59 protein-coding genes, 1 tRNA gene and 1 other RNA gene (2 of these 61 only partly in view) are annotated in these 56,347 nt (G+C 63.5%); 27 read left to right on the plus strand and 34 right to left on the minus strand.

Annotated features, from left to right (window positions below):
* On the plus strand, positions 1-655 hold the 3' portion of the coding sequence (locus FGL95_RS12820; protein ID WP_169587315.1) for an SDR family NAD(P)-dependent oxidoreductase. The gene continues 119 nt to the left of window position 1, outside the view; only the last 655 of its 774 coding nucleotides appear in the window; the start codon falls outside the window, past its left edge; it ends in the stop codon at positions 653-655.
* On the opposite strand, the gene FGL95_RS12825 is transcribed toward FGL95_RS12820, so the two are convergent.
* Both FGL95_RS12825 and FGL95_RS12830 read right to left on the minus strand, forming a co-directional pair.
* A complete protein-coding gene (locus FGL95_RS12825) occupies positions 649-1,287 on the minus strand; it encodes a TetR family transcriptional regulator (RefSeq protein WP_169587317.1) in 639 nt (212 codons plus the stop codon). The two genes, FGL95_RS12820 and FGL95_RS12825, sit on opposite strands and share 7 nt — an antisense overlap.
* A 105-nt stretch (positions 1,288-1,392) precedes the next feature.
* Positions 1,393-2,022 carry a TetR/AcrR family transcriptional regulator gene (locus tag FGL95_RS12830; RefSeq protein WP_169587319.1) on the minus strand — a complete coding sequence of 210 codons (630 nt, stop codon included), beginning with the start codon at positions 2,020-2,022 and terminating at the stop codon, positions 1,393-1,395.
* 238 nt (positions 2,023-2,260) lie between these two features.
* Here FGL95_RS12830 and FGL95_RS12835 point away from each other — a divergent pair, with 238 nt between their 5' ends.
* From FGL95_RS12835 to FGL95_RS12855, 5 genes are all read left to right on the plus strand, one after another.
* A complete protein-coding gene (locus FGL95_RS12835; protein WP_169587321.1) occupies positions 2,261-3,709 on the plus strand; it encodes a cytochrome P450 in 1,449 nt (482 codons plus the stop codon).
* A gap of 48 nt (positions 3,710-3,757) precedes the next feature.
* On the plus strand, positions 3,758-6,856 hold the full coding sequence (locus tag FGL95_RS32340; RefSeq protein ID WP_240962976.1) for an aldehyde dehydrogenase family protein: 3,099 nt from the start codon (positions 3,758-3,760) through the stop codon (positions 6,854-6,856).
* 82 nt (positions 6,857-6,938) lie between these two features.
* Positions 6,939-7,763, plus strand: coding sequence for an SDR family oxidoreductase (locus tag FGL95_RS12845; RefSeq protein WP_169587323.1), 825 nt, complete (start codon positions 6,939-6,941; stop codon positions 7,761-7,763).
* A gap of 291 nt (positions 7,764-8,054) precedes the next feature.
* On the plus strand, positions 8,055-8,339 hold the full coding sequence (locus tag FGL95_RS12850) for a helix-turn-helix domain-containing protein (RefSeq protein WP_169587325.1): 285 nt from the start codon (positions 8,055-8,057) through the stop codon (positions 8,337-8,339).
* Between the two features lie 108 nt (positions 8,340-8,447).
* On the plus strand, positions 8,448-9,620 hold the full coding sequence (locus FGL95_RS12855; protein ID WP_169587327.1) for a site-specific integrase: 1,173 nt from the start codon (positions 8,448-8,450) through the stop codon (positions 9,618-9,620).
* 72 nt (positions 9,621-9,692) lie between these two features.
* Here the strand turns inward: FGL95_RS12855 and FGL95_RS12860 are convergent.
* The 3 genes from FGL95_RS12860 to FGL95_RS12870 all read right to left on the minus strand — a co-directional run bounded on the left by FGL95_RS12860 (position 9,693) and on the right by FGL95_RS12870 (position 11,084).
* Positions 9,693-9,765, minus strand: a tRNA-Ala gene (locus tag FGL95_RS12860).
* A 72-nt stretch (positions 9,766-9,837) separates the two neighbouring features.
* Positions 9,838-10,572, minus strand: coding sequence for a thioredoxin domain-containing protein (locus FGL95_RS12865; protein ID WP_169587329.1), 735 nt, complete (start codon positions 10,570-10,572; stop codon positions 9,838-9,840).
* Positions 10,569-11,084 (minus strand): MauE/DoxX family redox-associated membrane protein, encoded by a 516-nt coding sequence (locus tag FGL95_RS12870; RefSeq protein ID WP_169587331.1) that lies wholly within the window; start codon positions 11,082-11,084, stop codon positions 10,569-10,571. The genes FGL95_RS12865 and FGL95_RS12870 overlap by 4 nt, the downstream gene beginning before the upstream one ends.
* A 37-nt stretch (positions 11,085-11,121) precedes the next feature.
* Between FGL95_RS12870 and FGL95_RS12875 the strand changes: the two genes are divergently transcribed.
* The gene (locus tag FGL95_RS12875; protein ID WP_420838040.1) at positions 11,122-11,853 is read left to right on the plus strand and encodes a VIT1/CCC1 transporter family protein; all 732 of its coding nucleotides are present in this window, start codon (positions 11,122-11,124) and stop codon (positions 11,851-11,853) included.
* Here FGL95_RS12875 and FGL95_RS12880 read toward each other — a convergent pair.
* The 9 genes from FGL95_RS12880 to FGL95_RS12920 form a co-directional block, all read right to left on the minus strand.
* A complete protein-coding gene (locus FGL95_RS12880) occupies positions 11,824-12,999 on the minus strand; it encodes an MFS transporter (RefSeq protein ID WP_169588151.1) in 1,176 nt (391 codons plus the stop codon). The genes FGL95_RS12875 and FGL95_RS12880 overlap by 30 nt on opposite strands.
* Before the next feature lie 64 nt (positions 13,000-13,063).
* The gene (pgm, locus tag FGL95_RS12885; RefSeq protein WP_169588156.1) at positions 13,064-14,707 is read right to left on the minus strand and encodes a phosphoglucomutase (alpha-D-glucose-1,6-bisphosphate-dependent); all 1,644 of its coding nucleotides are present in this window, start codon (positions 14,705-14,707) and stop codon (positions 13,064-13,066) included.
* 81 nt (positions 14,708-14,788) lie between these two features.
* Positions 14,789-15,151 carry a CrcB family protein gene (locus FGL95_RS12890; protein ID WP_169587333.1) on the minus strand — a complete coding sequence of 121 codons (363 nt, stop codon included), beginning with the start codon at positions 15,149-15,151 and terminating at the stop codon, positions 14,789-14,791.
* Entirely contained in the window at positions 15,148-15,486 is a 339-nt protein-coding gene (locus FGL95_RS12895) for a DUF190 domain-containing protein (protein WP_169587335.1), read from the minus strand. Before FGL95_RS12895 ends, FGL95_RS12890 begins: the two co-directional genes overlap by 4 nt.
* Positions 15,479-15,898, minus strand: a complete 420-nt coding sequence (gene crcB / locus FGL95_RS12900) for a fluoride efflux transporter CrcB (RefSeq protein ID WP_338079839.1) — start codon at positions 15,896-15,898, stop codon at positions 15,479-15,481. The genes FGL95_RS12895 and crcB overlap by 8 nt, the downstream gene beginning before the upstream one ends.
* A 105-nt stretch (positions 15,899-16,003) precedes the next feature.
* Positions 16,004-16,630 (minus strand): LON peptidase substrate-binding domain-containing protein, encoded by a 627-nt coding sequence (locus tag FGL95_RS12905; protein ID WP_169587337.1) that lies wholly within the window; start codon positions 16,628-16,630, stop codon positions 16,004-16,006.
* A 24-nt stretch (positions 16,631-16,654) separates the two neighbouring features.
* The gene (locus FGL95_RS32945) at positions 16,655-17,752 is read right to left on the minus strand and encodes a cytochrome P450 (RefSeq protein WP_169587339.1); all 1,098 of its coding nucleotides are present in this window, start codon (positions 17,750-17,752) and stop codon (positions 16,655-16,657) included.
* Entirely contained in the window at positions 17,749-18,054 is a 306-nt protein-coding gene (locus tag FGL95_RS12915; protein ID WP_169587342.1) for a hypothetical protein, read from the minus strand. Before FGL95_RS12915 ends, FGL95_RS32945 begins: the two co-directional genes overlap by 4 nt.
* A gap of 130 nt (positions 18,055-18,184) precedes the next feature.
* A complete protein-coding gene (locus tag FGL95_RS12920) occupies positions 18,185-19,582 on the minus strand; it encodes an AarF/UbiB family protein (RefSeq protein ID WP_169587344.1) in 1,398 nt (465 codons plus the stop codon).
* Positions 19,583-19,690: 108 nt separating this feature from the next.
* Here FGL95_RS12920 and FGL95_RS12925 point away from each other — a divergent pair, with 108 nt between their 5' ends.
* On the plus strand, positions 19,691-20,284 hold the full coding sequence (locus FGL95_RS12925) for a TetR/AcrR family transcriptional regulator (protein ID WP_169587346.1): 594 nt from the start codon (positions 19,691-19,693) through the stop codon (positions 20,282-20,284).
* Positions 20,285-20,314: 30 nt separating this feature from the next.
* Here the strand turns inward: FGL95_RS12925 and FGL95_RS12930 are convergent, their stop codons facing one another.
* Positions 20,315-20,770, minus strand: a complete 456-nt coding sequence (locus FGL95_RS12930; protein ID WP_169587348.1) for a hypothetical protein — start codon at positions 20,768-20,770, stop codon at positions 20,315-20,317.
* Between the two features lie 107 nt (positions 20,771-20,877).
* Positions 20,878-22,380, minus strand: coding sequence for an MFS transporter (locus tag FGL95_RS12935; RefSeq protein ID WP_169587350.1), 1,503 nt, complete (start codon positions 22,378-22,380; stop codon positions 20,878-20,880).
* Between the two features lie 109 nt (positions 22,381-22,489).
* Between FGL95_RS12935 and FGL95_RS12940 the strand changes: the two genes are divergently transcribed.
* Complete coding sequence (locus FGL95_RS12940; RefSeq protein WP_338079840.1) at positions 22,490-23,173, plus strand: TetR/AcrR family transcriptional regulator; 684 nt, start codon at positions 22,490-22,492, stop codon at positions 23,171-23,173.
* Here FGL95_RS12940 and FGL95_RS12945 read toward each other — a convergent pair whose 3' ends face one another.
* Positions 23,174-24,064 carry an SGNH/GDSL hydrolase family protein gene (locus tag FGL95_RS12945; protein ID WP_169587352.1) on the minus strand — a complete coding sequence of 297 codons (891 nt, stop codon included), beginning with the start codon at positions 24,062-24,064 and terminating at the stop codon, positions 23,174-23,176. It abuts the gene before it with no gap.
* Positions 24,061-25,014, minus strand: coding sequence for a LysR substrate-binding domain-containing protein (locus FGL95_RS12950; protein ID WP_169587354.1), 954 nt, complete (start codon positions 25,012-25,014; stop codon positions 24,061-24,063). The genes FGL95_RS12945 and FGL95_RS12950 overlap by 4 nt, the downstream gene beginning before the upstream one ends.
* A 97-nt stretch (positions 25,015-25,111) precedes the next feature.
* Between FGL95_RS12950 and FGL95_RS12955 the strand changes: the two genes are divergently transcribed.
* The 8 genes from FGL95_RS12955 to FGL95_RS12990 all read left to right on the plus strand — a co-directional run bounded on the left by FGL95_RS12955 (position 25,112) and on the right by FGL95_RS12990 (position 33,030).
* Positions 25,112-26,437 carry a D-arabinono-1,4-lactone oxidase gene (locus FGL95_RS12955; protein WP_169587356.1) on the plus strand — a complete coding sequence of 442 codons (1,326 nt, stop codon included), beginning with the start codon at positions 25,112-25,114 and terminating at the stop codon, positions 26,435-26,437.
* The gene (locus FGL95_RS12960) at positions 26,434-27,621 is read left to right on the plus strand and encodes an amino acid deaminase/aldolase (protein WP_169587358.1); all 1,188 of its coding nucleotides are present in this window, start codon (positions 26,434-26,436) and stop codon (positions 27,619-27,621) included. The genes FGL95_RS12955 and FGL95_RS12960 overlap by 4 nt, the downstream gene beginning before the upstream one ends.
* A 10-nt stretch (positions 27,622-27,631) precedes the next feature.
* A complete protein-coding gene (locus FGL95_RS12965) occupies positions 27,632-28,684 on the plus strand; it encodes a metallophosphoesterase (RefSeq protein WP_169587359.1) in 1,053 nt (350 codons plus the stop codon).
* Between the two features lie 71 nt (positions 28,685-28,755).
* Positions 28,756-29,490 (plus strand): SDR family NAD(P)-dependent oxidoreductase, encoded by a 735-nt coding sequence (locus tag FGL95_RS12970; protein ID WP_169587361.1) that lies wholly within the window; start codon positions 28,756-28,758, stop codon positions 29,488-29,490.
* A complete protein-coding gene (locus tag FGL95_RS12975) occupies positions 29,487-30,539 on the plus strand; it encodes an alcohol dehydrogenase catalytic domain-containing protein (protein ID WP_169587363.1) in 1,053 nt (350 codons plus the stop codon). Before FGL95_RS12970 ends, FGL95_RS12975 begins: the two co-directional genes overlap by 4 nt.
* A gap of 3 nt (positions 30,540-30,542) precedes the next feature.
* Entirely contained in the window at positions 30,543-31,151 is a 609-nt protein-coding gene (locus tag FGL95_RS12980) for a TetR/AcrR family transcriptional regulator (RefSeq protein WP_169587365.1), read from the plus strand.
* A gap of 10 nt (positions 31,152-31,161) precedes the next feature.
* Positions 31,162-32,451, plus strand: a complete 1,290-nt coding sequence (locus tag FGL95_RS12985; RefSeq protein ID WP_169587367.1) for an acyl-CoA dehydrogenase family protein — start codon at positions 31,162-31,164, stop codon at positions 32,449-32,451.
* Positions 32,452-32,592: 141 nt separating this feature from the next.
* Positions 32,593-33,030 (plus strand): hypothetical protein, encoded by a 438-nt coding sequence (locus tag FGL95_RS12990; protein ID WP_169587369.1) that lies wholly within the window; start codon positions 32,593-32,595, stop codon positions 33,028-33,030.
* A 63-nt stretch (positions 33,031-33,093) separates the two neighbouring features.
* Here FGL95_RS12990 and FGL95_RS12995 read toward each other — a convergent pair whose 3' ends face one another.
* The gene (locus FGL95_RS12995; protein WP_169587371.1) at positions 33,094-33,507 is read right to left on the minus strand and encodes a VOC family protein; all 414 of its coding nucleotides are present in this window, start codon (positions 33,505-33,507) and stop codon (positions 33,094-33,096) included.
* Between the two features lie 10 nt (positions 33,508-33,517).
* Complete coding sequence (locus FGL95_RS13000) at positions 33,518-34,165, minus strand: TetR family transcriptional regulator (RefSeq protein WP_169587373.1); 648 nt, start codon at positions 34,163-34,165, stop codon at positions 33,518-33,520.
* A 125-nt stretch (positions 34,166-34,290) separates the two neighbouring features.
* On the opposite strand from FGL95_RS13000, the gene FGL95_RS13005 reads away from it, so the two are divergent.
* Together FGL95_RS13005 and FGL95_RS13010 are read left to right on the plus strand one after the other, a co-directional pair.
* Positions 34,291-35,736, plus strand: a complete 1,446-nt coding sequence (locus FGL95_RS13005) for a cytochrome P450 (protein WP_169587375.1) — start codon at positions 34,291-34,293, stop codon at positions 35,734-35,736.
* Positions 35,733-35,945 carry a ferredoxin gene (locus FGL95_RS13010; protein WP_169587377.1) on the plus strand — a complete coding sequence of 71 codons (213 nt, stop codon included), beginning with the start codon at positions 35,733-35,735 and terminating at the stop codon, positions 35,943-35,945. The genes FGL95_RS13005 and FGL95_RS13010 overlap by 4 nt, the downstream gene beginning before the upstream one ends.
* On the opposite strand, the gene FGL95_RS13015 is transcribed toward FGL95_RS13010, so the two are convergent.
* From FGL95_RS13015 to prfB, 10 genes are all read right to left on the minus strand, one after another.
* Positions 35,917-36,633, minus strand: a complete 717-nt coding sequence (locus FGL95_RS13015) for a maleylpyruvate isomerase family mycothiol-dependent enzyme (RefSeq protein ID WP_169587379.1) — start codon at positions 36,631-36,633, stop codon at positions 35,917-35,919. The genes FGL95_RS13010 and FGL95_RS13015 overlap by 29 nt on opposite strands.
* Positions 36,634-36,791: 158 nt before the next feature.
* Entirely contained in the window at positions 36,792-37,637 is an 846-nt protein-coding gene (locus tag FGL95_RS13020; RefSeq protein WP_169587381.1) for a class I SAM-dependent methyltransferase, read from the minus strand.
* A 145-nt stretch (positions 37,638-37,782) separates the two neighbouring features.
* Positions 37,783-38,156, minus strand: a transfer-messenger RNA (tmRNA) gene (ssrA, locus tag FGL95_RS13025).
* A 48-nt stretch (positions 38,157-38,204) separates the two neighbouring features.
* A complete protein-coding gene (locus FGL95_RS13030; protein WP_169587383.1) occupies positions 38,205-39,056 on the minus strand; it encodes a DMT family transporter in 852 nt (283 codons plus the stop codon).
* 8 nt (positions 39,057-39,064) lie between these two features.
* On the minus strand, positions 39,065-39,538 hold the full coding sequence (gene smpB, locus FGL95_RS13035) for an SsrA-binding protein SmpB (RefSeq protein ID WP_169587385.1): 474 nt from the start codon (positions 39,536-39,538) through the stop codon (positions 39,065-39,067).
* Positions 39,539-39,604: 66 nt separating this feature from the next.
* Positions 39,605-40,510, minus strand: a complete 906-nt coding sequence (gene ftsX, locus FGL95_RS13040) for a permease-like cell division protein FtsX (protein WP_169587387.1) — start codon at positions 40,508-40,510, stop codon at positions 39,605-39,607.
* Between the two features lie 44 nt (positions 40,511-40,554).
* Positions 40,555-41,244 carry a cell division ATP-binding protein FtsE gene (gene ftsE, locus FGL95_RS13045; RefSeq protein WP_169587388.1) on the minus strand — a complete coding sequence of 230 codons (690 nt, stop codon included), beginning with the start codon at positions 41,242-41,244 and terminating at the stop codon, positions 40,555-40,557.
* A 42-nt stretch (positions 41,245-41,286) separates the two neighbouring features.
* Positions 41,287-41,460: an Rv3103c transmembrane domain-containing protein gene (locus FGL95_RS13050; protein WP_169587391.1), complete on the minus strand. Its 174-nt coding sequence runs from the start codon at positions 41,458-41,460 to the stop codon at positions 41,287-41,289.
* Positions 41,457-42,362 (minus strand): mechanosensitive ion channel family protein, encoded by a 906-nt coding sequence (locus tag FGL95_RS13055; RefSeq protein ID WP_169587393.1) that lies wholly within the window; start codon positions 42,360-42,362, stop codon positions 41,457-41,459. Before FGL95_RS13055 ends, FGL95_RS13050 begins: the two co-directional genes overlap by 4 nt.
* Positions 42,359-43,477 (minus strand): peptide chain release factor 2, encoded by a 1,119-nt coding sequence (prfB, locus tag FGL95_RS13060; protein WP_169587395.1) that lies wholly within the window; start codon positions 43,475-43,477, stop codon positions 42,359-42,361. The genes FGL95_RS13055 and prfB overlap by 4 nt, the downstream gene beginning before the upstream one ends.
* 147 nt (positions 43,478-43,624) lie before the next feature.
* Between prfB and FGL95_RS13065 the strand changes: the two genes are divergently transcribed.
* On the plus strand, positions 43,625-44,119 hold the full coding sequence (locus FGL95_RS13065) for a carbonic anhydrase (protein WP_169587397.1): 495 nt from the start codon (positions 43,625-43,627) through the stop codon (positions 44,117-44,119).
* Between the two features lie 22 nt (positions 44,120-44,141).
* Here FGL95_RS13065 and FGL95_RS13070 read toward each other — a convergent pair whose 3' ends face one another.
* Positions 44,142-44,888: an IclR family transcriptional regulator gene (locus FGL95_RS13070; protein WP_169587400.1), complete on the minus strand. Its 747-nt coding sequence runs from the start codon at positions 44,886-44,888 to the stop codon at positions 44,142-44,144.
* Positions 44,885-46,354 carry an APC family permease gene (locus tag FGL95_RS13075; RefSeq protein WP_169587402.1) on the minus strand — a complete coding sequence of 490 codons (1,470 nt, stop codon included), beginning with the start codon at positions 46,352-46,354 and terminating at the stop codon, positions 44,885-44,887. The genes FGL95_RS13070 and FGL95_RS13075 overlap by 4 nt, the downstream gene beginning before the upstream one ends.
* Before the next feature lie 284 nt (positions 46,355-46,638).
* Here FGL95_RS13075 and eat point away from each other — a divergent pair, with 284 nt between their 5' ends.
* The 3 genes from eat to eutC are packed head-to-tail and all read left to right on the plus strand — an operon-like array spanning position 46,639 to position 50,239.
* Positions 46,639-48,078 carry an ethanolamine permease gene (gene eat, locus FGL95_RS13080; RefSeq protein WP_169587404.1) on the plus strand — a complete coding sequence of 480 codons (1,440 nt, stop codon included), beginning with the start codon at positions 46,639-46,641 and terminating at the stop codon, positions 48,076-48,078.
* Positions 48,075-49,484, plus strand: coding sequence for an ethanolamine ammonia-lyase subunit EutB (locus FGL95_RS13085; RefSeq protein WP_169587407.1), 1,410 nt, complete (start codon positions 48,075-48,077; stop codon positions 49,482-49,484). The genes eat and FGL95_RS13085 overlap by 4 nt, the downstream gene beginning before the upstream one ends.
* Complete coding sequence (gene eutC / locus FGL95_RS13090; RefSeq protein WP_169587409.1) at positions 49,481-50,239, plus strand: ethanolamine ammonia-lyase subunit EutC; 759 nt, start codon at positions 49,481-49,483, stop codon at positions 50,237-50,239. Before FGL95_RS13085 ends, eutC begins: the two co-directional genes overlap by 4 nt.
* Here the strand turns inward: eutC and FGL95_RS13095 are convergent.
* Positions 50,236-51,120: a metallophosphoesterase family protein gene (locus FGL95_RS13095; protein WP_169587411.1), complete on the minus strand. Its 885-nt coding sequence runs from the start codon at positions 51,118-51,120 to the stop codon at positions 50,236-50,238. The two genes, eutC and FGL95_RS13095, sit on opposite strands and share 4 nt — an antisense overlap.
* Before the next feature lie 31 nt (positions 51,121-51,151).
* Here FGL95_RS13095 and hisN point away from each other — a divergent pair, with 31 nt between their 5' ends.
* A complete protein-coding gene (gene hisN / locus FGL95_RS13100) occupies positions 51,152-51,949 on the plus strand; it encodes a histidinol-phosphatase (RefSeq protein WP_338079842.1) in 798 nt (265 codons plus the stop codon).
* A 48-nt stretch (positions 51,950-51,997) separates the two neighbouring features.
* Here hisN and FGL95_RS13105 read toward each other — a convergent pair whose 3' ends face one another.
* Entirely contained in the window at positions 51,998-52,366 is a 369-nt protein-coding gene (locus FGL95_RS13105; RefSeq protein WP_169587412.1) for a DUF1304 domain-containing protein, read from the minus strand.
* Positions 52,367-52,474: 108 nt separating this feature from the next.
* On the opposite strand from FGL95_RS13105, the gene FGL95_RS13110 reads away from it, so the two are divergent.
* From FGL95_RS13110 to FGL95_RS13120, 3 genes are all read left to right on the plus strand, one after another.
* Entirely contained in the window at positions 52,475-53,875 is a 1,401-nt protein-coding gene (locus FGL95_RS13110) for an acyl-CoA dehydrogenase family protein (protein ID WP_420838050.1), read from the plus strand.
* A gap of 27 nt (positions 53,876-53,902) precedes the next feature.
* On the plus strand, positions 53,903-55,132 hold the full coding sequence (locus tag FGL95_RS13115) for an acyl-CoA dehydrogenase family protein (protein WP_169587414.1): 1,230 nt from the start codon (positions 53,903-53,905) through the stop codon (positions 55,130-55,132).
* A 135-nt stretch (positions 55,133-55,267) separates the two neighbouring features.
* Positions 55,268-56,347, plus strand: the 5' portion of a protein-coding gene (locus FGL95_RS13120) for an acyl-CoA synthetase (protein ID WP_169587416.1). It continues 567 nt past the right edge of the window; the window shows 1,080 of its 1,647 coding nt (coding positions 1-1,080); the start codon lies at positions 55,268-55,270; its stop codon lies beyond the right edge, outside the window.

Consider the following 56,347-nt stretch of genomic DNA (forward strand, 5'->3'; position numbering starts at 1 on the left):
CACCAACGCAGATCGCAACGCGGCCGCGGTGCGCGAACTCGCGGGCATCGGCGGCGACGACCGTGTCACGGCTATGACGGTGGACGTTTCCGACGAGGACGCAGTCGACGACGGAGTTGCCCGCACCGCACAGCACTTCGGTGCTGTCGATTCTTGCTTCGTCAACGCTGGAGTCGGCGGGCACGTCGACGACATCGAAGCGCAGGAGACGGCGGACTGGCACCGAACGCTCGCGGTCAACCTCCACGGCGCGTTCCACACGATGCGCGCGGCCGCCAGAGAGCTACGCACACAGCGGCGCGGTGGCTCGTTGGTCGTTACCAGCAGCCTCGGCGCACTCGACGGCATGCCACGCAACGTCTCCTACGCCGCGAGCAAAGGAGCGGTCATCTCGATGGTTCGATCTCTCGCCGTCGAACTCGCGCGCGACGCGATCCGGGTCAATGCGCTGGTGCCTGGCTGGATCGACACAGCGATGACTCAGCCGATGCTCGCGACCAGCGCCGTCAACCAGAAGATTCTCCCTCGAATTCCATTGCGGCGCTGGGGAACACCCGACGACTTCGAGTCGACCGCCGTGTGGCTCGCCAGTCCGGGGTCAACGTACCTCACCGGCCAGACGATCGTGCTGGATGGCGGATACTCGATCTATTGACCGGTCCACGCGTCCAGGCGATGCAGATTCGGATATCCCAGCACCATCTTGCTCAGCTCGGTCACGAAGGTTTTCTGTGAGATATCCGGTTCATCGAGGACGTAACGGATCGATAGGCTCGTCGCCGTTTGCGTCAGCAGCCACGCCGCCGCCGCAGGGTCGGTGTCGCCCAGCAACTCACGCCGGTTGGTGAGATACCCCCGAGTCAGGTCCGCCACGCGGGACTCCAATCCTGCAAGTGCCTGGCCCCGGCGACCCGGCACCTGCTCGACGAGGGCGCGGACCACGTGCCGACGTTCCGCCAACGCCTCGAGGACCGCGTTGATCATCGTCGGAACGACGACCTCCGGCTGGTCCCCCATCAGAGTGCTCATTTGCTGCGCCGCTCGCGACGCGAGCCCATCGGCGAACTCAGCGACAATGGTCGCGATAATTGCGTCCTTGTTAGGAAAGTACTGATACAGAGAGCCGGGGCTGATCCCGGCTTCCTCGGCGATCCGAGTCGTCGAGGCTCCCTCATAACCGCGGTCCGACAGCACAGTTGCCGCGGCCGCCAGTATCCGAGCGACCATACTGCGCGAACGCTCCTGAGCAGGCACTTTACGAGGCGACGACACACGCTTGGTGGACACCGAGCAAGCGTAACGCGAATGTTCGATCGCGTTCCTAGACGGTCGACGGACATCGGTCAGCTCGGCCGGGCCCGCTTTCGGTCAGGATAGGCACCCGTCTGCAATTCATTGCTGATAAGTAGCGAGCCATGTGGCGAGCATGCAAACTGCGTGGTCGACGAGTACGTCGCGCTCGATCGCGGGCGGACGTTTGAGCGCGATCTGACTGGCGAGCGACATCATCGTCGTGCTCCCCAGGAACGCGATTGCATCGGTTTGGGTGTCGGTCGGCGATAGCCCCAGCCCGTGGATGATCGCAATTCGGCCGACCTCGAACATTCGGGTTTCCATCGGCGAGAGGCGAGGCTCGGAACCGGTCGGGCGAGCCAGTCTGTCGCTGTAGGCGCGCAAGATCGGGCCATGTCGTTCGACACCCTCGACCGCTGCTACCAAGACTGTGCGAAGAGCACCTTCGAGGGTGTCGTTGAGAGAGTCGACGGTGACGCGACTCGCCTCCTTTTCTATGTCGATGACGAGCCGACGAAACACTGCCTCGACGAGTTCGTCTTTGTCCTCGAAGTACCGGTAGAGCGTCGCGATACCCACACCCGCACGTTCAGCAATGCGATTTGTCGTAGCACCCTCGTACCCGTGTTCGGCAATCACCCGAGCAGTGGCTTTAACGAGATCGTCGACAGTCTTCTTCGATCGTTGTTGTATCGGACTATTTCTGCTGCTCTTTGCTGGTTTTCTCATACGTGGTGCGACCTTCTCAACCTCGCCGAAAAGCCGAGTAGTAACCGAGTAAGTATTCGGATTAGCGTACTACAGACGCATCGCGAGTCGGTTCCTGCAACGCCGCGGGGATGTGGACTCGAACGGGAACAGGAGACACCGTGCACAGCGGCACGACACCGAAAACCGACGCGACATCGTCGCAACCGCCAGATCGAAGCGAAACGCCCCCGGTACCCGGAGAGGTCGTCGCACGATGATGAACCGAGACAGACTTGCTCTCAAAGTCCAATCCGTCGCCGCAGACCTTGCACGGTATGTCCCGTCCACCGGTGACCGCCCACTGGCCGACCCGCCGGCCGAGTCCGGACTTCTCCCAGTTCCGGGCTCACCCGGCATGCCCGTACTGGGCGAAACGCTAGCTTTGGTGGCCGACACGCTGGGTTGGGCGCAAGACCGCCATGCGCGCTACGGAGACGTTTCGTGGTTCGACGCATTCGGAACCTCGTTGGTCCTCGTGCTCGGTCCAGACGCGATCGGCGAGGTGCTGGCCAACCGGCAGCGGGTGTATTCGAACGCCGAGGGTTGGGGCTATTTTCTTGTGCCCTTCTTCGAACGCGGAATCATGCTCATGGACGGCGAGGAACATCTCCACCACCGCCGAATTCTCCAACAGGCGTTCAGTCGCGAACGCTTGGTCGGCTACTTGGAGCGGATGAACCCGGTGATCGCGCAGGGCATCGCCGAATGGGAACCACAGCACGCTTTCCAGGTGCAGCCGGCGGTCAAACAACTGGCGCTGAACGTCGCCACCGACGTCTTTCTCGGCGTGAAGCTGGGGTCGGAAGCCGAACCGGTCGATCAGGCCTTCATCGATCTCGTGCACGCCACGGGTTCGATCGTGCGGTTCGATGTTCCCGGCGGTGCGTGGCGCCGCGGATTAGTCGCCCGCCGCTACCTCGAGGACTTCCTCTCTGCGCAGGTCACAGCCAAACGGGCTGGGGCACAAGATGACCTGTTCAGTGTGCTCACCCGCGCTCAGGACGAAGAGGGCAACACCTTCGCCGACGTGGACGTCGTGAACCATCTGATCTTCGTGCTCATGGCGGCCCACGACACCAGCACCATCACCGCAACCATGATGTGCTACCTGCTCGGCCGCCATCCCGAATGGCAGCAGCGGTTGCGCGAGGAGTCGCGCGCCCTCGGAAAGGACTTCATCGAATACGGCGACATCGAAGCGCTCACCGGTCTCGACCTCGTGATGAAGGAAACCCTGCGGATGTACTCACCAGTCGCCCTCTCGTGCCGTCGGGCGGTGGCGGATACCGAACTCGCAGGTCACTACATCCCAGCTGGGACGCGGTTGATGCTCGGAGTACAGGCTTCTCACCGCCTGGAGCCGTGGTGGACGAACCCCGACACATTCGATCCGGAGCGATTCGCCGAGCCACGCCGCGAGGACAAGCTACACAAGAACGCCTTCAATCCCTTCGGCGGCGGCGTCCACAAGTGCATCGGAATGTTCTTCGGCGGCATGGAAGTCAAGGCACTCATGCACCAGTTGCTGCTCACGCACACCTGGAGCGTGGCGCCGGACTACCACCCGCCCATCCGCGTCGCCACCGGCCCGACGCCTGTCGACGGGTTACCCGTCCGACTACGACGAATTCAACCGTCCGACTTGCCGAAAAGCCGGGCGCTATAAGCACTCCAGATCAGCTCCTGTCGAATTGTCGAAGAGAAGAGTCAAAAGATGACTTTCGAGGTCAGCAATCCGGCCGACGGACGAAGCGTCGGCGTCGCCGCCGAAACGTCAATCGCCGAGGTTGCCGCCGTTGTCGCAAATTCCCGTGTAGCGCAAAAGGAATGGCAGGCGATCGGCGCAAAGCGGCGAGCACGGACGTTGCGCGAGCTGCAGGGCTGGGTGTTCGACAATGCCCAACACCTTGCCGATGTGCTGCAGGACGAGGCCGGTAAGCCCCGCGCCGACGCGCGTCTCGAGGTGGCCTATGTTGCCGATCTGCTCGGTTACTACGCCGACCAGGCACCGGCGTTTCTCGCCGACGAGCATCCGTCGGGACACGGCCTGCTGGGCATGGCCAAGCGCTTGACCACCACCTACCGGCCGTACCCGGTGGTCGGAGTGATCACGCCGTGGAACTACCCGCTGATCATGCCTTCGCTGGACGCCATCCCCGCGCTGGCTGCCGGTGCCGCCGTCGTGCTCAAGCCGTCCGAGGCCACCCCGCTGAGTGGACTCGAACTGGCGCGCGGCTGGCGTGAAATCACTGCGCCTCCGGTGTTTTCGGTGGTGACCGGCGCGGCCGAGACGGGCGAAGCAGTGGTGGATGCCGTCGACTACGTGCAGTTCACCGGGTCGACCCGAACCGGCCGGCGAATCGCTGCGGCGTGCGCCGAGCAGTTGAAACCGTGCGGCCTCGAGCTGGGCGGTAAGGACGCGGCAATTGTCCTCGCCGACGCCGACATCGACCGGGCTGTGCACGGCATCGCGTGGGGCGGGCTGGTCAACGCCGGACAGATGTGCATTTCGGTCGAGCGGGTGTACGTCGAAGCGCCGGTGTACGACGAGTTCGTCCTCAAGCTCGCCGACCACGTCTCGAACTTGCGGCTGGGTGCCGACGACCGCGGGCACCGATTCGATGTCGGCACCCTCATCGCCGACGCGCAACGGGACGTGGTGACCGATCACGTAGCCGACGCGGTTGCCAAGGGTGCGCGAATTCTCGTCGGCGGTAACGCAACCGGTATCGGCAACTTCTTCGAACCGACGGTGCTGGTCGATGTCGATCATTCGATGGCGTGTATGACCGAGGAGACCTTCGGACCCACGTTGCCGGTGGTGAAGGTCGCGAACGAGGACGAAGCGATCCGGCTCGCCAACGATTCGGCTTACGGGTTGTCGGCGTCGGTGTGGACCCGCGACCGCGCCGCGGGCAAACGGGTCGCGAGCAGGCTGGAGGTCGGCGCGGTGAACGTGAACGACTCCGGCGCCAACATGTCCGCCTACGCACTGCCCATGGGCGGGTGGAAGCAATCCGGCATCGGTGCTCGGCTCGGTGGCGCGGCGGGTGTCCGTAAATATTGTCGGGCACAAGCGATCACCGAGCCACGGGTCCCGGTGCCGGCGCGGGAAATGTTCTGGTTTCCGTACTCCTCGCGTGGGGTGACGCAAACGGTCGGTCTGATGCGCCTGGTTGGCGCACATGGCCTGCGGCGCTTCGGCATCGTCGGAGTTGGCGCACAGGAACTCCTCGACCGGGCCGCTGACGAGTCCGTTGCCGCGGGCGTGCTCTGGCGTGCCGGGGCGATTCCGCGCGACCCGCGCGTTCTGCGTGCGACTGCGCGTGCGTCCGCGCAGTGGGGTCAGCTCGGCGGATTACCTGCTGCGAGCGCTGCCGCCTATCCCGAGCGCGTCGCGCTCGTCGACGATCGCGGTGAGCTGGCCTACGCCGAATTCGCCGAGCGAGTCTTCCGCGCGGCGAACGGGTTCCGCGCAACCCTACCGGCGAACCCGACTATCGGAATCCTGTGCCGCAACCACGCCGACGCCCTGGTCGCGTTGTTCGGCGCCATCGCCGCCGGCGCGCGAGTCGTGCTGTTGAACACCGATTTCAGTGCTCGGCAGGTGGATGCGGTGAGCGGTCGCGAGAAGCTCGATGCGCTCGTGTACGACGACGAATTCGACACAACGACAACGGGATTCGAAGGTATCCGCTGGTGTGCCTGGCAGGGCGACAAGTCGTTCGCCGCCCTCGTCGACGCGGCATCACCCGCTGAGCCGCCGCAGCCCGAGCGGCCGGGTTCGTTTGTCGCGCTGACCAGTGGCAGCACAGGCATGCCGAAGGGTGTGCCGCGCAAGACGGGTCGCAGCCTCGTCATTTCTGCGGGCTTGTTGTCGAAGATTCCGTTGCGCGGGAACGAGAGTGTGCTGGTGTCTGCACCCGTGTTCCATGGCTGGGGACTGATCGTCACCGCATTGTCGCTGACATTGGGTTCGACAGTGATCCTGCACCGGCGATTCGATGCGACCCGCGTCCTGACCGACCTGGAGCGCTACGGATGTTCGACGTTGGCGGCGGTGCCGACGATGCTGCGACGCCTGTTGGCAACAGATCGGGTGGCAAACGCGAATCTGCATGCACTGCGTATCGTCGGAAGCGGTGGGGCGCGACTGGATTCGCTACTCGAACAGCAGATCACCGACACTTTCGGTCCGGTGCTGTACAACCTGTACGGCTCCACCGAGGCCGCCTACATCAGCATCGCGACGCCGCAGGATCTGGCCGCGGCTCCGGGCTGTGCCGGGATCCCGCCACGCGGGGTCAAGGTCCGCATTGCCGATTCCGCGGGGCGTCCACTCCCGCCGAACACCGAGGGGCGCATCCTGATCCGCTCCGCCGGGCAGCTCGAGGCCTACACCGACGGCCGCACCGGCTCGGTGGTCGACGGCTACCTCGACACCGGCGATCGCGGCCGAATCGACGCCGACGGCAGGCTGTTCGTCGCCGGCCGATCGGACGGGATGATCGTCTCCGGCGGTGAGAACGTCTTCCCTGAAGAACTCGAGTTGGCACTGCTCACCCATCCCGCCATCGCCGACGCAGCAGTCACGGCCGTCGACGACGCCGAATTCGGGCAGCGTCTGCGTGCGTATGTCGTTGCTGCCGAAGACGTTTCAATCGATGAATCGGCAGTGCGCGGCCACGTCGCCGCTGAGCTGCCCCGCTCGCGGATGCCGCGCGACGTGGTGTTCGTCGAAGCGCTGCCCCGCACGGCGTCAGGCAAGGTTGTGCGCGCCACCCTCACACAACTACAGGCGGAGCACGCATGAGCAGCAGGTTCGAAATGGCCGGAGCCCGAAGGTCCCACTCGTATTCCAACCCGACCATATTCCAGCCCGACAGGACGACACGATGAACAGTCAGCCGAAAGAACGACGAATCGCCCTGACCGGCGGGGCACGCGGCATCGGATTCGCGACCGCACGGACCCTGCTCGACGCCGGCCACCGAGTGGCGATCGGCGACATCGACGCCGCCGCGCTCGAACGCGCCCACGCCGACCTCGACAACCCGAGGCTATCGGTCCTGCACCTGGACGTCACCGACAAACAATCGTTCACGACATTCCTCGACGCCGCCGAAGCCCAGTTCGGTCCGTTGGACGTACTTGTCAACAACGCCGGAATCATGCCAGTCGGTCCGCTGCTGGACGAATCCGACGAGATCGCGCGGCGCATGGTCGAGATCAACGTCCACGGAGTGATCACCGGAACCAAACTCGCACTCGAGCGCATGGCGCCGCGTCGGTCTGGACATGTCATCAACGTCGCATCCGTCGCGGGCCGGGTGTCAAGCCCGGGGCAGGCGACCTATTGCGCGACCAAACACGCCGTCGTCGGGTTTACCGACGCGGTCCGGCTCGAATTCGCCGATCGCGGCATCGATGTCAGCATGGTGTTGCCGAGTTTCACCGAGACCGAGATGTTGGCCGGTACCCGCGCACCCAGGCTGACCGGCAATCTGCCCCCGGCGAAGGTGGCGAAAGTGATTGTCGACGTCATAGATCGCCCCCGAGCCGAGGCGATCGTTCCCGGCTACACCGCACCGCTCATCCACGGACACGGGCTGCTCCCCCGGCCGGTGCAGAAGGCGCTCGCGCACTTCTTCGGCAACGACACGATCTTCCTGGAGGTCGACGCTGCCGCCCGGAAGGCCTACGACAACCGGATCGGTTGACACGATGACTGCAACCGAAATTCTTTGCGATGGAGTCGAGTATCCGGTCGCCGGTGGCAACCAGGGGTTTTCCTCATTTCAAGGTGGGGCAAGTTCTTCGACTCCACATTTCTCTACGTATTCAACGGCGAAACCGCAAACCCATGGGCCCCAACGTGTGAGCCGAAATGTAGGTCCCAGCTGATAACTCCCCGGCACCTGCGAGTTAACACGAGTCACCTTCCGTGCCCCGACGACAGGCGTGAGACTTAGCGGTAGCTAGGCAACTCAGCCGGACGAAGGGACTGAAAAATGAACAACCGCAACGTAATCGACGATCGGGAGACGCTCCGACCAACGCGGGACGAGGGTTCCAAGGCTTCGCATGACGATGTTTTACCCGCGCTCGACAATTTGCCGCTACTTCTCGCTGTACCCCTCGCTGCGCGCATTCTCGGAATTAGCCGAGCGGCCGCGTACAGACTCGTTGCTGCCGAAGAGCTTCCAGCTAGAAGACTCGGTGGACGCGTCTACGTCATCACGGCGGCCCTGCTGGACCTCACCGCTGCGACGGGACCCGGCACTACAAGCGCTTAGATCCGCTGGCCGGTTGACCATGCACCGTACCGGGTTGTCGGTGCTCCGCAGCATGATGTGCGCGTCGGGGCCACAACCGATTTCGTCGATGCGGAACGGAGAACCGTCATGACTGACCGTCTACCCAGACGCGCCGAGCCGATCGACAAAGTGACACTCAAGAGCGGTGCGGTTCGATACAGGTTCCGAATTGATCTCGGAGTGAAGGCTGACGGTTCGCGCGACCGGCGGTTCTTCACCTATCGGTCGTACAAGGAGGCTCGCGCCGAGTTTCGCCGTATCTCAACGGAAGTAGCGGCTGGGACCCACGTCAACCGCGGGCGACTGACAGTCGCAGAACACCTCGAAGACTGGCTGGCCGGAAAGCGCGACATTCGGCCCAACACTCTTCGAAACTATCGCGATGCTGCCAAGCCGATACTTCGCGACCTCGGACAGCTGGCGTTGCAACAACTGACCAAGGCTCACATAGATCGGTTCCTGACAAGTCTCCGACGCCGTGACGGCAAACCGTATGCACCCGAGACGATTCGGCTGACGCTCTCTGTGCTGAAACAGGTGACGAAGGACGCCAAACGGCAGGGCCTGATCGCGAGGGATCCAGCCGAGTTTGTTCAGGCCCCTATTCCCGCCCATGGACACCGAACCGCGGTCTGGACACGTCAGGAGGCGAACCAGTTTCGCAACCACGTTCGCGGTGATCGCCTGTACGCGTTATGGCTTCTGACGCTATGCGGACTGCGGCGCTCAGAAGTGCTGGGCTTGCGATGGGTCGACGTCAACTTTCAGTCCGAAACCATCGTGGTCCGCCAAGCGAGGGTGGAGGTCACTGCAAGCTTCATCGATGTGCAGCCACCAAAGACCACCCGTGGCCTGCGCACCCTCCCAATCACAGGTGAGGTCTCAGCCGCGCTGCAGGCGTTGCACAGGATCCAGAGCTCAGAACACATCGAGTTCGGGGGCGGCAGCCTCAACGAGTCGGCACTGATTGCGACGGAGCCCGACGGCCGACCGATTCTCCCCCGGACCTACACAGACCGCTTCAGGCGCGCCGCGAAGAATGCTGGCGTACCAGTGATCACTCTGCGCAATGTTCGTCACACGTCGGTCTCGGTCATGCTGGATGCCGGGATCCCGCCGACGACCGTCGCAGCCTGGCATGGCCACGACCCGCGAATGACCGTCAGCGTGTACGGCCGGACGTACGACGACTCGTTGAGAATCGCGGGCGCATCGATGTTCCAAAGCGTCGAGGAGCCCGACGACAGCGCGTTGGGATAATTTCGGGATACGCGTGCAGGACATACAAGAAACCGCAGGTCAGAAACATACTCTGACCTGCGGTTTCTTCGGTGGAGCTAAGGGGACTCGAACCCCTGACCCCCACACTGCCAGTGTGGTGCGCTACCAGCTGCGCCATAGCCCCGAACTTCGCGGTCTCGTTGCCTGACCGCTCGATCGAAGTTACACCATCGCAGGGATGGCCAACAAATCCCGCCTACAGCTTGCCGATCCAGCCGGCGTCGGAGACGTTGACCTGCTTGCCGCCGGACTGGACGGTCGGCGTCGCGACTCCGGTCGTGCCTTGCAGATATTCAATTCCTGCCTTGGCTGCGGCTGCTGCGTCGTTGATTTTCGTTCCGCTGGCGATGCACTGGACCGCCGAGTCTGGCGCGCCGGCTTCTCTTGCGAGGTCGGCAAGCTGTTGCTCGGTGTAGTCGCTCGAACCGCCCTCGGCGGGCTGCGTTGCGGCGGAGAACAGCTCGGTGTGGAACTTGGCAAAAGCGGTCGCGTTGCCGCTTTCGGCAACACAGAGCGTCGCTGCGATGGCGCGCGTCGAATACGTCTTGCTCGACGACTTGGTGTTCAGGAAGTCGATGAGCCGGTAGTGGACCGCAACTTTGCCTTCGTCGATTGCCTGCGCGAGCTGCTGACCGTAGCGCTCCTCGAACACCCGGCAGGCGGGGCAGAGCGGGTCCTCGAACACGTCGATCTGGGACTTCGCGTCGGGCAGTCCGAGCCGGACCGTGTTGTCCGGCAACAACTGGACCTGAAGTGCGGAATTGTGCGCAGTCCCGTAGCCCTCGTTGAGCGGTTTACTCCGGTTGTTCTGCCAGATCACCCCACCGATCACCACGATGGCAATGACGACGAGCGCTATGCCACCGAGGATGTAGGTGGTCGTGCTCGACGACTTCTGCGGAACGTACTTCGCATTGCCCTTCGGGCTCACTGGCTCTCCTTCACCATCGATAATTCTGCGACCACTGTGCCAGGTTCACCTGAGAAGTTCTGACGCGACCGCGGACCGAGTGCAGCCCATGTGCGCGGGAACACAACCAGCCACGCAGCGAGTGCGAGGAATCCGAGGTCGCGTGCGATTTCCGTCGCGTAGTCCCAGCCGTCGATGCCAGCGGTCACTCCCCCGCCGCTGAAGCATCCGCAATCGATCGACAGGCCGCGCGCCCAGGACGAGATGATCGCGCCGATGAACGCCAGCAGCATGATGCCCGAGGCCACTGCAGTCGGTCGCACAGCCAGGCCGATCAACAACAGCAGTCCGAACGCGATCTCGATGAACGGGAAGGTGTTCGCAACGGGGCGAACGAGATCGTCCGGAAGCAATTGGTAGGCATGGACGGCAACGATGGTCTGCGACGGGTCGGCAGCCTTCAGCCAACCCGAGATCAACCAAACGGTGGCCAGACCCAATCTGGCGAGCAACGTGACTGCGCGAATCCACACAAAACCCGAGAGTACCGACCGGCGTAGATTCACCCGTGTGACCGATCCACTTCCGGATTCCGAGGCGATGCCGCACGAATTCGATCATGAGCACTCCAATGTGTCGGGCGGCTGGTTGCGGGCGGCGACGTTCGGCGCCATGGACGGCCTAGTCAGCAATACCTCGCTCATCGCGGGAGTCGGCGGCGCGGGGGTAGCGGCGCACACCATTGTCTTGAGTGGTGTCGCCGGCCTCGTGTCGGGAGCGTTCTCGATGGCGCTCGGTGAATACACGTCGGTCGCGACGCAAAACGAGCAACTCGAGGCGGAGGTCCGCGTCGAACGGCGTGCGATGAAGAAGCATCCGGAGGCCGAGCTCGCGGAGTTGGTCGACATGTTCACCAACATGGGGATGAGTCGCGACACCGCGACGGCCGCGGCCAACGAAGTTCACACCGATCCCGAACGCGCGCTGAACATTCACGTCACCCAAGAACTCGGGCTCGACCCCGACGAGAAGCCGTCGCCGTGGGTCGCGGCAGGCTCGTCGTTCGTGATGTTCTCAGTTGGAGCAATATTCCCACTGATTCCCTACTTGCTCGGATTTGCCTCCCTTGCAGCAGGTTTAGCGGTCGGCGGACTCGGGCTGCTGCTGGCAGGCGCGCTCGCGTCGCGGTTTACCACTCAATCGGTCGCGCAGGCCGCGTTGCGGCAGTTGGTGTTCGGCGCGATCGCGATCGGCGCGACCTACGCGGTCGGCTCAATCATCGGGATCGGACTTCCCGGCTGAGACGCCTTCCCGCACCATGGGTTCAGCGACTATCGACCAGCCGACTGCGGTCACGAGCAGCAGCCCACCCGTGACCGCGAAAGCGACCGAATACGAAAACCCTTGTGCGAGTGCTCCTGCCGCGATCGGACCGATGACGACGCCCATATCGGTGATCATTTGGACCGCTGCGAGCACCGGGCCGCCGCGGACCTTCGACCCGATGATGTCGGCGATGGCCGCCTGCTGTGATGGCATGCCCAACCCAGTCCCGACACCGGCCAGAAAGCCCATCACGAGAAACACAGCGATGGACTCCGAGACGCCCATCGCAATGGTGCTGACTCCGCAGATGACGGCCCCGAGGACCAGGAACGGCTTGCGCCCGTATCGGTCCGAGAGCCGGCCCGCAGGGATCAGTACGAGCGCGTCACCGACGGCAAAGATGGTCAACGCGATTCCCGCCACCCCAGCGCCGCGGTGCAACGTCTCGACGACGAACAACGGGATGACCGCGAACCGCACGCCCATGACCGCCCAGCCCTGAACGAAGCTCGCCCACAGCGCAGCCCGGTAGGTCGTCTTCGCCCAGGCTTGTCGAAGCGTCATCGTCTGCACGTCGCCCGGTGGCGCCGGGGCTGCCAACGCCGAATCACGGAGCGCGAAATAGACGACAGCCGCAGCGATCAGCAGCGCGACCGCGTAGATCGCGAACGGCACCCGTAGCCCGAAGCCGAGCAACGCACTGCCGACGAGCGGTCCAGAGATCGAGCCGAACAGGAAACTCGTTGCGTAAAGCCCCGACACACGACCGCGCATGTGCGGCGGGGAGATTCGGATGATCAGACCGAGGGAGGAGACGGTGAACATCGTCGAACCGATACCGCCGAGCGATCGGAACACGAGCAACTGCCAGTACTCCTGTGCGAACGCGCACGCACCGGTCGACAACGCGACGATCATCAGGCCGGTCAGGTAGATCGGGCGCTCTCCGCTGCGCTGGACCAGTCGACCGCTCAGCGGCGCGAACAGCAAGCGCATCAATGCGAACGCGCTGATGATGCCCGACGCCGCTGCTACACCGACGCCGAAACTCCGCGCGTACTGCGGCAGCGCTGGCGCGACGATGCCGAACCCAAGTGCGATCACGAAGCTCGCGGTGACCATCACCCAGATCTCGGGCGGCACCCCCTCGGACCGTGAGTGAGTTTGGCCCCCAGAGGGGACAGACTCACGCACGGGCGCGCAGCGCTTCCCCTACCAACTCCTGCGCAGCATCCTGCACGAGCTTCAGATGGTCCGGCCCTTTGAAGGACTCGGCGTAGATCTTGTACTTGTCCTCGGTGCCCGAGGGTCGCGCCGCGAACCACGCACTGTCAGTCGTCACCTTCAGACCGCCGATTGCTGCGCCGTTACCAGGCGCCTTCGTCAGCGTCGCGGTGATCTTCTCGCCGGCCAACTCGGTCGCAGTGACCTGCTCGGCCGACAGGTCCGCCAGGACCGCTTTCTGCGCGCTCGTCGCCGCGGCGTCGATGCGCGCATACGCCGGACTGCCGTAGCGCTTCTCGAGTTCGGAGTAGCGCGATGACGGACTCTGCCCAGTCACGGCTGCGATCTCCGAAGCGAGTAGCGCAAGGACGATCCCATCTTTGTCGGTGGACCACACTCCGCCGTCCATGCGCAGGAAAGAGGCTCCCGCGCTCTCTTCACCGCCGAATGCGAGCGTCCCGTTGAAGAGGCCCGGCACGAACCACTTGAAGCCGACGGGCACCTCGTACAGCTCCCTGCCGAGGACCGACACGACGCGGTCGATCATCGACGACGTGACGACCGTCTTTCCCACCTTGGTCAAGGCGTCCCAGCCGATTCTGTTCGCGACGAGGTAGTCGATCGCGACGGCGAGAAAGTGGTTCGGATTCATCAATCCGCCGTCGGGTGTGACGATGCCGTGGCGATCGGCGTCGGCGTCGTTCCCCGTCGAAATGTCGTAGGCGTTCTTCGCCGCGATGAGCGAGGCCATCGCGTTCGGCGACGAGCAATCCATCCGGATCTTGCCGTCGGTGTCGAGCATCATGAAACGAAATGTCGCGTCGACGGTGGGATTGACGACGGTCAGGTCGAGGTCGTGCCGATCGCCGATCTCGCCCCAGTAGTGCACACTCGCCCCACCCAAAGGGTCTGCGCCGATGCTGATTCCGGCGCCGCGGATCGCGTCGAGGTTGAGCACGTTGGGCAGATCGGCGACGTAGATGTCGAGGTAGTCGTAGCGCTCGACGGAGGTGCTCAGGGCCTGCCCGACGGTGACGCGCTTGACGCCCTCCAGGCCGTTGCGCATCAACTCGTTGGCCCGCGCCGCGATGGCGTCGGTCACCTTCGAATCGGCGGGGCCACCGTGCGGTGGGTTGTACTTGAAGCCGCCGTCGCGGGGTGGATTGTGCGACGGCGTGACGACGATGCCGTCGGCCTGCGCCATCGCACCCGAACTGTTGAAGCGAAGGATTGCATGGCTCACCGCAGGCGTGGGTGTGTAGCCGTCGCGCGAGTCGATCGCGATCGTCACACCGTTAGCGGCGAGGACCTCCAGCGCGGTCGTCCAAGCCGGTTCGGAAAGTGCGTGCGTATCTCTGCCGAGAAAGAGTGGGCCGGTGATGTCGTGGCTAGCGCGGTACTCAGCGATGGCCTGGGTGATGGCAAGGATGTGCGATTCGTTGAACGCGCAATCCAGACTCGACCCCCGATGACCCGACGTGCCGAAGACCACCTGCTGCGCGGGATCCGAAGGGTCGGGGACACGGCTGTAGAAGGCGGTCACCAGGTGCGCCAAGTCCTCCAGGTCCTCCGGCCGCGCCGGCTTACCGGCTCGATCGTGGGCCACCATGTGTCTCCTCTGCGGTTACGTTCTCCGCCGCTTCACTGCCCCCGGGCACGGATTGCGGCATATTCGCTTCGTATTCGATCACGCTAGGACCCACTGCGTCGCGGCGGAACCCGAGATCGCAGCACCGACACCGGCAACTAGACTCACGGCGACATTGGCGAGGGCATAAAGGTAGCTCCCGCCCTCGATCAGCCGCCAGGTTTCGTAGCCGAAGGTGCTGTAAGTCGTCAGTGCGCCACAGAAACCCGTTCCGATAAGAGCCGCGACCGGGCTGCCGGCGTTCGCGCCCACCAGTCCCCCAAGGATCGCCGAACCCACAATGTTGACGGTCAGCGTTCCCCATGGCATCAGACTGTCATGACGCGACTGCACCGCGCGGTCGATCGAATAGCGGACAGGTGCTCCCACCATTCCACCGAGCAGCACGAGCAGCGCAGTCACTCGGCGACCTCGGATCCGAAGTGCAGATGCTCGACTTCGTCGAGTGTCACGGTCGCCTCGGTGAGAAGCTCGGCGATGTCACTGGTGAACGCGCGGATCCGCTGCTCGTCGTCGATGATCACGACCAGTACGGGAAGCGACTCAGCGAGGTCGAGCAGCCGCGTCGTATGGATTCGCGACGACGCCCCATAGCCTTCGACACCGCGCCATACGCTCGCGCCCGCCAGCCCGGAATCACGTGCCCGTTTGACGATTTCTTGGTACCGCGGCTTGTGGTGCCACATGTCGTCTTGTCCGAGCAAGATCGATAAGCGCAACGACGTCGTACTATGCATCTCCAGCTCCTCGAGTCGAGATCCCACTCGCCGTCCTTGTACACAGGACGCCAAGCAGCACCGCCGAGACTGCAGCAATCGGGGTACCGACAAAATACAAAAATGCGGTCAGGTGAACGCCGGACTCGAACAGCCCGCGCACCTCGACCGTGAAGGTCGAGAACGTGGTGAAGCCGCCCAGAAACCCGATTCCGAGGAATGGACGCAGCAGCCGATGCGCCGCCCAGACCTCGGTGATGAGGACCATCAAGATCCCGATCAAGAAGCAACCGAGCGAGTTGATCAACAGGGTCGACCAAGGGACATGGCCAGGCTTGTGCGGAATCCAGACACCGATCGCATACCGCGCAAGAGCGCCGATCCCTCCACCGACGGCAATCACGCCGAGGACGGGCAGATCGTCCTTCTTCACAGTGCGTCCTCCTACTCCGCGCCGAGCCGGACGCGAGCCCCCACCGCGCCACTCATCCTAACCAGGACGAATTGCCACAGGAGTGGTTCGGCGTCGAATCGCCAATCACTGCAATCGAAACCGTAACGCGGCGACGACATCGTCGAGCGACTCCGCGAGCGCCGTCAATCGCTGGGCTGGACCGGGCGCACTCAGCACACGCTGGCGATCGGTTTCGCCGATAGGAAGGCCGGCGGAGAGCACGAACGACCGTGTGGACGGATCGTCCGGGAGTTCAGGTTCGTTGAATTCGGGAACCGACTTGCCCGACTGCTCGGCCAATTCACGCCAGACGAGATCGAGTTGGGTAATGGCATCGAGCACGCGCGCCAGTGGGACCGCATCGTCACCATCGAACTCGTCCGGCCACACCTCGACCTCCGCTCGTGGATAGGGGTCGTCGGGTAGCCAGCGACTGACCCGCACCCTGTCCTCGCCGACGCACAACAGTCCGAACCGGTTGCCTGGTATCGGCACACACGACGCGATGCGCGCGATGGTGCCGACATCGGTCCGTACATCGTCGCCGCCCACTTCGTGGCCACGCGAAATCAGGACGACGCCGAACCTCGGGTCGTCATCGAGAATGCAGTTGTCGACCATGGCGATGTATCGGGGCTCGAACACCTGCAGCGGCAGGCGCTCGCCCGGCAACAGCACGGTGCCGAGCGGAAACATCGGCAGAACTTCCACACCGACAGCATGCCTGCTCACACCTCACGCGTGCGAGCGCAGGTGCAATTCGTTCAATGCGTGGAAGGTGGTCGAGTCACGCCAGACAGCGTCCCGCTCGGCAAGCCGGAGATCCGGGAATCTCGTGAAGAGCCCGGTCAACGCCTCGATGGCCTCCAATCGTGCCAGCGCTGCACCGAGGCAGAAGTGCGGACCACCGCCGAATGCCAAGTGCCCCTGTGGTTCACGGGACAAGTCGAGCCGTAGCGGATCGTCGAATCGGCGCGGATCGACGTTGGCGCGGTCCAGCGCGAGCAGCGCGAAGCTGCCGGCAGGAATGTGTACGCCGGCCAACTCGACGTCTTCGACCGCGGTTCGCCCTGCAACCTTGATCGGGCCCTCCATGCGGAGCAACTCTTCGACGGCCCGCGCAGGATCGGTCAGCAGATGCGCACGCTGGTCCGGATTACGAAGCACCGCAAGAGTTCCGTTGCCGATCACATTCGCAGTGGTTTCGTGTCCCGCAGCGAGCAGCAAGACACACATCGAGATGACCTCGTCGACGGTCAGGCCGCCTTCGAGCATGGAGGAGATGAAGTCGTCCCCCGGATGCTGTTTACGGTCGGCGATGATCGGTGTCAACCACATCATGAGATCCATCGATGCATCGATGCTGGCTTCGAGATCTTCTGCAGTGGAATCGAATTCGAGCATCCGGACCAGGTCTGGCGTCAGATCCTGAAACATCTCCGCGCCTTCGGCTCCCACATCGAGCAATTCGGCGATCACCGCAAGGGGCACGACGTAGGCGAAGTCCGACATCAACTCGATGTCGTCATCGAGACCGCTCAACGCAGCGTCGACCACTGCGCGGATGCGTGGCCGCAACCGTTCGATAGCCCTGGGTGTGAATGCGGGGCTGACCAGCCGACGTAGCCGCGTGTGGTCCGGCGGATCCATGAAGAGGACGATCGTAGACGGCAACTGCTGCATCTCCGCTGGCGCCAATGAATTTCGCCGAGGATCGCTGCTCCACGACAGACTCCGCACCACCGCCGCGACCTCGTCGAACCCGGACACGATGAATGCGCCACTCTCTTCATCCCGCTCCACCGGGCTGGTCACTGCTATCGGTGTCGTCACACTTCTGCCCTCCAAAAGGCTGCTTCCAGTTCACCCATCTGCAGCGCACGCTGGAACAGCGGTTGCGTCTCACCGTCACCGGAGAGCGCCGAGAACGACAGAATCTGCCCAGCCTTCATCAGCACCCCCTTGGAGTGCCCAAGACGCTCGGCATCGCTCCGCTGTGCGCGCGTGAAATTCGGCCGAGTCTCCCCCACTTCGCCTGCGCCGCAGCGACTCCACGACCGCCTCACCTGCGGTCCGGCCGGCCAGGCCGACCAGCGGCGCGACGCGGCGGACCCTGCCTGTCCGTGGTGGCTCATACGCATTCATATCGCCGCTCCCAGGCCGCCGCGGCCTCGCCCATGGGTGTCGCTACCGCCTCGCCTGCCGTCCTTCCCGCCAGACCGACTAGCGACGCCGCTCGACCGACGCGACTAATGTGTTCGCCATTCATAGCGACGCCCCCCAGAACGCCATGTCCCGCTCACCCATCGGCGTTGCCGCCGGACCGCCGCGGTCCCACTCGGATCGGATGGCTTCCCACGGCGCGGTCGCGCGGAGGGCGCCGAGCACCGAGTTCATGCCTACGTCGATACGGACCATCATCGTGTACTGCGGATCAGGTGAAAGCGTGCTCAGCACATCGCGATACGGACCGATCGGCGAGAACTTGACCGCCACCGCCTCTCCTGCGGTGGATGCCGAGCAGGTGTAAGGCTGCGGTTCGGTCAACGATTCCATGCCTCGCCGATACCAGTCGAGCAGCTGCTGCCGATCCGGCTCGGCGCTCGGCGACAGGAAGCCCATGCGGCGCATGACTTTCGCGAGTTCATCGCCGTCGCGGTCGACCGCTGCCGACACCGACGCCTTCATATCACCGACGCGGACCGCATCCAAGCGCTTGATGCAACCGAAGTCGAGAAAGGTCACGCTGCCATCGTCGTGGAATAGATAGTTGCCCGGGTGCGGGTCCGCGTGGAAGAGCAGCAATCGACGCACGCTACCGATCGCAAAACGAAATATTGCTTCGCCCCACCTATCGCGGAGCGCGATGTCGGCTTCGATTGCTTCCGAAAACCGCTTACCCTCAACAAGTTCCATCGTCAGAACGCGACTGGTGGTGTACTCCGAACAGACCTCGGGCACGCGGATGAACGGGTGCCCTCGGTAGTGGTCGGCGAATTCCGCTTGATTCTTCGCCTCGACGAGGTAGTCGATTTCCTCGCCGATTCGCTCGGATACCTCGGCAGCGATCGAGCGAACGTCGAATCCGATCGAGTTGGGCGCCATGCCTTTGAGCACTTGGAGGAAGGTCGCCAGTAGCTCGGCGTTGTCGAGGTCGGCGCGAATCGCTTTCGCCACACCCGGGTACTGAACTTTGACGGCGACGCGCCGCCCGTCGTGCAGTCTGCCTGCGTGAACCTGGCCGATCGACGCTGCACCGAGGGGCTCTCGGTCGAATTCTGCGAAGACCTGCTCAGGTGGCCCACCCAACTCGGCTTCGATGACTGCCACGACGTCGGAGTACGGCATCGGCGGCGCGCTGTCCTGCAGCCGGGCGAGCGCGCGCTGGTAGACGGACTGACTCGAGCCAGGAACGGCTGGCCCGAAGGTGGTGAAGGACAGAATCTGGCCGGCCTTCATCAAGACGCCTTTGGACTGACCAAGCCGGTCGGCGTAGCGCTGCGCATTTCGTTCCTGCCGCCCCGACCGCTCGGCCCGACCTGTTCTGCGACGCAGCGACGAGACGACCGCCTCCCCCGCGGTCCGGCCGGCAAGCCCGACGAGTGGCGCCGCGCGACCGACCCGGCTTCCACTCGAGATGTGGGACTTTCGCTGATCCGCCACTGTGACCCCTATTGAAGTGCCGCTTTGATCACCTCAGTGAACACTTAGTTCGCTGCGCCGTCAACCTCTCTGGTTGACCCTTCGCGAGGCTCAGTGTTCACTTAGACCATGGCCACGGCAACCCTCACTCGAGATCGCATCCTCGACGCAGCCATGGAACTGTTCAGCGAGAACGGGTTCCGCGGCACGAGCATTACGCAGATCGAGACTGCAGCCGGACTGACGCCAGGCGCAGGCGGTATCTACCACCACTTCAGGACCAAGGAGTCGTTGCTCGAAGCTGGGCTGGCGCGCCATCTCGATCGACTGCTCGCACTGCGCGACATCACGAAGTTGATGGCGGGCCTAGGCGACCTCCGCGCCGAACTGATGCTGATGGCTCGGTACGTGCTGTCGGAAATGGACAACGAGCAGACTCTGCTTCGCATCCTCGCTACCGAGTCGCGATCGCGGCCACACGTTCTCGACGGTGGCGTCGAGGAACTGGTTCGACGAAGCTACTCCGGTTTTGCGGGTTGGCTGGTCGACGAAGCGAATCTGACGCGCGAACGGGCCGAAAGAATCGCCGTCGTCGGGCTCGGAGCGTTGCTGTCCGCGCGACTTATCCCGACGCTGTTCTCCGTCACGCCCACCGACGTGAGCGACGAAGACTTCGTCAAGACCTGGGTCGAAATGATGGTGCGGACGATCGAAGAGTCGTAGTCCGCACTCCCAGGCCTTGACGAAAGACGTTCAGCCTTCGATGGTTTCGCACGCCCACTCGGTCCAGTCGGTGGTCGCCGAATTCTTCGCCCGCGTGCAGACCGTGCTGTTCGCCTCGAAGTTTCGGCCGTAATTGACGACCGCATAGTCACCACCGGTGTAGACCACCGCGGCGGCAAGGCAGCCGGTCAGGTTGACCGATTGGACCATCCGCTGCCCACCCTGCGGGGTGTAGGCGATTTCGTGCTGCCGGTCGCACACGTTGTCGGTCGCAATCGACGCAGGTTGACCGAAGTAGAACTGCGACGCAACGCTCTCGACGTAAGTTCCGCTCCCCCGGACGTTGATGCAATTGTGTGCGAGCACACCACCTTTGGACCAGGTGCAGCCGTTCGCGTCCGCCGCCGCCCGTGGTGCCGAGACGACGCTGATCGCCGCCGACGCAGCGATTCCGGCCAGCGCAAATACAGCAGATTTCTTCAACATTTTCGTACTCCCCCATTGCGAATGTGAATCTCCCCGCAACGAGTAAACCACAAAGTGAGCCTTTCCGAAGTTCAGGGACTCCGGAAAGACTCACCAGGGGTTGACGCTCAGTGCACTGCGAGGACCAGTTCACCCTCACTCGGCGCCGGAACTTCGTTGCGTAGCAACACCGCGGAGATGACCGCGCCGATCAGAAAGATTCCCGTCGCCCACCAGAAGGTGGCTGTGTAGCTCGCGACTGCGGCGTGTGCGGCCGTGTCAGGCGACAACGCCTTGCCTGCAAGGAAATTGGTCGATGCAGTCGCTGCGATCGTGGAAAGCAATGCCGTACCGATCGATCCGCCGACCTGCTGCATCGTGTTGACCATTGCGGAGGCCACACCGGCGTCTTCGTGCTCGACCCGGGAGGTAGCGCCTTGGAACGCCGTCGCCATCGAGGCACCCAAACCCAGGCCCATCAGGAGCAGTCCGGGCAGGATGTGCAGCGCGTAAGTGCTGTCGACGTCGATCTGAGTCAGGAACGCCATACCGGCGGCGCCGACGATCATTCCGGTGGTCATCAGCACTCGCGCACCGATCTTCGGCAAGAAGATCTGCGAAGACGTCACCGACGAAAGCACCATTGCGGCAACCATCGGCAGGAACGCGAGGCCGGTCATGATCGGCGAGAAGCCCAGGATCAGCTGCAGGTAATACGTCAGGAAGAGGAAGACCGCGAACATGCCGGCCCCGACCACGAAGACTGCGAGGTAGGACGCACCGCGGGTGCGGTCCAAGACGATTCGCAGCGGCAGCAGTGGGTTGGCAACGCGCCGTTGGATGGTGACGAACACGGCTAGCAACACGACGCCGACAGTCAGCCAGCCGATGGTCGAATAGTCGCCCCAGCCTTGCGATTCGGCCTGCGAGAAGCCGTACACGATGCTGAACAGTGCGCCGGTGACGGTGAACGTACCCGGCAAGTCGAGCTTCGGCCGGTTACCCGACACATGCTTAGCCAGCAGCAGCGAAGCACCGACGATCGCGACGGCCGCGAAGATCAGGTTCACGTACATCGCCCAGCGCCAGGACGCCCATTCGGTCAGCATGCCACCGAGCAACATACCGATCGCGCCGCCTGCGCCGGCGATGGCACCGAAGATGCCGAAAGCCTTTGCGCGTTCACGTGGTTCGGTGAAGGTGACAGTCAACAGCGACAATGCGGCCGGTGCGAGCATCGCGCCGAACACACCCTGGCCTGCGCGTGCGATGACCAGCATTTCGAAGCTCGTTGCCGCGCCGCCGACTGCAGAGGCAACGGCGAAGCCGGCGAGTCCGGTGAGGAACATCGTGCGGCGGCCGAAGAGGTCGCTGAGCCTGCCACCGAGCAGCAAGAGGCTGCCGAATGCGAGCGCGTACGCAGTCACTACCCACTGCCGGTTCGCGTCGGAGAAGCCGAGGGAATGCTGGGCTGCGGGCAGCGCGATGTTCACGACTGTCGCGTCGAGCACAACCATGAGTTGGGACAGTCCGAGTACGCCGAGCACCCACCAACGAGCGGCGTGCGATCCGCGCCGGCTCGCGAGAGACGTTGCGGGCGGCGTCTCGGCTTCGATTGTTGCGGTGGTCATATTTACCTCGAAGTCTAAATCGGAGGTATCTCCTCCGGTTAAGAAAGACCGTAGCACGGTAACGGAGAAGATGTCTCCACTTATTCGGAAACCTTGCTAGAATGGGCTTGTGAACCCCGTCACGACCACCTCGTCAACCGCCACCGCTCCCCGTCCTCTGCGCGCCGACGCTGCCCGAAATCAGCGGCGCATCATCGCTGCTGCGCGAGAACTGTTTGCGACTCGCGGTCTCGACATCACGTTGGACGACGTGGCAGAGCACGCGGGCGTTGGCGTCGGGACCGTGTACCGGAGGTTCGCGAACAAGCAGGAACTGATCGACGGGGTCTTCGAGCAGCACGTCGAAACCATGGCTGAACAGGCCGAATGCGCCTTGGCCAATCCCGACCCCTGGGAAGGTCTCGTTGCATATTTCGAGTTCGCGTGCCGCAATATGGCTGCCAACCGCGGTCTCGGCGAAGTGATCATGGGCCTCGACGACGGGCGCGACCGCGTCGCGACGATGCGCGAACGGATGCAGCCAGCCGTCGAGAAGTTGATCGATCGCGCTCGCAGCGCGGGCGCACTGCGTCCGGACGCCGAGCCGGGCGATTTCTATGCGCTCATCCACATGGTCGACGCGATTGCCGACTTCTCCCGGAACGTGAACCCAGACGCGTGGCGCCGCTATTTCGCGGTTGTGTGCGACGGCCTACGCGCCGACTGCACACCGCGCGGTGAGTTGCCGAGCTACCCCCTCACGCACGAGCAGATCCACGAAGCCAAGTCGAGCTGCTTCAACCGTCGACGCTGATCAGTCGTTCACAGCAGCCAGCACCGACCGCGCTTGAAAGTCTGCGCCGAGTTGATTCGGATGCAGCGGGACCGCCAGACCTGGCGGATCGGCAGAAAACGGGATCAGCCCCTCGACCCACCGAACGCCAGGAGGCTGGCACGCATCGTGGCCGAGGCTTCCCGAATAGGTATCGACGAGCTCGACGCCCACCTGGGACGCAGCGCTCGCCAACATGGCATTCAGTTCGATCAGCTTGTCCGCGAGCCATAGAGCGTCGCCGTCCGCAATCGGGACCATCGGATAGCAGCTGACGCCAGGCGTCACGCCGGCCATGAAGTTCACCAACAAGATTCGAGCCCGAGGCGACCGTTCGCGGACTCCGTCGAGCGTCCCGACAATCTTGGCTTGGGCATTGGCGATGTTCACCGAGATCTTGTCGACCCCGTTGATCGTCCATCTGTCCTTGCATGGTGAGCCGAACGCGGTCGGGCTGCCGCAACGCAGCGCCGCAGACATCAGGTCGATGTCGTTACCACCGATGCCAACCGTCACCAAATCCGTTGTCGGAGTAAGCCGATCGAACTGGGGCGGGTTCGGCGGCCCCACAAGAGGGCTTTGCGAACCCACCATGTCGACAGTCTTCGCCGACGAGCAAGTCGCATCGCGGAAGACCGGCACGTTCAACGCAGCAGCGACTTGCTTCGGGTAATCCCGCGAGCTTTGTACACATCCCTCGGGCACGAACTGGGTCGTGATCTGCGTCAACGTCGCATCCGCCGAGTACGAGTCACCCAGGGCGACGTACTCGGTGTAAGCCGGTGCGGCAGACGCTGCAGGGACCGACCCGGCGCTGAGAGTCGCGCCGATCGCCAATGCGGTCACGATCTGTGGCAGTCGACTCGCTGTCATGATCTGGCCCTCTTGTTCTGTCGGTCCTCGAACGGGTGCTCGATCGCCGCGACGAGGTCGGTTTCCCGGTCCCGAACCTCGAACACGGTCTTGACAAAGCGCTCGACCAGCGGCGTTCGCTTGCTTTTCGCCCAGCCGATCGCTACGACCGATCCCGCCACGTCGTCGATCGGAATGTATCGAACACCGAACTGCGGCGTATATCTGCTCGCTGCAGCGACTGTCACGGTCGCGCCGACACCCGAGGCCACCAACGCGAGCTCTTCGGTGTGCGAACTCGTGAGCGCGACGACGGGAGCGCGAGTTCCGCCGCGGTAGTCCTCCAACGTCCACATCCGTCGCCACAGCTCATCGGGCGTCCTCGCGACTACGAGCGGCTCGGCGAGCAATTCGCGGACCGACACCGATTCACGTTGCGCAAGCCGGTGACTCGCCGCCATGCCGACCACCAACGGCTCGACGAATAGTGGTTCGAGTTCGATGTCGGCGGCCGAGAGCGGCGGCCGCAGGATGGCAACGTCGGACGATCCGTCGGCCAACCCTGCGGACGGATCGTCGAAGCCGAACTCCCGTAGTTGGATGTGAATGCCGGGATTCGTGGCGCCGAACGCGGTCACGATCGGTTCCATCAATTCCATCGCCCCGCCGACGAGGAAGCCCAACCGCAGAATCCCGACGTCACCCTGCGCGACTCGCCGTGCGGCGTCCACTCCAGCATCGATCGTCGCAAGTGCCTCACGCGCCGTCGAAAGAAAAACTACGCCTGCTGGCGTAAGACCGACCGATCGCGTTGTCCTCGTAAGCAATTGCGCGCCGACGTCGTCTTCGAGTTCGCGTATCTGCTTCGACACGGCCTGCTGAGCGACGAAAAGCCGCGCCGCTGCGCGGCTGAAGTTCAGCTCGTCTGCAACGGCGACAAAGTAGCGAAGCTTCCGGGTGGAGACATCCACAACTGATGATTGTAGGTAACAGATCGACACGATGTTTCCCTTTGCGGCGATTCCGTAGGACTGTGGAGAGACACCGACGTCGACGTAAGGACCATCGATGACCTCGCAGCCTTGGCGGAACTGGAGCGGGCGACTTGCTGCCAATCCGGTTCGCGTCGAGCATCCAGCCGACGTCGACGCGGTGGCGACCGCAGTCAAGACCGCGGCATCGGCGGGGTTGCGAGTAAAAGCCGCAGGCAGCGGGCATTCGTTCTCCGAGATCGGACTGCCCGACGGGGTCCTGCTTCGCCTCGATCGATTGACCGGCATCCTCTACAGCGACACCGACACCGGACTTGTCACCGTCGCCGCGGGCACTCCGCTGTACGAGCTGAATCCCGCGCTCGCCCAACTTGGTTTGGCGATGGAGAACCTCGGCGATATCGACAGGCAGACGATCAGCGGCGCGACCGCGACGGGAACGCACGGCACCGGCGTCGGCCTCGGGAGCATCTCCACGCAAATTCGCGCGCTCGAGATCGTGCTGGCCGATGGGTCGATCGTGACGTGTTCGGCGACCGAGCGCCCTGAACTGTTCGCCGCGGCTCGTGTAGGCCTCGGCGCTCTGGGAATCGTGACATCGATTACGTTGCAATGTGTTCCGAGTTTCGCCTTGCACGTCGTCGAAGAAGCGATGCCGTTGGCGGACGTGCTCGATCAACTCGACGACCTGGTCGATGGGAACGATCACTTCGAGTTCTTCTGGTTCCCCCACTCCAAGACGGCACTCACTCGGCGCTGCACCAGACTTCCCGCGACGACGCCGCTCCGACAGCTAGGTGCCACTCGTCGGAGGCTCGACGAGTTCAGCGCGAACACAGTGTTCGAGGGACTACTGCGCGTGGGGACCAGGCAGCCGAGGCTCGTCCCTGCGATCACGCGGTTGGGGGCGCGCCTCATGGGCAGTAGCGATTTCGTCGACGAGTCACACCTCGCGCTGGCGTCCCGACGCGACGTGCGTTTCAACGAAGGTGAATTCGCCTTCGACCGCGCGAAGGCAGTGTCCGTACTACGCGAGATCGAGCACTTCGCCGACCACACGGACGAGAAGATCTCGTTCCCGCTCGAAGTGCGTTTCGTTGCCGCGGACGACATTACGCTCGCCCCGACCTCGGGGCGGACCAGCTGCTACATCGCGTTCCACCAGTATCACCGCATGCCGTACGAGTCTTACTTCGCTTCGGTGGAAGCGATATTCGCCGGAGTCGACGCACGACCACATTGGGGGAAGATGCACACGCTCGACGCCGCCACGCTGCGCACCCGCTACCCGAGGTTCGACGAATTCGTCGGTCTGCGTGACGAACTCGATCCGCACGGCGTCTTCACCAACGCCTACTTGAACCGCGTCCTCGGCGAGCCCGTATCGAGCGGCGACAAATGAGCCCGGACTTCGTCGGGCTGCAGAACGCGACCGCACACCTGCAGCCTCCGTTCGCCGTCATCGACCGCGCTGCGCTGCTGACCAATGCGGACGACATGGTTCGGCGCGCGAACGGTACGCCGATCAGGCTCGCCAGCAAGTCGGTCCGGTGCCGCGAGATCATGCGATCGGTCCTGAAAATGGACGGCTACCAAGGAATTCTGGCCTTCACCCTCCCGGAGGCCATCTGGCTGGCCGACGACTTCGACGATGTTCTCGTCGCTTACCCCACCGTCGATACAGACGCATTGCGGCAGTTGGCGAGCGATGCACACCTCGCGGCGAAGGTCACCATCATGGTCGATTCGATCGCCCACCTCGACTTCCTCACTGCCACAGTCGGAACCGATGGAACTCCGTTGCGGCTGTGTCTCGATCTGGACGCGTCCTTGGAATACCTGGACGGCCGCGTGCATATCGGCGCTCGACGTTCGCCGCTGCACACACCTGACCAGGCGGCTGCCCTCACACGGGAAATAGTGTCCCGTAAAGAGTTTCGGCTCGTCGGACTGATGTGCTACGAGGCGCAGATCGCCGGCGTCGGCGACGACGCTCCCGGACCGTTGTTGCGACGGCTGGCAATTCGAGCGATGCAACACGTTTCGGGGAGCGAACTGCGCGACCGTCGCGCCGCCGTCGTCGACGCGGTTCGGGCAATCGCTCCGCTGGAGTTCGTGAACGGCGGCGGGACAGGAACATTGGAGACGACGTCCGCCGAGACTGCAGTCACCGAACTCGGCGCCGGCTCGGGGCTGTACGGTCCGGCGTTGTTCGATACCTATCGCCATTTCAAGCCGTTGCCTGCTGCATTCTTCGTTCTCTCGGTTGTCCGGCGGCCTACTCCCGAAATCGCCACGGTTCTCGGCGGTGGCTGGATAGCGTCGGGGGCGGCCGGACCCGATCGATTGCCGACCCCGGCGTGGCCCGAAGGCCTCGGCCTCATCGCCGCCGAGGGTGCTGGCGAGGTGCAGACTCCGCTCCAAGGTCCGGGTGCCGCCGACCTCGCCATCGGGGACCGAGTCTGGTTCCGACACACCAAGGCCGGCGAACTGTGCGAACACGCAGACGTATTGCACTTCGTCGAGGACGGTCGCATCGTGGAATCCCTGCCGACCTACCGCGGAGAAGGCAAGATATTCGCGTGAGGCATTCGCGATGACCGTGATCACTCGACGCACCCTGCTCGGCGGATCGCTGGCGGCGGCCGCAGCCCTCGGCGCCACCTTGGTCCCCGGCGGCGCACCAGCCCGAGCCTCAACGAAATTCCCGTTCCCGAGCGGCCAGAACTTGACCGTTCTCGTCACCGGCGATGCCGGAACCGGCGAGGCTGGCCAGCTTGCTGTCGCGACCGCGGCACGAAAACTGTTCGCCGACGAGCCGCTCTCACTCGCAATCGGTCTCGGCGACAACATCTACGAAGACGGCCCCGAATCCCCCGACGACGACGAGTTCGCCACCAAGTTCGAGGTCCCCAACGCTGGGCTGGACGTGCCGTGGCTGATGGCGCTCGGCAACCATGACAACACGCTGATCCTCCCTGGCGACGGCAGTTGGCTGGAGCGAGGTAACAACGAAGTCGGGTATCACGCCCGCTCGCCACGCTGGTGGATGCCGTCGCGGTACTACTCGGTCGCGCTACCTGCGGCGAGCCCCATCGCAGAGTTCTTCGTGCTCGACCTGAATCCTTTGTGCGCCTACATTCCCCAGTTGCTCGGCTATTGGGCGCCGAACGGTCAGTACATGACAGAACAACGAAAGTGGCTGCGCGACGGTCTATCCGCCTCGACTGCGCGGTGGAAATTCGTGTGCAACCACTTCCCGTACATCGCCAACGGGCCACACGGGAGCGCAGGCGCCTACGACGGCGTTCCTGGCCTCCTCCCCCACGCGAACGGCACCTTCGTCAAAGAGCTGTTCGACCAGGAGGTCATCGGGCGTGCCCAGTTCCTTCTTGCCGGTCACGACCATTCGCAACAGGTCCTCGCGCCGACTGCAGCCACGGGCGGTGCCCACCAGATCGTGAGCGGGGCCGCCGCCAAAACGGTCGGCGGTCAATCGCGCATCACCAATCCCGCGCTCTACCAGAACTTCTCTAGCCTCGGCTTCATGGTTCTCGACATCTCTCCCGCCGCGGTCTCGGTCCGCGTCTATACAGTCGACGTCACGACGTCGGCCGCGACGCTCGCCTTTGCGCAGCGCCTCGCGTAGCGATCGCGCGACACCCCTGGACAACACCGCGCGCGTCATTTAATGTACCGACCGATACATTCGGAGGTGCTATGAACGGCAAAGTGGCCGTGGTAACCGGTGGCAGTCGTGGGCTCGGGAAGGCAATGGTCCGTGCGTTCGCGCAGGCCGGAGCCGATGTCGTAATCGCGAGCCGCAAGGTCGAGGCGTGTGAAGAGCTGGCGGAGGAAATCCGCGAGGAATACGGCCGACGCGCCCTTCCAGTGGCATGCAACGTCAGCGATTGGTCGCAATGCGACGCGTTGGTCGAGACCGCCTACGCCGAATTCGGAAAGGTCGACGTTCTCGTCAACAACGCCGGACTCTCCCCCTTGTACCCGAGCCTGGACCAGGTCAGCGAGGCGTTGTTCGACAAGGTCATCGGCGTCAATCTCAAAGGGCCGTTTCGCCTTTCGTCGCTGATCGGCAGTCGTATGGCAGCGGGTGACGGCGGGTCCATCATCAACATCAGCTCGATTGCCGCGATTCGACCCGACACCAACGCCGTTCCCTACGGTGCCGCCAAAGCCGGTCTGAACGCCTTGACCGAAGGGGTTGCGCACGCGTTCGGTCCGAAGGTGCGGTGCAATGCGATCCAGTGCGGACCGTTCGCCACCGACATCGCCGCTGCGTGGCCCGAGAATGCCCGCGAGTTCCTCGGCCGACAACTCGCTCTCGGCCGAGTCGGCGAAGCGGAAGACATCGTCGGCGCCGCAATGTATTTCGCGACCGACGCGTCGGCATATTGCACGGGAACGATCCTGCGACTCGACGGCGGATGGCGATGAAGGCGCTCCTGTACGAAGGTCCGCAGGCGATCCGGTACCGCGACATGCCGGATCCGACGCTCGTCGACGACCGTGGGGCTCTCGTTCGGGTGACGTCGGCGGGGATCTGCGGCAGCGACCTGCACATCTACGGCGGTCACGGCTTCAGCCCGGACCTCGGCTTCTGCGTCGGCCACGAAGCGGTCGGCGAGGTCGTCGAAGTCGGCTCTGCGGTGCGACGGTTCGCGGTCGGCGATCGGGTTCTCGTCGCCGCGTCGGTGGGCTGCGCGGGGTGCCCGGCATGTTGGTCCGGCCAGGTCTCGCGCTGTGAGAATCTCACGAGCCCCCTCGACGCCTGCTACGGTCTGAGCTCGAAACTACAAGGCGGACAGGCCGAATTCCTCGCTGTCCCCCGGGCAGACGGCAACCTCGCGCACCTTCCCGACTCGATTTCCGACGAAGCGGGAGTTGTGTTGGCGGACAACGCCGCGACCGCGTGGTACGGGGCGCGACGCGCGCGTATCCAACCGGGTGAGACCGTCGCGGTGATCGGACTCGGTCCGGTCGGCTTGATGGCAGTCCAATCGGCGTTCGCAATGGGAGCCGCCCGCGTCCTCGGCGTCGACCTGGTGGCGCAACGACGCGACCGTGCCGCAGAGATGGGTGCCGAACCCATGGACGGCGACGACCCGAAGACTCACATCCGCTCCGTGACAGGCGGACTCGGCGCCGATGTTGCCATCGAAGCGGTCGGGGCGGACGCAACGATCAGCCTCGCCACCAGCGCGGTCAGGCGGGGTGGCAGGGTCGGCGTCATCGGCGTCAGCCAGAACACCAAGTACTCGTTCAACATGCCGCTTGCCCAGGTCAAGGAGTTGGAGTTCACAATCGGGCTGTGCTCGATTCAGTACGAGCTCCCGGCATTGCTGGCTTTGACTGCGGCAGGCCGGCTGAATCCTGAAGCCGTTGTCTCCCATCGGCTCCCACTATCGGACGGCGAGCGCGCGTACGCCATGTTCGCCGGCCGGGAAGACGGGGTCAGCAAGATCGTCCTCGACCCTTCGGCCTGACTGATGACACAACCCCGACGCGGTCGGCCACCGGCACAGGATTCGGCTGACACTCGCGACCGAATCATCGAAGCAGCGACAGAGCTGTTCGCCACCAAAGGATTTCACGGAACAGGCGTTGCAGAGATCGGGACCCGCGCCGATGTGCAGCGTGGCGCGTTGTATTACCACATCAAGTCCAAGGAGGACTTGCTCTGGGGGATTTTGCGCGACTACACGAATGTTCTCCTCGCCGAAGCCGAGGCGGTATCGGCAACCGACGACGACCCGACCACCAAGTTGCACAACCTGATCCGCAGCCACGTCACACTGATCGTCAAGTATCAGCGCGAGGTCGGAATCCAGATCAAAGACTCCGGTGCGCTCACCGGCGGCAGTGCTGCGCAACTACAGGAACTGCGCGATCGGGTCCAGCAGCAGTGGCAACAGGTACTCGACGACGGTTGCGCTACAGGCGATTTCCGTACGAACGACCACGTGATCACCAACAGCCTGCTCGGCTTGGTGAACATGGTGTGGTTTTGGTACCGCCCCGGCGGTTCGAGCACACCGACCGAGATTGCCCACATGATCGCCGCCATGGTTTTCGACGGGATCACCACACGAAATTGAGGAGTGTTCCATGGCATGGGATTTCGAGACCGACCCGGAATTTCAAGTGTTGCTCGACTGGGCCGACGAATTCGTCCGCACTGAGGTCGAACCGCTGGATTACGTGTTCGCCAATCCATACGACCGCAGCGACAAAGCGGCGATGGAGTTCACCGCACCGCTCAAACAGGCCGTCAAGGACCATGGACTGTGGGCCTGCCACCTCGGTCCGGAGTTGGGCGGTCAAGGGTTCGGGCAGCTCAAGCTCGGATTGCTCAACGAGGTGCTCGGCCGGTCATTGTGGGCGCCGTCGATTTTCGGCTGTCAGGCGCCGGACTCCGGCAACAGCGAGATCCTCGCGCACTACGGCACTGCAGAACAGAAGGCCCGTTATCTGCAGCCGCTGCTCGACGGCGATATCGGCTCCTGCTACTCGATGACCGAACCGCAAGCAGGTTCGGACCCGACGCTGTTCACCACTCGCGCCGTGCGCGATGGTGATTCGTGGGTGATCAACGGCGAGAAGTGGTTCAACTCCGTCGCCGCGTTCGCCGAGTTCTTCATCGTGATGGCCGTGACGAACCCCGAAGCCAGCGCGTACCAAGGCATGTCGATGTTCATCGTCCCCGCGGGGACGCCTGGCCTGGAGATTGTCCGCAATGTGACGGTCCATGGGTTCAGCGAGCACGAGGGGTACGTCCGCTACACCGACGTTCGGGTTCCTGCAGACCACCTGCTCGGACCTGAGGGCGGCGCCTTCGTCGTCGCCCAGACCCGCCTGGGTGGTGGTCGCGTGCACCACGCGATGCGCACAGTCGCGTTGGTGCAGAAGGCATTCGACATGATGTGCGAGCGGGCGGTCTCACGTCAGGTCCGTACGGGGACGCTCGGTTCGTTGCAGATGACACAAGAGCGGATTGCGGACAGCTGGATCGAGATGGAGCAGTTCCGGCTGCTCGTGCTGCGGACCGCGTGGCGGATCGACCGCTACAACGACTACCTGAAGGTCCGTAAAGACATCGCCGCCATCAAGGTCGCGATGCCCAAGGTGATGCACGATGTCGCGCAACGCGCGCTCCACCTGCACGGCGCGCTCGGCGTCTCGGAGGAGATGCCGTTCGCGCAGATGATGCTGTACGCCGAAGTGATGGGAATCGCCGACGGACCGACCGAGGTCCACAAGGTCACGCTGGCCAAGCAGATCCTCCGCGATTACCAACCGGCGGAAGGCTTGTGGCCGAGCAGCCACATTCCGGCGCTGTGGGAGAAGGCGCAGCAACACGTCGCCGCGCGAATGGAGCACGTAGTCGGCAACCTCTGACGCGCCGTGTCCCCCGATCGGGGGACATCAGGTGTGGCCGGTGGGTGGACAGACGCGGAGTCGCGATCGAGGGATAGTTATCTCATGGCCGGAACACAACCGGCCGAACCCGAAAATCGCACTCAGACAGGAACTTTCGCCATGACTGCCACGATCACGCACCTTCGCCCCACCGATACCGCCACACCCGTCCGCGGCAAGTCGATTGCGATCACCATCACCAACCACACCGACGAGATCCTCGTGCTGGTCGGCACCACCAAGTCGAAGGGCAAATGGATCACGGCGCCGACCGCGTACCTCGCTCCGCACACCTATCAGGTGGTCCGCGCACTGACGCCGGAATCCGATCGCTTCGACGTCGCACTCACATACTCGTTGTCGGGCCGCCGCCACGTCACCCTGCGAGCGGGGAGCAACGGAAGCTCGGTCAACATCGACCGTGGCCGATACCGTCAAGCGCACGGCGACCTTCGAGTCGGGTCGATCATCACGGGAAGTGCGGAGAACATGCGCGCAGCCTTCGACGTCGGACTGCCCTTACCGACGCCGCACGCACCGCGCCTTCCGCCCCGCTGACCCTCGTGAGTCTTTTTGGAGTCCAGGGACTCCAAAAAGACTCACAAGGGGTTGGGGCAGTAGCTATTTCAGCACCACCAATTCCAAGGCAATGTTGTCGGGATCCCGAAATTCCAAGATGTACATCGCGCCGGCGTCCTTGATGCCGGCGTGGGCAATGCCGTTCTCGTCCAGGAACGCCGCCGCAGCGTCGAGCGCGGACCGATCGGCAAGGGTGAAGGCGAGGTGGTCGAGTCCAACTCGATTTTCGTCGAACGTGTCCGACGCGACGGGCCGCAACCCGAGCAGCGACTCTCCGACCTTGTAAATCACGCCGCCGAACAGAAACCAGTACTTCTCCCGCGTCGCATCGTCGGCGTCGGCGGGAAGCTCCCATGCGACCGGCCATCCGAACAGAGCTTCGTAGAACGCGCGCGACCGCTCGATGTCGGTGACAGTCAGCCGGACGTGTGAAAACGAATTCGTGGCGATAGGCATGAAATCGACACTACGTGTCTGCCGTGCCACCCTCCGGCAGGTAATACGCGCCGAGGATGGCACCGAATCCGACGATATCGTCGATGATTTCGGCGGCCTCGGCTTCGAAGACCCCGAAACGCCACGCTGTCACTAGCTCCAGGACACCGCCGACCGCGATCAACACGCTCCGACGAAACTTGGTTTCATCGATGCCCGACCGGAGGCGGCCCGTCGCTCCAGCCACGACGACGTCGGTCACGGTGATCAGCAGGTCGCGGCGGCGACGTTCAAGCACGGCACTTCCGGCATGATCGCCGAACAGAATTTGCGCTCTGGGTGGATCGAGCGCGACGCCGAAAACCACGCTCGTCACTGCTTGGCGCAGTACTTCGAGCGGATCACCATCCGGATCGGCGGTCAGCGCAGTCGACAACGCCGCGGTCATGTCGTCGCGGACCTGATCCCATACGGCCGCGAGGAGTGCGTCTCGGTCGGCGAAGCTTTCGTAGAAGTAGCGGTCGATCAAACCCGACCGAGCGCACACGCCGCGCATGGTTACCGATGCCCAGCCACCCTCGTCCCATATTTCGGCAGCGGCCTCGAGGAGGCGCGCGCGACGCTCGGCTTGCCGCTGCGCCGCCGTTCTGCCACCCCAAGTCTGCGATTTCGCCGTCACGGTCCCATCTTGACAAACGAGACGAGCAGGCACCTAATTGAAGGCAGTCGCCATCACTTTGGAGGCGGCTGGGAATGGCATGTGTGCGCACAGTTTTCGCAACGACGCGAAAGGACCGCGAATCGATGATCCCCGCCGTGCTATGGAAGGCGAAGGCCGCCGGAATACGCCTGACCGAGCTCTACCCGTCAGCCGCTCGACCACTCGCCGACCCACCCCCTGGCAGCGGACTGAAGCCCGTGATGGGCGATTTCGGGCCACCGTTGCTCGGCCACACCCTCGGCGTGCTTGTCGATTCGCTTGGCGGCGCCCGCCGCAGCTTCGACAAGTACGGATACGTGCTGTGGCACGGCCTCATGGGGCGACGGGTAGTCATGGTCGGCGGTCCGGTGGCGACCGAAGCGGTCCTACTCGACCGCGACAAGGCGTTCTCCGCCGAAAAGGGCTACGGGTTTCTCATCGGTCCGTTCTTCCGCGGCGGCATGCTGCTCCGCGACTTCGATGAGCATCTGTATCACCGGCGGATCATGCAGCAGGCCTTCACTCGTCCGCGGCTGATCGGCTACCTCGATCTCACGACGCCAGGTATCCAACGCGGGCTGAGCGACTGGAAGCCCGCCAAACAGTTCCCGCTCTACACCTCTGCCAAGAAGGTGCTGCTCGAGCTTGCCACCGAAGTATTCATGGGCAGCGAACTCGGACCCGAAGCCAAAGTCGTGGAACGCGCCTTCGAAGACGCAGTCCAGGGCGGTCAGGCTGTCGTGCGCGCAAACGTGCCGGGCGGCGTCTGGGCGCGCGGTCTACGTGGGCGGCACGTCCTGAAGAACTACTTCCGCCGCGAACTGCCGGCCAAGCGTGCGGGCGACGGAACCGACCTCTTCAGCGTCTTGTGCCGTACCAAGAGTGAAGAGGGGCACACGTTCTCCGACGACGACATCGTCAACCACATGATCTTCGTGATGATGGCCGCGCACGACACCAGCACCATCGCGCTATCGATGATGGCTTATCTGATCGGCAAGCACCCAGAATGGCAGGACAGACTGCGCGCGGAGTCGTTCGCACTCGGAAAAGAGACGCTCGAATACGACGATCTCGAGCGCTTGCCATCCCTTGACCTCGTGTTCAAAGAGACCCTGCGCATGTACGCGCCAGTGGGCCAGCAGGTCCGAGAAGCGGTGAAAGACACCGAGATTCTCGGCCACTACATCCCTGCGAAAACGACCGTCATCATCGGCTCGTACCCGTCCATGCGGATGGAGGCATGGTGGCCGCACCCAGACGAATTCGACCCCGAACGATTCGCCGAACACCGACGCGAAGACAAGGTCCATCGCTTCGCCTGGTCGCCGTTCGGCGGCGGCGCCCACAAATGCATCGGCCTCTACTTCGGTGGAATGACGGTGAAGGCGATCATGCATCAGATGTTGCTGCACTATCGCTGGACGGTCCCCGCCGATTACGAGGTCCCACTCGGGTGGGGCACCGGACCCACTCCAGTCGACGGGCTGCCCATCGATCTGTTTCGGTTGACCGCGGCAGACCGGCTGTCGGCAAGGCGGACAGCATGAAGATCATCGTCGACCGCGGCCGGTGCGAAGGGCACGGTATGTGCGAATCGTTGGTCCCCGACGTTTTTCGCGTCGACGACGAAGGCTTGTCGACCCTGCTGCGCGAGACCCCGCTCGACGGCGAATTGGACGAGGTTCACCTCGCCATCGACAGTTGTCCGGTCCAGGCATTGAGCTTGACTACTGGGTCTCCTCCCCCAGTCGAGTGAGGAACGCGGCCAATGCAGCCGGATCTCCCCATGACCGCACCCCCGATCGGTCGCGATTCCACAGGTAGAGAAGCAGATTCGACGGCTCACCCGCGAAGCCGGCGTCTGCAGGCGAATCATCGGCCGCACGGTCGACGCCGTCGGTCCGCAGGGTGACGGCCCATCGACGCTTCCCGCGATCCAATTGCACTGTGCGCCCCGCTCCTTCGGCGAGTTCGGGGGTGTCACCGAAGTCGTAGGTTACAAAGCCGAGAAGCTCGTCGACGCCGTCTGCCGCTAGGTCTGCGTCGATCGCGGTCCGCTGGCTGTTCGCGAGCTCCGCATCGACTCGATGCACCGCCGTCTCCAAAGCCATTCGGCGATACCAGAACCCGACGGTTTGATCGGGCGGAAACCAGGTTTGAGTCTGTTGCCGTGGGTCACGTGCGAGGAGTTGCTCGAGCAACGCATCCCGCTGGGCTATGAACCACGCACCTGACTCCGGCGTCGTTCGCTCGTTGCTGACCGGTTCGCGATCGAGGGTCATGCACAGCACCTTGTGTTCGTAGACCTGCCCGACATGCCGGACCAGGTCCAGCGCGGTCCACCCGGGGCACGACGGAACCGGCGCTTGCCAATCACCTTCAGCAGCCTCGAGCAACAACTCGCTATCGGCGCGGATCAGTTCCAGGTATCGAGGGAACTCCATACCGCCATCCTCCCTCACCCTCGTGAGTCTTTTAGGAGTCCCTGGACTCCTAAAAGACTCACGAGGGTGAGGTAAGTCCGTCGCCCGGCCAGACCCTGTGGATCCCGCCGAACATGCGGACCCGCAACAGAAACCGAGGCGCGAAAAGCTGCGCTCGCTCAGGTGACCCGAGCCGCCACCAGGGTCTCGAAGGTGTAGGGCCGCAGGCCATCGGCGCGACCGGCGAAGTATCGCTGCTGGAGGTCTGCACGGGATGGATGGTCCATGACCTTCAGCCCGCAGCGGCGGATCAGCCTCTCGATCTCGGATACCGGCCAGCCAGGCTGAAGAGGCTCGCCGACAGAAGCCGCGATCGGTGTGTAGATACGGGCGAATTCCGTCCCCACGTCGTCGAGCGCACAGTCCTCGGCCCGATAGGAGAACACCACCTCGGAACCGGGGGCAGCCGCCGCGATCGTGCGCAATCCCGACTCGATCGCCTGTGCCGTCAAATAGGGGGCGACGCCCGTCCAGCAGAACATCGCCGGCTGCGCCCAGTCGAACCCGGCCGCGCCCAGAGCATCCTGAACCGGTCCGGCCTCGAAATCAGCCGGCACGAATACCTGCGAGTCGCTGAGCGGCAGGCCGAGCTCCCCGACCCGCTGGACCTTCCAGGCCTGGGAGGCAGGGTGATCGACCTCGAACACCGTCAGCGAGCCGAGCAGATCCGGCCGCCGCCACGCGAACGAGTCAAGCCCCGCGCCAAGAATCACGTACTGCGTGAAGCCGCCGGCAGCCAGCCGGTCCTCGGCGTACCGGCTGCGGGTGCAGACAGCCGCGCGGGATTCGAGACGGACCGGGCCGGGGAACAGCGGATCGTATTGGTCGCGCAGTTGCTGCCACACCGGGCCGACAAGCACCAGGGCCAGCGCATCGTCCAGTACCCACGGCGACGCCGTCTCCAGGCGAAGCAGTCCACGGGATATGGCCGCAAACATCGCCGTCCTGCTTGGCGCGCTTTCCATGCGATCCTCCTCGCCGGCGAGAACCCAGCATGCCGACTCACGCTGCGCACTTCACAGGATGCGCCCAAAGTGCCCAGGCCACCCCATCTGCGGGTAATCGGCGCGTGAAAAAGCCCCCTGACCTGGAATCCAGATCAGAGGGCCTCGGTGGAGCTGCCGGGAATCGAACCCGGGTCCTCTGCCGAATCTCCAGGGCTTCTCCGTGTGCAGTTCGCTATGTCTCTACTTGGATCTCCGGGTCTCGCGAACAAGCTCGGATGACGATCCCAGTCGCTGTTTGATGTCCCGCACGACTCCGCGACCGAGTCGATTGGTAAATCCCTCTAGCTGATGCCAGTACCCGGACCGAGGGCGAGCCCGGACTGACAGACACGCTCTAGGTGCTGTTAGGCAGCGAGAGCGTAGTCGCGCTGATTGGAATCGGCGCTTAATTGGTTGCAATGACGCTTACGGTGGTCTCTTGCCTGCACCGACACGCTTCCCCTGAATCAACGTACAAAGTCGAAACCGTTCAGCCCCGTACGCTCCGGCACCATGCCGGACTATCTATCTTACCGCACTCGATGCTCACGAGCCCGCGATTAATCCGACCGCAGCGAGGGCGAGCACCATGCCGAATTGCTGTGACCGCCCGACTCGTTCGCCGAGCATCACCATTGCGAGCAGCACCGTCGCAGCTGGGTACAGCGACCCGATCACGCTGACGAGCGAGAGCAGTCCGCCGTGGAATGCATACAACAGCGCGGCGTTCGCAATCACGTCGAGGACGCTGACGTAGGCCGCGAGCCGCAGCGGTTCACCGCGTGGCGGCTTGAACTGGGCCGTGACCAGCGCGACAACCCAGACGACGGCAGTCGCTGCGATTCGCGAGGCCAGCAGTGGCCACAGGCCGCTGTCGCCGTCGATCTTGTGCAAGAAGATGAAGGCGAAGGCGAACGCCACCCCGGACCCGACCGTCAACCATGCGACGGTCCGGCTGAATCGCAGCTCGCGACCGCCGGTGATCTCTTCGGTCGTGTCGTCGGGCGATTCCTTGCTGACCAACACCACCGCAACCAAGGCCAATGCGATTCCTGCGAACGCCAGAAGGCCGGGGCGCTCTCCGATCGCCAACCCGACCAACACAGGAATCCCAGCAACGAGAACCGCCGTCAAGGGTGAGACGACAGCCATCGGACCCGACGCGAGCGCGAGGTAGAACCACCACACGGCGAGCCCGCCCGCCACGCCGGAGCCGAGCCCCCACAGCAAAGACTCCGTCGTGACCGTTCCGCCCACAAAAGGCGCCGCGATCAAAACCAACACGACCGACAGCGGGTAGGACACGATCACGATCCGCAATGCGGCAACGCGTCGCGACGCAACTCCCCCGATGAAATCGCTCACGCCGTATCCGACGGCGGCAACGAGCGCAAGCAAAATCGATGTCAGCGCATGCCCTTGATACGACGACCAAGCTCACGCGTGACCTCACGCTCGGCGTCTCGTTTGGCCAGGTCCTGGCGCTTGTCGTAGTCCTGCTTACCGCGAGCCAGAGCGATTTCGACCTTCACCTTGCCGTCCGAGAAATACATCGACAGCGGGACCAACGTCTGGTTGCCCTCGCGCGTCTTACCGACGAGGCTCTCGATTTCGCGCTTGTGCAGCAGCAACTTCCGGGTGCGTCGCGGTGAGTGGTTCGTCCAGCTGCCTTGGGTGTACTCGGGAATGTGCAGACCGCGCAGCCAGACCTCGCCGTCGTCCACCGTCGCGAACGCATCGACCAACGATGCGTGACCTTCGCGCAAGCTCTTCACTTCGGTGCCGACGAGCGCGATGCCGGCTTCGTAGACGTCGATGATCGCGTAGTTGTGCCGCGCCTTGCGGTTGGTCGCAATGACCTTGCGACCTTTCTCCTTCATGGTGTGCCCTCCGGGCTTGTGCGCGATTTTTACCCCTGCGGGGGTAAGACTCGCGCACAGTTGTGGTTATTCCCGCACGTACAGCCGCAGCGTGATGTACGCGGTGATCGCCGCGAACCCAATGCCACCGACCGCGAGGAACGGCGAGATCAACAAAATATCCCAGCCCGTCACTCGTGCGAATACGTTGTTCTTGTACAGCTCGCCTAGTGCATCGTCGATCACCAGCGGCTTCGCTACGAGCAGTCCGACGAGCGCAAGAACGAAACCGAACAGCGCGGCGACGACCGCCTCCAAGAGGAACGGCAACTGCGTGTACCAGCGGGTCGCGCCGACGAGCCGCATGATGCCGACCTCGGCTCGGCGAGTGAACGCCGCGATCTGCACCATGTTCGCGATCAACAGCAATGCCGCCAAAGCTTGGACCAGTGCCATCGCGAAGGCTGCGTTGCGGAGTCCATTGAACACGCTGACCAGTCGATCGACGAGTTCTTTTTGGTTGAGGATGTTGTGCACGCCCGGTCTGTTCTCGAATTTTTCGAAGATGACGCCGTAGCGGTCGGGGTCGCTCATCTTGACCTTGAGCGACGCGGGCAACGCTTCGTCGCTGATCAACTCCGCGAACTCGGGCTGATTCTTGAAGGTGTGCTCGCGCGCATCCTTCAATGCATCGGCCTTGCTCAAATACTGGACGCTGACGACGCCGGGGGTCTGCTCGAGGTCGGCGCGTAGACCTTTGCAGACGTCCTGCTCACAGTTCGGGTCGGAGGCGGATACATCGTCGGTCAGATAGATCTGCACCTCGACCCGGTCGAGGAAGAACTCTTTCGTCTTGTTCGCCATCTGAACCGCAAGCAGACCACCGCCGAACATTGCCAACGAGATTGCTGTAGTGAGAATCATGGCGAGCGTCATGGTGATGTTTCGGCGCAGGCCTCGGAAGACCTCGCTGAAGATGAAACTGGCGCGCATAGGAAATTGCAGTCCTTAAGTCGGTGCAGCCGAAGGTGTGTTGGCTATCTGCCGACGCCGTAGACGCCGTGAGCCTCGTCGCGGATCACCTTGCCAAGATTCAGTTCGACCACCCGCCGTCGCATCGAGTCGACGATGGTGTTGTCGTGAGTTGCCATCAGCACGGTCGTGCCCGTGCGGTTGATGCGCTCGAGGAGCAGCATGATGTCTTGGCTGGTATCAGGATCGAGGTTGCCGGTCGGCTCGTCGGCCAGCAGCACCAGCGGCCGGTTGACGAACGCTCGCGCGATGGCGACCCGCTGCTGCTCACCGCCGGAGAGTTCGGTCGGCAAGCGGTCTGCCTTACCGGACAGACCGACCAGCTCGAGCACCTCGGGCACCGTCTTCTGAATTGCCGATCGTGGCTTGCCGATCACCTCTAGCGCGAACGCCACGTTCTGCTCGACCGTCTTCTGCTGCAGCAGCCGGAAGTCCTGGAAGACGCAGCCGATTCGCTGCCGAAGCTTGGGTACGCGTCGTGCCGACAGCTTGTTCACATGGAAGTCCGCGACCTTGATATCGCCGGACGTCGGCGACTCCTCTTTCAGCAGCAGGCGGATGAGCGTCGACTTTCCCGAGCCTGACGAACCGATGATGAAAACGAATTCGCCCTTGTCCACCTCGATACTCACCTTGTCCAAGGCAGGCCGACCGGATGCCTTGTAGGACTTGGTCACATTCTGGAGGCTGATCACGGGGAGCCAGTTTAGCTTCACGGCGCAGTAGCGCCGGGACCTCTACTTCGGCGGTGTTGTCGGGGCCGGTGTAGTGACCGTTTCCGACGTCTTCAGGAACGGAATCTGCACTACCGGGTCGATAGGTCGCTCCGGTCGGACGAGGACCCACAGGGCGAGCGTCACGAGCCACGTGACGATCAAGATGATCGTCGACCGCCGCATTTTGACCTTCACTCGGATTCTCCCGCCGCGTCGATCGTGCTCAACGGTGTGTTGGCCACGTTGGCCGCTGCGCCGTCCAATCCTTCTCGCCGTAGGGCTGCGGCGATTCGGATTCGCAGGTCACGACCGACCTGGAACTGCTTGCCGGGCAACGTGCGCGCCACGACGCGAATATTCACTCGATCGAGTTCGATGCTTTCGATTCCCATCACGCTCGGTTCGTCGAGCAGCAGTGCTTGCAGCCGCTTCTCTTTGTAGGCCTTCGCACCCACATCACGCAGAATCTCGCTCACGTGGTTGACGTCGGCCGAGGCAGGGACCGGAACGTCGACGACTGCGCGCGCCCAGTCCTTCGACAGGTTCGTCACCTTGACGATCTGACCGTTCGGAACGGTGATGACCTCACCGTCGGTGGACCGAAGCTTGGTGATGCGCAAGGTCACGTCCTCGACGGCACCGCTCGCAGGCTCGGAAGCATTCGCGACATTGATTTCGACGACGTCACCGAACCCGTATTGGCGCTCGGTGATGATGAAGAACCCGGCGAGTATGTCCTGAACGATGCGCTGCGCACCGAAACCCAGAGCAGCACCGAGGACGGCCGCGGGCGCCACCAGACCGTTCAGCGAAAAGCCCAGACGCTGGAGCACTTCCATGCCGATCAGGATGTAGGCGACGGTCAGCAGCACCCAGCTGAGCACTTGAGCAAGCGCGTGCCTGTGCTTGCTGGCCTCCGACCGGACCAGCGCGTCGCTGTGCGTGAAGCTCTGGTCGATCTGGTTGGTGATGTGGGTCCGGATCCACACGACGAAGCGGCTCAGCAACATCGCCCCGACGATCAGGAGAATTACCTCGAGGCCGTCGTCGCGGAGCCAATCGGTGATGTCGGTGGTCGGCGCTACGCCCAGTTTCATCCGCTCGCCTGATCGCTCATGCGCCAGCGGATGCCGGACTCGAGGAAGCCGTCGATGTCGCCGTCGAGGACCGCCGACGGGTTGTTGACCTCGTACTCGGTGCGCAGGTCCTTGACCATTTGGTACGGGTGCAACACGTACGACCGCATTTGGTTGCCCCACGAACTTCCGCTGTCGCTCTTGAGCGCGTCCATCTCGGCGCGTTCGTCGAGCCGCTTGCGCTCGAGCAGCTTGGCCTGCAGCACCCGCATCGCGGACACCTTGTTCTGCAGCTGCGACTTCTCGTTCTGGCAGGTGACCACGATCCCCGTGGGGATATGGGTCAGCCGGACCGCGGAGTCGGTCGTGTTCACGCTCTGCCCACCAGGACCCGACGACCGGTAGACATCCACGCGAAGGTCGCCCTCTGCGATGTCGATGTGGTCGGTGGTTTCGACAACCGGCAGCACCTCTACCTCGGCGAAGGAGGTCTGCCGGCGACCCTGATTGTCGAACGGACTGATCCTGACGAGCCGGTGGGTGCCTTGCTCGACCGACAACGTCCCATAGCTATAAGGAGCCTTGACGGCGAAGGTCGCGCTCTTGATTCCGGCTTCTTCGGCGTAGGAGGTGTCGTAGACCTCGACGCCGTAACCGTGCTTCTCGGCCCATCGGATGTACATACGCATCAACATCTCGGCCCAGTCTGCCGCGTCGATGCCGCCTGCGCCGCTTCGAATGTTGACGAGTGCGTCACGCTTGTCGTATTCGCCGGACAGCAAGGTCCGTACTTCCATGGCTTCGATGTCGCCGTGCAGCGCGGTCCGCTCGGCGTCGGCGTCGGCCAGTGCGGTCACTGCCGCGTCGCCTTCTTCACCCTCCGCCAGTTCGTAAAGAATGGGCAGGTCGTCGAGCCGTTGCCGGAGTTCCTCGACCCGTCGCAGTTCGCTCTGCGCATGCGAAAGCTGGCTGGTGACCTGCTGCGCATACTCCTGGTTGTTCCACAGCGAGGGGTCGGCCGCCTGGTGCTCGAGTTCGTCGATGCGCCGGCGCAGCTCTTCCACATCGAGAACCGACTCGATCGTCTTGAGCGTTGTCTCGAGTTCGGCGAGGTCGGCGATTACGTCAGGATGCACGATGGTCAAGGTTACCGGGGCTCGCTGAGCCCCGTAACCGCGCGCGGCGTCGCAACCGTTGTGATCACGCTGCGCAGATAGGTCGACGCAGCTCATCGCAGGATCCACGCTCTCATATGCCTGAGTCCGCATAAGAGGAGATTCACCGTGACTGTCACCGATGAGTACTTGTCGAATAACGCCGAATACGCCGCACAATTCAACGGGCCCCTGCCACTTCCCCCGAGCCGCAACGTCGCCGTCGTCGCCTGCATGGACGCACGGCTCGACGTCTACCGCATCCTCGGCCTCGCAGAAGGTGAAGCCCACGTCATCCGCAACGCCGGTGGTGTCATCACCGACGACGAGATCCGCTCGCTGGCCATCAGCCAGCGCCTGCTCGGCACCAAGGAGATCATCCTCATTCACCACACGGACTGCGGGATGCTCACCTTCACCGACGACGACTTCAAACGCGGCATCCAGGAAGAGACCGGCTTGAAGCCCGCATGGTCCGCCGAGGCGTTCCCCGACCTCGAAGAGGACGTTCGCCAGTCACTGAAGCGAATCGAAGCCAATCCGTTCGTCACCAAGACCGAATCGCTGCGCGGTTTCGTGTTCGATGTCGCAACCGGTCAGCTGAACGAGGTCAAGGCCGAGTAGAGCTGAGAACACCGAGCGCACTTCAATAGAGGAGCGGTCCGAGCGACATCGCGCAAGCTCGGGCCGCGTCGATGTGCGTGAGAATGGCGTCCTTTCGACTGGACGGTCCCGCGAGACACAATGCGCCGCGAGTCGTTCCGTCGAAGTCGAGGATTGGCACAGCGGTACAGGTGAGCCCGTCTGCGAGTTCGTCGATCTGGATTGCGAATCCCACTCGTCGTAGTTCGTCGAGATGGGAGCGTAGTGCGCTCAGGTCGGTGACTGTATGCGTGGTCAGCCGTATTAGCTTCTTGGGCAATGCATCTCGCCATGACGGGCTGTATGCGAGTAACGTCTTGCCCGCCGCGGATGCGTGTAGGTGGCGAACGAGTTCACGCTCAGCCTGAATGGGATGGTCCGGGTCGGCGTCGAGCACGCGGAGCGCCCCTGCGTGAAAGTCGATCACGTGCACGGCGAATCGCACTGATTGGCGCAACTCGTCGAGAGCCGAGCGCGCCGCGAACGGCACCACCGGCACCGACGCGGCGGTGATCAGTCCGTCGAGTCGCGCGCCGAGCCCGAACCCGCGCAAGTCCGACGTTCGCACCACATACTCGTCGGCAACGAGAGCGTTGAGCAGTCGGTAAGCAGTCGCTGTCGGCATGTGAAGCGCGGAGGCGATTTCCTTGGCGGACACGCCGAGTCCGAGGACCGCGATCGCTTCGATGATTCGTAGCGAATTCGACACAGCAGACGGATGATGCCGCGAAGGGTCACGCAACGGGCTCATCGGAACGTCGGCGCGCGCAATAGGTCCGCGCGTTGTGTCTCGTCGTAAATCCCGACTGCCAGCAGCCTCGCGGGCAGGAGTGCAGCAAGCACCGCGGTGTAAATCCCCGCGAGCACGAGAATCACTCCGTAGACCACGATCATCCGATTCCCGTCGCGCACGGTCGAAACTGCCGTGTTCGCTGCGAGGACCAGCAGCGCGACCGTGGCGACGGTGCCGATCACCCACACGTACACACTGCTTTCGCCTATTCGCCGCAGCAGCACCGGGGCCGCAACGCAGGCAGTGAGGTAGCTACCCAGGTAGCCACACGCGCTCAGGGTGAGGAACATTCGAAGTCCGTCTTCGGCGCTCACACCGAGAAGCAACGCGGCGACGGGGACCGCCACCACAATCGCCATGGCTACAGCTATTGCGAGCGCTGGAGTGCGATACCGGGAATGTAAGCGCCCGAACGCGGCCGGGGCTACTCCCTCTCGTCCCATACAGAACAGCACACGAACCAGGGCGTTCACGGACGCCAAGGTGCACGCGAAGAACGACGCCGCGATTCCCGCGTCCAACACCGCAGCCAACGTCGCCGAACCGTCCGACAGCAGCAACTCGACCAGCGGCGTGGAGCTGGAGCGCACCGACTCGGGGGCAGCGTAGAGCGCGATCGCTTGCACGGGTACAGCGATCAAGTAGATCACCGCTGCCGCAACGGGGGTCCATCGGATCGTTCGCGGGATCGACAGAAATGGTTGTTGGGCTTCACCACTCAACGCCGTCGAACTCTCGAACCCGACAAACGCACTGACGGCGACGACGATACCGACCGCCAAGACCTGGAAATCTCCATCCCAGCGCAAAGCAGGCGCGATCGGCTCGCCAGAGCGATGCCCGGTCGCCAACAGCGCCAGAATCGCGAGAACCATTGCTATTGAGGCACATTCCACAGCCAGCGTGACCAGCGCCGACATTCGAATGCCACGGATCATCACCAGGCAGGCGGTCAGCGCTGCGAGGACGGCGATGACAACGATTGCCGCCGTAGGTGTGTCGTCGGCAATGCCGATGCTGACGGCGACATGAGCGAGATATGCGCCGACGGCAATCAAGCCGGCCATGGCCACTGAGCTGTAACCGACGATCGCTGACCACCCTGTCGGGACAGCAACTTTCGGGCCGAGACCGCGCGCAACATAGCTGTACAGGCCGCCGACCGACGCCATGCGCTGAGCCATCGGACGGATGCAGGCGGATACGAGCAGTGTCACCAGCGCCGCGCAGACGAAAGCAACGAACGCTCCTCCACCGCCTGCCGCGCCGATCACCAACGCAGGCGTGACTCCTGCCGTCCCGGCGGGCGCGATCGCAGCCACCGACTGCGCGAACACAGGCACGAAGGGCAGCCGACGACGCGGCAATCCGCTGACCGGTGAGGTGTCGACAACCAACGGATTCTCGCGTGGCGAGGCCGGCATCGCCACCACCCTTCAGTCATCGACCCGAGATGCAGTCAGCGTCGAGCCGCACAATGACCGATGCATGAACGGTTTGTTTCCGTCATGTTAACTAGGTCGAGAAAATTGCGGTCGCAATTTCTCACCAAACTTTGCAACGACGTCTGCCGGTCGTCACATCGCACAACTAGGTTCGAGAGATCAACGATTGATCGGTCCGACCGCGACGCCGCACCCGGGAGCCGAAATCGATTGCCACCCTCTATTTTCGCCTGCCGTCTATCGTGCCCAGTTGGAGTCGCGTCATGTCTATCTCCGAAGCCCCCACTCCCCCACACCTCGAATCGGGGTCACAAAACGAATCGAGCGATTACCTCGCCAAGCGGCAGCTGAAGAAGGGCACCGCGGGTTGGGTACTGCTCGCAGGACTCGGTGTCAGCTACGTCGTGTCCGGTGACTACTCGGGCTGGAACTTCGGACTCGAGCAAGGCGGCTTCGGCGGTCTCGCCATCGCCGCGGTAGTGATTGCCGCCATGTACTTTGCGATGGTGCTCGGCATGGCCGAGATGTCGTCGGCGCTGCCCGCAGCGGGCGGCGGCTATACGTTCGCTCGGCGCGCACTTGGCCCATGGGGCGGATTCGCCACCGGCACAGCAATTCTCATCGAATACGCGATCGCGCCTGCCGCCATAGCCACCTTCATCGGCGCCTATGTGGAGTCGTTGGGACTGTTCGGAATCCAAGACGGGTGGTGGGTCTACCTCGCCGTGTATGCGCTGTTCATCGGCATCCACCTGAGCGGGGCGGGCGAAGCGCTGAAGGTGATGTTCGTAATCACCGCCATTGCCTTGATCGGACTTGCGATCTTCGTCGTCGCAGCAATCACGCACTTCGACGTCTCCAATCTGACGAACATCCCGGTAACCGATGCCGCTGGCGCGTCGTCATTTCTGCCGCACGGCTACCTCGGAATCTGGGCAGCGATTCCCTTCGCGATCTGGTTCTTTCTTGCGGTGGAAGGTGTTCCACTCGCAGCTGAAGAGACGAAGAATCCCGAGAAGAACGTCCCGAGGGGAATCGTCGCCGCAATGGCCATTCTCCTCGTCACCTGCACGCTCGTCCTCGTTCTGACGACCGGCGCCGGCGGTGCTGACGCGATGCAGACCTCAGGAAATCCGCTCGTCGAAGCGCTCGGTGACAGCGGAATCGCGAAGGTGGTCAACTACATCGGGTTGGCCGGGCTCATCGCTAGCTTCTTCTCGATCATCTACGCATACTCACGCCAGCTCTTCGCACTCTCCCGCGCCGGATATCTGCCGAAGTCGTTGTCGGTGACCAACTCTCGCAAGGCACCCGTACTCGCACTGGTCGTTCCCGGACTCATCGGATTTGCCCTGACCTTCACGGGAAAGGGCGCGATGCTGCTGAACATGGCCGTATTCGGCGCAGCGGCGAGCTACGTCCTCATGATGATCAGCCACATCGTGCTGCGCCGGCGCGAACCAGAGATGACCAGGCCCTACCGCACTCCCGGCGGGACCATCACGACCGGATTCGCCCTTGTCATTGCCTCGCTGGCCGTAGTCGCTACGTTCCTCGTGGACAGCACGGCAGCGCTCTGCTGCGTTGCGGTATTCGCAGCGTTCATGGCCTACTTCGGCCTCTACAGCCGGCATCACCTGGTGGCCAACTCACCCGACGAAGAGTTCGCCGCCCTCGCTCGAGCCGAACAGGAACTCGAATGAAGTTCCACCAGCACGTCGCAGGCACGACATATTCCTTCGGATCGCTCATCGAGGTCATGGCGAAGGCGACACCGCTTCGGTCCGGTGACGAACTCGCCGGGTGCGCCGCCGGCTCCGATGCGGAGCGTGCGGCCGCGTCGTGGGTGCTCGCCGATCTGCCACTGTCGACCTTTCTCGAGGAGCAGGTTGTCCCGTACGAGACCGACGCAGTCACACGACTGATCATCGACAACCACGACCGGCAGGCGTTCGCGCCAATTGCCCATCTCACAGTCGGCGGATTCCGCGACTGGATGCTGACGGCTGCAGCCACCCCCAATGGCGGCGCCGACCTGGTTGCGATCGCGAGCGGACTGACACCCGAGATGGTCGCGGCCGTCTCCAAGATCATGCGCAACCAGGATTTGATCGCCGTATCGAAGTCGCTCACGGTGACGTCGGCATTCCGGACGACGATCGGGCTACCCGGGCGGATCTCGACACGACTGCAGCCGAATCATCCCACCGACGACCCCCGCGGGATTGCCGCAGCGACCTTGGATGGCCTGCTGCTGGGCTGCGGCGACGCTGTCATCGGCATCAATCCCGCTACCGATTCACCCCGAGCGACATCCGATCTCCTCTACCTACTCGATGACGTCCGAACGCGTTTCGACATTCCGATGCAGTCGTGTGTCCTCTCCCACGTGACGACCACGATGGAACTGATCGAGAAGGACGTTCCGGTCGACCTCGTGTTCCAGTCGATCGCAGGAACCGAGGGCGCGAACGCGAGCTTTGGTGTCACGATTCCCCTGTTGCACGAAGCCAACGCAGCAGCGCGGTCGCTGCACCGCGGAACCGTCGGCGACAACGTCATGTACCTGGAAACCGGTCAAGGATCGGCACTGTCGGCGGGGGCACACCTGGGCACGGGTGGTCTCCCCGTCGACCAGCAAACGCTCGAAACCAGGGCATATGCCGTCGCGCGCGCGCTCGATCCGCTGCTCGTCAACACCGTCGTCGGATTCATCGGACCCGAGTACCTGTACGACGGAAAGCAAATCATCCGCGCGGGACTCGAAGACCACTTCTGCGGCAAGTTGCTCGGCCTGCCGATGGGAGTCGACGTCTGCTACACCAATCATGCCGAAGCCGACCAAGACGACATGGACAATTTGCTGACGCTCCTCGGCGTTGCAGGCGCGGCTTTCGTGATCGCGGTTCCCGGTGCTGACGACGTCATGCTCGGATATCAGAGCCTCTCGTTCCACGACGCGCTGTACGTGCGCCAGGTTCTGGGTTTGCGGCCCGCACCCGAGTTCGAAGCGTGGCTGCACCGTCTGGGGATGGCCGACGCGGGTGGCCGAATTCTGCCCGTCGACGCTGCGTCGTCTCCCTTGCTCGCACTGGCGGTCAGCCGATGAACAACAACGTCGACGTCTGGTCGTCTTTACGTTTGACGACGCAGTCTCGAATAGGACTGGGGCGCGTTGGCAGTTCACTTCCATCCCACCGAGTGCTCGAGTTCAAGGCAGCGCACGCGGCAGCGCGCGACGCCGTTCACGTCCCGCTCGACGCGGGGGCATTCCTCGAGCGGGTCGAAGAACTGGGGATCGGATCGCCAGCCGTCGTATCGAGCAATGCGACATCACGCAGCGAGTACCTTCGACGTCCCGATCTCGGCCGCACAGCTGCGGACCTCAGCGCCTTGTCACATACTTGTGACGACATCGGTTTCGTTCTCGCGGACGGATTGTCGCCACGCGCACTCGCCGACCACGGAATCGGGTTGCTCGAAGCTCTGATCGCCGAACTCGGCCCGATCTACAGCATTGCCCCTCCGGTCGTCGCCCTACAGGCGCGGGTCGCATTGGGCGATCACATCGGCCACGCAACAGGCGTCCACACGACGATCATGCTCATCGGCGAACGCCCCGGACTCTCGGTTGCCGACAGCCTCGGCGTTTACCTCACCCACCACCCCAAACCAGGGCGCAGCGATGCGGACCGCAATTGCATCTCCAACATTCACCCGCCGGACGGGCTGGACTACGTGCGAGCTGCGAAGATCACGGCAACCCTGGTCGCCGGCGCGCGCCAACTCGGGCGGTCCGGTGTCGACCTCAAAGACACCTCGACCGACGAACTGGCCGGGACAGACATTCTGACGCTCGATTAACCCAACGCGTCGGACCACGCGACGCCGTCGGTCATGATGACCGACTGTTCCGATACCGAAAACTCGGCCGTGTGTGCGACGCGCCGATTTACGAAGTCGAGGGCGTGCACGGTGACCGTGCCGCCCTCGACGACGATGCGCAGGCCCTGATTGTGCGGACCGTCGAGGGGTTGCTCTCCCCCGCTACCGTCCGGACCGAACCCGCGCTGGATCGCGCCGGTGTTCGCCGCGGCGAACGACGGCCGGCTGAACCAGTCGGGCCAGTACAGATTCCAATGGCTGTGACCGCTGAGGAACAGGACATTCGGATGGGCACCGAGGATCTCGAGCACGGGGTCTACCTCGGCGTAATCGTGTCCGTACATTTTCGGTGCCTGGGTCACCGGATCGTCGAACGAACCGGAGACGGTGTTGGGAAGGACGTGGTGGCTGAGCACGACGACTGGAACCTCCGCCGCGTGCCGCGCCAATTCTGTTGCGAACCAAATCAATTGCTCCTCGCCGAAGATCACGTAATGCCCAGACCGCTCGCTTCCGTCGGTCGTGCCAAGCCGGATGATCGGCACTCCGCCGACCTCGTGCGCCGAATAGAGGCTCGACATCCCGGTGTGTTCGAGGAACCTGTCGATGGAGACCGCTGTGGACCGGTGGTTGTAGAAGTCGTGGTTTCCGATCGTGAACAACGCAGGTGGGTGGGCGGTCGCGGCGAGATGTTTGGTGAGGTCCTTGTATTGCCGGACGCGACCGTTGTCGGTGAGGTCGCCGTTGATCAACAGCTGATCGGCGACCGTGAACTCGGCGAATGCGGCGAGCGCGACGTCGAGGTCGGCCATGTCGCCCTGGATGTCGGAGATGACGTCGAAGCGAACCGGCTTGCTCATGGGTCGAATTGTGCCCCGGTACGGTTGTGCCGTGCCCGACTTCGATGCCTATCAAGCAGATCTCGCACTCGCACTCGCGATTGCCGACGACGCTGACGCGATTACGCGCGACCGGTTCGGTGCCCTCGACCTCCATATAGACAACAAGCCAGACCTGACGCCGGTCTCCGACGCCGACCTCGCGGTCGAGCGAGCGGTCCGTGCGGTGCTCGAGGCGGAGCGGCCGGACGACGCCGTACTGGGCGAGGAGTTCGGCGGCAACGCGGAATTCACCGGCAGGCAATGGGTTATCGATCCGATCGACGGCACGAAGAATTTCGTACGCGGCGTGCCGATCTGGGCAACCTTGATCGCACTGTTGGAAGACGGTGTCCCAGTGGTCGGCGTCGTGAGCGCGCCTGCCTTGGTCCGTCGGTGGTGGGCGTCCGCGGGCGCAGGCGCCTGGAGCAGCTTCGACGGCAATACACCCAAACGTATTTCGGTATCCGGCGTCGCCTCGCTCGACGCGGCAAGTCTCAGCTTCGCCAGCCTGTCCGGCTGGCGTGACCGTGGACTGCGCGACCAGTTCGTTGCCCTCACCGACGAGGTCTGGCGGGTACGCGGCTACGGCGACATGTTTTCCTACTGCTTGATCGCCGAGGGCGCGGTCGACGTCGCCGCCGAGCCCGAGCTATCGCTCTGGGATATGGCGCCACTCGACTTGTTGGTCCGCGAAGCCGGCGGGCGCTTCACCTCGTTGGACGGAACGCCCGGACCGCACGGTGGAAACGCGGTCGCCTCGAACGGCCTTCTCCACGACGAGGTACTCGCGCGCCTCCACCCCTCGTGAGTCTTTTTGGAGTCCCTGGACTCCAAAAAGACTCACGAGGGGTGGGAATTAGAGGACCAGGTAGGCAATCAGCGCAATCAGTGGCGTGATGCCCTGCATGACCGCCGCGCGGAAGTACTGGGCACCGCCGGTGGAGAGAACGGCCGCTGCGCCGACGATGCTCGCGCACGCGAACAGCACGATCGCGTGGCCCGCGTCGCCGCCGATCACCAAGCCGACGACGATGCCGATCGCAAGAAACAAATTGTAGAACCCTTGGTTGAAAGCCATGGGACGCAACACTTCTGCGTCGGCTTGGCTGGCGACCGAGAAGCGCTTCCACACCTTCGGCTGCGTCCATAGAACGCTCTCCATCACGAAGATGAATACGTGGAGGGCGGCGGCAATGGCTGCAAATACTCCTGCGACGATCGGCATGTGATCAGGGTCTCACACTCGCTTCAAACCCTTGGTGAACTGCTATCGACGCCGTACCTTACTCTGGAGTAAGATAGTCACCGACCACTGATCAACGCCGAGAAAATGGTGATCATGAGCAAGCAGAGCGCAACGAAGCGTAGGCCCCGCGATACTTCCGCGGTCAGCCTCAGCAACCACCCGAAGCGGGACTGGATGGGTGCCGCAATGCGGGCCCTGACGACAGTCACCGGTTCCGAGCTGGCGGAGAAGTACAACCTCCGCAAGCCCATCAACCGAGTTACCTACGAAGGCACCAAGACCGGATTCCGCACCCTCGGCGCAGCTACTCGCGCTTTCGAGGCCGTGTCGGGCACCGGCAGCAAGCCGAAGCGGCTCCCCGAGAACGCGTCGAAGAAGGCCGACTACTTCGACCTCACTCCCGACGACGAGCAGAAGATGATCGTCGAGACGGTGAAGGAATTCTCTGCCGAGATTCTGCGTCCCGCCGCGTACGACGCCGACCACAACGCAAAGGCACCGGACGACCTGCTCGCCCGTGCGGCCGAACTGGGCATCACGCTGATCAACGTCCCCGAAGAGTTCGAAGGAGCGGCAAGCGAGCGCGGCGCCGTCACGAACTCCCTTGTTGCCGAGGCACTTGCCCACGGTGACATGGGCCTGGCGCTGCCGATCCTCGCGCCGAACGGTGTTGCGGTCGCGCTGACGCAGTGGGGTTCGGACGCACAGCAGAAGACGTACCTCCCCTCGTTCGCAGGCGAAAACGTGCCTGCCGCAGCGGTCGTCGTCTCCGAGCCGCGTGCACTCTTCGACCCGTTCGCGTTGCAGACCAAGGCAGTTCGTTCGCCGAGCGGTTACAAGCTCAACGGTGTCAAGAGCCTCGTGCCCGCCGCTGCCGACTGCGAACTGTTCATCATCGCAGCCGCGCTCGACGGACGTCCGACGTTCTTCATCGTCGAAGCCAGCGCCAAAGGTCTTGTCGTCGAAGCTGATCCGAGCATGGGCGTTCGCGCCGCAGGCCTCGGCCGCTTGATCCTCAACGACGTTGCCGTCACCGAAGCTGCCATCCTCGGCGACGGCGATGCCGATCAGCGCGCCGGTGAATACGCCGATGCCATCCGCCTCGCCCGCCTCGGTTGGGCGTCGCTCGCGGTCGGCACCAGCCAGGCCGTGCTCGACTACGTCATTCCTTACGTCAACGAGCGCGAAGCGTTCGGCGAGCCGATCAGCCATCGGCAGGCCGTCGCATTCATGGTGGCCAACATCGCCATCGAGCTCGACGGACTTCGCCTGGTCACACTGCGCGGCGCTTCGCGTGCCGAGCAAGGACTTTCGTTCGCACGCGAGGCCGCGCTCGCGCGTCGCCTCGCATCCGAGAAGGGCATGCAGATCGGCCTCGACGGCGTCCAGCTGCTCGGCGGTCACGGCTACACCAAGGAACATCCGGTGGAGCGCTGGTACCGCGACCTTCGAGCCATCGGCATCGCCGAGGGCATCGTCCTGATCTGACCCGGCTGCCCTCAAAGGACTGAATCAATGATCAATCTGGAACTACCCAAGAAGCTGAAGTTCTCAGCCAACCAGGCGCATCAGGTCGCTGCCGAAATCTTCCGGCCGATCTCGCGCAAGTACGACCTCGGTGAGCACGAGTACCCGGTCGAGCTCGACACCATGGCTGCCATGGTCGAAGGCCTCGGCGACTCCGGCACCCAGGACATCGGTGGCGCAGCGGGCGGTCGCAGCACCGAAGAAGAAGACAAAAAGCACGCCACGGAGTTGCTCGGTAACTCCAACGGCGGCAACATGGCTGCCTTGCTCAACGCCCTCGAAACATCTTGGGGCGATGTCGGCCTGATGCTGTCGATCCCCTACCAGGGCCTCGGCAATGCCGCGATCGCAGCGGTTGCCACCGACGAGCAGCTTTCCCGTTTCGGCAAGGTGTGGGCAGCAATGGCCATCACCGAGCCGAGCTTCGGCTCCGACTCGGCCGCCGTCACCACCACCGCCGTGCGCGATGGCGACGAGTGGGTCCTCAACGGCGAGAAGATCTTCGTCACCGCTGGTCAGCGCGCCACCCACATCGTGGTGTGGGCGTCGGTCGACAAGTCCCTCGGCCGTGCGGCGATCAAGTCGTTCGTCGTTCCGAGCGACGCTCCCGGCCTGTCGGTCGCCCGGCTCGAGCACAAGCTCGGCATCAAGGCCTCCGACACCGCTGTGCTGCTGCTCCAGGATTGCCGCATCCCCGCGGACAACATCCTCGGCAGCCCGGAAGTGAACGTGGAGAAGGGCTTTGCCGGCGTCATGCAGACGTTCGACAACACCCGTCCCCTCGTTGCAGGCATGGCGGTCGGCGTCGGCCGCGCCGCGCTGGAGGAGCTGCGCAAGATCCTCGAAGACGCGGGCGTCGAGATCGACTACGACGCACCGGCATACAACCAGCACGCCGCAGCGGCGGAGTACATCCGCCTCGAGGCGGACTGGGAAGCCGCGTACCTGCTGTGCTTGCGCGCGACCTGGATGGCCGACAACAAGAAGCCGAACTCGCTCGAGGCTTCGATGTCGAAGGCCAAGGCAGGCCGCATGGGCACCGACGTCACGCTGAAGGCTGTCGAACTGGCCGGCGCCACTGGCTACTCGGAGCGGACGCTGCTCGAGAAGTGGGCACGCGACAGCAAGATCCTCGACATCTTCGAGGGCACGCAGCAGATCCAGCAGCTGATCGTCGCTCGCCGGATTCTCGGCAAGAGCTCCGCCCAGCTGAAATAGGACTCAGCCGAAGTAGTAGCAGTACCGAGAATCCCGCACGGCACCTTGCTGTGCGGGATTCTCGGCTGTCGTGGTGCGCCCCTGTTACCCTGCGCGTGAAGGGCAAAGCAGCCCAGCGATCACGAAAGTTGTGCCATGACACGCGACCTGCGCTCGATCAAGAAGTCACTCAACCTGATTCGCGAGACCGGTGTGGCGGTGAACAGGCTGCGACAGAGCGGCGTCGTTGATCCGCTTCGGCTGGATATCGCGCTACAGGCCGCGAAGAACGCGGCAACCTACGGTGCTGCAGCCGCGGTCGTCATCAAGGGCGCACGCGTGCACCCGGACCTCCCCGCCATCGCCGACGAACGTGGCGAATTGACCTACCGCGAGTTCGACGAGCAGTCGAGTGCCCTCGCTCGCGGGTTCGCCAGCCTCGGCCTCACCGAAGGCTCACGCGTCGGTGTGCTCGCGCGCGACCATCGCGGCTTGTTGTTGACGATGGTCGCGGCAGGCAAGGCGGGCATCCGCCTCGTGCTGATGAACACCGGATTCGCAAAGCCGCAGTTCGCGGCGGTCGTCGAACGCGAAGGCGTGAAGGCGATGGTTCACGACAGTGAATTCCTCGGCCTGCTCGATGCTCTTCCTGCCGACCTGCCCCGCGTCATTTCCTGGGTCGACGAGGACGACGCCGTTCCCGAGGGCGCCCACACGATCGAGTCACTGATCAAGGGCCGGCCGGTCGGTCCGGTACCTGCGCCGAAGACCGTCGGCGGCTTCGTGATCCTCACCAGTGGAACGACCGGATTGCCAAAAGGCGCACCCCGCAACAAGGTCTCCCCGCTCGCGACCGCGCAGATGGTGGACCGAATCCCGTTCCCGACCAAAGAGACGGTCATGATCGTCTCTCCGATCTTCCACAGCACCGGCCTCGGAACGTGGTTGGTGACGACCGCGCTATACAACAAGACCGTTGTGCGGCGGCGGTTCAATGCCGAGGCGACGGTCGCGGCAATTGCCGAACAGAAGGCCACCATGCTGGTCGCCGTGCCGACGATGTTGCATCGCATGATCGAACTGGGCCCCGAAATCCTCGGCAAGTACGACACGTCGTCACTGAAGGTCGTCGTGATCGCCGGTTCCGCATTGTCACCCGAACTGAGCAACCGTTTCCAGGATGCGTTCGGCGATGTCCTCTACAACCTGTACGGATCCACCGAGGTCGCCGTCGCG

The organism is Antrihabitans stalactiti (genome assembly GCF_012932915.1).
GTDB classification, from domain to species: Bacteria; Actinomycetota; Actinomycetes; order Mycobacteriales; family Mycobacteriaceae; genus Antrihabitans; species Antrihabitans stalactiti.

Excerpts from the sequence above, each read along its gene's own strand:
- FGL95_RS12985 (WP_169587367.1), top strand. The coding sequence starts at position 31,162 with ATGGCATGGGATTTCGAGACCGACCCGGAATTTCAAGTGTTGCTCGAC.
- FGL95_RS13085 (WP_169587407.1), top strand. The coding sequence starts at position 48,075 with ATGAAGTTCCACCAGCACGTCGCAGGCACGACATATTCCTTCGGATCG.
- eutC (WP_169587409.1), top strand. The coding sequence starts at position 49,481 with ATGAACAACAACGTCGACGTCTGGTCGTCTTTACGTTTGACGACGCAG.
- FGL95_RS13015 (WP_169587379.1), bottom strand. The coding sequence starts at position 36,633 with ATGGAGTTCCCTCGATACCTGGAACTGATCCGCGCCGATAGCGAGTTG.
- FGL95_RS12970 (WP_169587361.1), top strand. The coding sequence starts at position 28,756 with ATGAACGGCAAAGTGGCCGTGGTAACCGGTGGCAGTCGTGGGCTCGGG.
- FGL95_RS12965 (WP_169587359.1), top strand. The coding sequence starts at position 27,632 with ATGACCGTGATCACTCGACGCACCCTGCTCGGCGGATCGCTGGCGGCG.
- FGL95_RS13075 (WP_169587402.1), bottom strand. The coding sequence starts at position 46,354 with ATGCCGGCCTCGCCACGCGAGAATCCGTTGGTTGTCGACACCTCACCG.
- FGL95_RS12880 (WP_169588151.1), bottom strand. The coding sequence starts at position 12,999 with ATGGTCACCGCGAGCTTCGTGATCGCACTTGGGTTCGGCATCGTCGCG.
- FGL95_RS12955 (WP_169587356.1), top strand. The coding sequence starts at position 25,112 with ATGACCTCGCAGCCTTGGCGGAACTGGAGCGGGCGACTTGCTGCCAAT.
- FGL95_RS13070 (WP_169587400.1), bottom strand. The coding sequence starts at position 44,888 with ATGAGCCCGTTGCGTGACCCTTCGCGGCATCATCCGTCTGCTGTGTCG.
- FGL95_RS12895 (WP_169587335.1), bottom strand. The coding sequence starts at position 15,486 with ATGCATAGTACGACGTCGTTGCGCTTATCGATCTTGCTCGGACAAGAC.
- FGL95_RS12915 (WP_169587342.1), bottom strand. The coding sequence starts at position 18,054 with ATGAGCCACCACGGACAGGCAGGGTCCGCCGCGTCGCGCCGCTGGTCG.
- FGL95_RS12980 (WP_169587365.1), top strand. The coding sequence starts at position 30,543 with ATGACACAACCCCGACGCGGTCGGCCACCGGCACAGGATTCGGCTGAC.
- FGL95_RS13105 (WP_169587412.1), bottom strand. The coding sequence starts at position 52,366 with ATGCCGATCGTCGCAGGAGTATTTGCAGCCATTGCCGCCGCCCTCCAC.
- FGL95_RS12835 (WP_169587321.1), top strand. The coding sequence starts at position 2,261 with ATGAACCGAGACAGACTTGCTCTCAAAGTCCAATCCGTCGCCGCAGAC.
- FGL95_RS12855 (WP_169587327.1), top strand. The coding sequence starts at position 8,448 with ATGACTGACCGTCTACCCAGACGCGCCGAGCCGATCGACAAAGTGACA.
- FGL95_RS12990 (WP_169587369.1), top strand. The coding sequence starts at position 32,593 with ATGACTGCCACGATCACGCACCTTCGCCCCACCGATACCGCCACACCC.
- FGL95_RS12925 (WP_169587346.1), top strand. The coding sequence starts at position 19,691 with ATGGCCACGGCAACCCTCACTCGAGATCGCATCCTCGACGCAGCCATG.
- FGL95_RS13115 (WP_169587414.1), top strand. The coding sequence starts at position 53,903 with ATGATCAATCTGGAACTACCCAAGAAGCTGAAGTTCTCAGCCAACCAG.
- FGL95_RS13095 (WP_169587411.1), bottom strand. The coding sequence starts at position 51,120 with ATGAGCAAGCCGGTTCGCTTCGACGTCATCTCCGACATCCAGGGCGAC.
- FGL95_RS12945 (WP_169587352.1), bottom strand. The coding sequence starts at position 24,064 with ATGACAGCGAGTCGACTGCCACAGATCGTGACCGCATTGGCGATCGGC.
- FGL95_RS12930 (WP_169587348.1), bottom strand. The coding sequence starts at position 20,770 with ATGTTGAAGAAATCTGCTGTATTTGCGCTGGCCGGAATCGCTGCGTCG.
- FGL95_RS12850 (WP_169587325.1), top strand. The coding sequence starts at position 8,055 with ATGAACAACCGCAACGTAATCGACGATCGGGAGACGCTCCGACCAACG.
- FGL95_RS12995 (WP_169587371.1), bottom strand. The coding sequence starts at position 33,507 with ATGCCTATCGCCACGAATTCGTTTTCACACGTCCGGCTGACTGTCACC.
- FGL95_RS12935 (WP_169587350.1), bottom strand. The coding sequence starts at position 22,380 with ATGACCACCGCAACAATCGAAGCCGAGACGCCGCCCGCAACGTCTCTC.
- FGL95_RS13010 (WP_169587377.1), top strand. The coding sequence starts at position 35,733 with ATGAAGATCATCGTCGACCGCGGCCGGTGCGAAGGGCACGGTATGTGC.
- FGL95_RS12960 (WP_169587358.1), top strand. The coding sequence starts at position 26,434 with ATGAGCCCGGACTTCGTCGGGCTGCAGAACGCGACCGCACACCTGCAG.
- eat (WP_169587404.1), top strand. The coding sequence starts at position 46,639 with ATGTCTATCTCCGAAGCCCCCACTCCCCCACACCTCGAATCGGGGTCA.
- FGL95_RS12975 (WP_169587363.1), top strand. The coding sequence starts at position 29,487 with ATGAAGGCGCTCCTGTACGAAGGTCCGCAGGCGATCCGGTACCGCGAC.
- FGL95_RS12830 (WP_169587319.1), bottom strand. The coding sequence starts at position 2,022 with ATGAGAAAACCAGCAAAGAGCAGCAGAAATAGTCCGATACAACAACGA.
- FGL95_RS13055 (WP_169587393.1), bottom strand. The coding sequence starts at position 42,362 with ATGAAACTGGGCGTAGCGCCGACCACCGACATCACCGATTGGCTCCGC.
- ftsX (WP_169587387.1), bottom strand. The coding sequence starts at position 40,510 with ATGCGCGCCAGTTTCATCTTCAGCGAGGTCTTCCGAGGCCTGCGCCGA.
- smpB (WP_169587385.1), bottom strand. The coding sequence starts at position 39,538 with ATGAAGGAGAAAGGTCGCAAGGTCATTGCGACCAACCGCAAGGCGCGG.
- FGL95_RS13020 (WP_169587381.1), bottom strand. The coding sequence starts at position 37,637 with ATGGAAAGCGCGCCAAGCAGGACGGCGATGTTTGCGGCCATATCCCGT.
- FGL95_RS32340 (WP_240962976.1), top strand. The coding sequence starts at position 3,758 with ATGACTTTCGAGGTCAGCAATCCGGCCGACGGACGAAGCGTCGGCGTC.
- FGL95_RS13005 (WP_169587375.1), top strand. The coding sequence starts at position 34,291 with ATGATCCCCGCCGTGCTATGGAAGGCGAAGGCCGCCGGAATACGCCTG.
- FGL95_RS12845 (WP_169587323.1), top strand. The coding sequence starts at position 6,939 with ATGAACAGTCAGCCGAAAGAACGACGAATCGCCCTGACCGGCGGGGCA.